Below are 57,671 nucleotides of genomic sequence, written 5' to 3'. Positions count from 1 at the left end.
CAATGGCCGCAAACGAAAAAGTTTGCGCAGCAATTTGAAACCGTGCCTTGTCGCGCAAACTGTGAGATTGACTCGGATGCTTTTCTTGCAAGAAATCCACAGATAGTTTTAGTGGATGACCTTGCACACTCCAATTCAGACAGTTCCCGTCACATGAAGCGATATCAGGATGTGGATGAACTGTTGAAGGCTGGACTAAATGTTTATGCAACACTCAATATTCAACATATTGAAAGCCTTCAGGATACGATGCGTTCCATACTGGGCGATAGCGCGGATGAGCGAATTCCGGATTACATTTTTGATGAAGCTTCCCAGGTGGAATTCATAGACATAGAGCCGGTAATGTTACAAAAGCGGTTACAGGAACAAAAGGACGAGGCTCTGCTAGAAAAATATCCGTTGTCACGATTAAATGCGCTTCGGGAGGTGGCCCTCCGGCGTTGTGCGGATCGTGCGGCATTGTATACGCAAGGAATGTCCAGCAGAGCGCCTTATCACACGCATGAGCATATTTTGGTATGCTTATCTACGGCTCCTTCCAATGAAAAAATCATTCGCACGGCTGCACGGATGGCAGCGGCATTTCGATGCGGATTGACGGCATTGTTTGTCGAAACCAGCGATTTTCAGAGAATAAAAGAAACAGATAGAGAGTCTCTGCGTTCCCATATTCATTTGGCGCAGCAGATGGGGGCTTCTGTCGAGACAGTTTATGGGGATGATGTCGCATATCAGATTGCGGAGTTTTCCCGTCTGTCGGGTGTTACCAAAATTGTTTTGGGCCGCAGTGAAATCCCTCTCCGCTTTGCTTTTCGAAAAGCCTCTTTGTCAGAACGTTTGATTGAACTGGCGCCGGAGCTTGACATTCATATCATACCGGATCGCGATACGGAAAAACAATTTGTGAACAAGCATCGTGAAATCATGCGTATGCCGTCTGTATCGATACTGGACCTGGTAAAAAGCGCAGGGTTCCTTATTTTAGCAACATTGATTGGGATTTTGTTTTACAATTTAGGTTTTACGGAAGCGAACATCATCACCCTGTATATTTTAGGGGTCATGCTGGTTTCCGTATCAACGAAAAGCTCGGTTTGCAGTTTTATCGCCTCGATTGTCAGTGTTCTGACCTTTAACTTTTTCTTTACTTATCCACGTTTTACATTTCACGCCTATGACAGCAGCTACCCAGTCACATTCTTGGTGATGTTTTTGGCATCGCTGATTACGGGATCGTTGGCAAGCAGACTGAAATCTCATGCAAAACGTTCCGCGCAAGTAGCATGGCGGACCAAACTTCTGTTCGAAACCAATCAAAAACTTCAAAAAGAACGGACACAAGCCGATATTTTCTGCGTAACAGCCGCTCAACTTCTGAAAATATTTCAAAGAGATATTATAACGTATCAAATTGAAGGTGAACGGTTGAAAGAACCGGCTGTTTTAAAGGCAGACAATAGCGCATTGACGGATCGATATATTTCACCGAAGGAACGGGAAGTCGCACAATGGGTCGCAACGAATAATAAGCGAGCAGGTGCAGGAACAGAAACCTTTTCGGATTCCTGCTGTACATATTTTTCAATTCGCACTGGTGAGCATGTATACGGAGTTGTAGGAATTGCAGCAGCGGATAAACCGTTGGACTCCTTTGAAAGCGGAATTTTGCTTTCTGTTTTGGGAGAGTGCGCGCTGGCACTGGAAAATCAAAAAAATTTGGAAGAAAAAGAAGCCGCCGCGGTTTTAGCCAAAAATGAACAGCTTCGCGCAAACCTGCTTCGTTCCATTTCTCATGATCTGCGCACGCCGCTTACGTCTATTTCAGGAAATGCCAGTAATCTCTTGTCCAATGGAGATCTGTTTGATGAAAATGCCAAAAGGCAGATGTATACGGATATTTATGACGATTCCATGTGGATGATCAATTTGGTGGAAAATTTGCTGTCGGTCAGCCGGTTGGAGCAAGGGCGTATGAATCTACATGTATCCACTGAACTGATCGACGAAGTAGTGGCGGAAGCTTTGCGTCATGTCAACCGAAAAAGTGCAGAGTATCACATAACGGTTCAAAATACTGAAGAGTATCTTTTGGCACAGATCGATGCGAAGCTAATCGTCCAGGTCCTTATCAATTTGATTGATAATGCGATCAAGTATACGCCTGTGGGCTCGCAAATCGACATTCGATGGGAAAAGCAGGGCTCTTTTGTTTTTGTCTCTGTGGCTGACAATGGTCCTGGCGTGTCTGATCAGGCAAAGCCCCGCATTTTCGATATGTTTTACAGCGCATCCAACGAAATCGTTGACAGTCGGCGCAGTATGGGTTTGGGCCTGGCATTGTGTAAATCCATTGTCAACGCCCACGGTGGAGAAATCACCGTGTCCGACTGTGTACCACATGGTGCAGTTTTCACATTTTCAGTGCCTTCCGGGGAGGTAGAACTACATGAATAAACCCTTGATTTTGGTGGTCGAAGACGATACACCGGTGCGCAATTTGATCACGACTACGTTAAGAGCCCACGATTATCGTTTTCTGAGTGCAGTGAATGGAGAAACGGCCGTTTTGGAAGCGTCTTCTCACAATCCGCAAATCGTTCTTTTGGATTTGGGTTTGCCGGATATGGATGGAGTGGAAGTGATTCACAAAATTCGCTCTTGGTCCAATATGCCCATCATCGTGATCAGTGCGCGCAGCGAAGACACAGATAAAATTGAGGCACTGGATGCTGGTGCGGATGATTATTTGACGAAGCCTTTTTCTGTGGAAGAACTGTTGGCACGTCTGCGTGTCACGCAGCGGCGGTTGGCTGCCGTACAGTTTGGCGAAATCAACACAGAGTCGGTTTTTACAAACGGAGCGTTGAAAGTCGACTATGCGGCAGGTTGCGCCTTTTTAAATGAGCAGGAGCTCCATTTGACGCCCAGTGAGTACAAGCTGTTGTGTCTGCTTTGCAAAAATGTGGGAAAGGTGCTTACTTACACATTTATTACCCAGCAGATTTGGGGAAGAAGCTGGGAAAATGACGTTGCATCGCTGCGTGTGTTTATGGCGACGCTCCGCAAGAAATTAGAGAAAGAGCCGGGGTCGCCTCAGTACATTCAAACACATATCGGCGTCGGATATCGCATGATGAAAGTTGAATAGTGATAAAAGCAATGCGACGGATGCAGACATTAAATATGAAAAGATTTTTCAAATGAAAAGGAGAGAAGTGTACTTTAAAGTACAAAAAAGAGGCAACGAATTCTGAAGATTCGTTGCCTCTTTTTTTGCGGTCAAAGTTAAGATGGTTGCTCCCAATGGGCAGTAGACGTCGAGAGCTGATTTTTAAAGACGATTTTAATCGAGTAAGATGTCTATTATTCAATATCCTGTGCCTTCATTTTTGCAAGTTCTTTTTTCTTGGACCATTCATACCCTTCGCCCCACATCAAAAAGACAAGCAGTGTAGGAAAGCAAACTATTTTCCAGTCCTCGGCCCAATTTATCATGCCATTGAAGAACAGCACGGTCAAAAGGATGAGCCACGCAAGAGGGATAATTCCACCCGTATACCAATATTTCGGAGGACGGCGGCAGGCCCAATAGTGGAATATGATTATAACGAGGGCAATCACAAGCAAAATGGCTATCTTCATCGAACGTTCCTCCTTACATATCCTTCGCTTTCATGCGTTCCATTTCTTTTTGCTGTAGCTTTTTGTATTTGTCCCGTCCGGTTCCCCAGTCCCCAAAAAATAAAGTATTCAGAATAATGAACGGAAAAACATACTGCATTTCCAGAGGAACCGTACCGCTGGAAAAAATCCAGATGGTCCCCACAAGGATCAGACATGGAATAATGCCGCCCCAAAGGGGATTTTTCATCTTTGTACACAAAAGATATTCGGTCACCATCAATGCCAGAGCAATGGCAAAACCGGTAACAAGCTCCAGAATCGTTACATTAGTCATTCTTATTTCTCCTTTCCGCTTGCTTGTACTTATCAATAATGAGCTTCGCTGTTTCCAAATCGATTTTAGAATCCACTGCCAGCCCTTTGATAAAGGTGGAAAAAGGTTCTTCCTCTTTTTGGTCGTTCAGCTCTATTTTTTGAATCAATTTATCCAGGCGAAGTCGGACGGTAGGATAAGATACCTCATACAGATGGGCAATTTCTTTGAGAGAACCAGATTTTAGAACAAAGTTTTTAAGAAAAGTAACATCCTCCGTCTCAAGTGCAAGAATCCACTGTGGAATCTTATCTATTTCCATTTTAACTCTCCTTTTGTTTTTATTTTAACTATATTAAATATAACATAAATAATATTTAAGTCAATAGTGATTTTAAATTTAATTTTAGTTGAATTTAGAAAAGAAATACTCAATGCGCATCGAAACAAGAAAAAAGCAAGATTTCAATGTACATGAACTGAGAGATTCTATGATATGATAAGAGCAGCCGCAGGGAGGCGAGATGAATGAAGCGTAATCACACCATTCACCAGCGTGTACTGGACTATGCATATCAAGATATAAATTCACTATATCGTGATTTTTTTGTTTCTGCACAGGGGTACGATGAGGCGGAGGCTGAGGAAAGCCGTGCCAAATACGGCGCCAACTTTTTGACAGGCAGGGCGTTGGACACGGTGTTTTATCGGCTGAGAAGGGCTTTTGTCAATCCGTTTACCGTAATTTTATTTGTACTGGCGATTCTTTCCTTTATGACGGATGTGGTTTTGGCGTCCAATTTTAGCCGCAACATTACAACGCCGGCCATCATTCTGGGCATGCTGCTGATCAGCGGTGTGCTTCGGTTTGTTCAGGAACTTCGGGCCAAACGTGTTGCGGACCGCCTTACAAAAATGGTTTCTGGCGCGGTGCTTGTACGCAGAAGTGGTGCGTGGGTGAGGCTTCCCGCGCAAGAAGTTGTGGTGGGGGACCGGTTGAGGCTGACGGCTGGAGACCGTGTTCCCGCAGATGTTCGATTGACGGACGCAAGGGATTTGTTTGTTTCGCAATCGATGCTCACAGGTGAGAGCGCCATCGTGGAAAAGTGTGCCGATGTGCTTTCTTCCGGCCAGGCGCGTTTTTATTCCGAATACAATAACCTTGTGTTTATGGGCTCGTCGGTCACCGGAGGTACAGGAGAAGGAATTGTACTGGCTGTGGGGGAAGATACCGTGTATGGTGGTTTTACCACAGCGGAATCGCACGACAAACATGGCTTTGATCAAGGGGCCAACTCCATTGCAAAAGTGCTCCTTCGCTTCATGGCGGTTTTGATTCCGGTCGTTTTCATTGCCTGTGGGATGACCAAAGGAGACTGGATTTCCGCATTTTTGTTCGCGCTTTCCGTGGCAGTTGGACTGACGCCCGAAATGCTTCCTATGGTGATGAACGCCTGTCTGGCCAAGGGGAGCGCGGCCATGGGGAAAAAGCAGACCATCGTCAAAAACATCAATGCCATGCAGGGATTTGGCAGTATGGATATCCTGTGTGTGGATAAAACGGGTACACTCACCGGAGACAAAATTTCTTTGGAATATTACATGGATCTTCTGGGCAACGAAAGTCGGCAGGTTCTGGACTTGGCCTATCTGAACAGTCTTTATCACACCAGTGTGCAGAATCATCTGGATGATGCCATTTTGAAATACCGGGAAATGTTGGGACGCGGTGCATATTGTCAGAATCTGGAGCAGCAGCACCCGAAGCTGGATGAACTTCCCTTTGATCATGAGAGAAGGCTGGCCAGCGTTTTGGTTCGGGACGGTGAGAGGAATCTGCTCATCAGCAAAGGCAGCATTGAGGAAGTGTATCGAAGATGCAGTCAAATCGAGTATAAGGGGGAGCGTCGGCTCATCGGTGCAGAGGACAGCACCAGCATCCATGCGGTGGTGGACGAAATGCTGGAAGATGGAATGAAAGTGCTGGCCGTTGCGTACAAACCAATGGAGCAGACCATGGTATCTCCGAGCGATGAGCATGGGCTGATTCTGCTGGGTTATCTGGCGTTCTTTGACGCACCCAAACAGAGTGCTGCCGCTGCCATTGAACAACTGCGGCAACTGCACGTAGGTGTGCGGGTCCTAACCGGCGATAATCGGGACGTGGCAGTTTCTGTCTGCAGGAGACTGGGGCTTGATACCGTTCGAACACTGACCGGTGCAGAACTGGAGGCCCTGACCGACGACGAACTTCCTTTAAGAGTCGAACAGACGACGCTGTTTGCGGAACTTTCGCCAAAGCAGAAAGTTCAAGTGGTGCAGACACTTCGGGAAAACGGGCACACTGTGGGCTTTTTGGGGGACGGCATGAACGATTTGCCTGCGATTATGGAGTCGGATGTGGGCATCTCCGTAGACACAGCCGTAGAAGCCGTCAAGGAAAGTGCAGATGTTGTGTTGCTGAAAAAAGATTTGAATGTGCTGGAAGAAGGAATCAAGGAAGGGCGGAAAGCCTTCGCCAACGTGTCAAAGTACATCAAAATCACAGCGTCCTCTAATTTTGGAAACATTTTCTCCATTGTGATTGCCAGTGTGTTTTTGCCGTTCTTCCCCATAACCTCCCTTCAGATTTTGCTGCTGAATTTGCTGTACGATATTTTGTGCCTTGTCCTTCCGTGGGATTCGGTGGATGCAGAAGTCTGTGCCAAACCTCTGGAGTGGTCCGGTAGAACGCTGGGACGTTTTATGCGCTTTTTTGGGCCGATTAGCTCGTTTTTTGATATTCTCACATTCGCTTACTTATTTTTGATTCTGTGTCCTTCGGTTTGCGGCGGCCCTTTTGCATCGCTGAGCGGCGCAGAGCAGGTTCGCTTTATTGCGTTGTTTCAAAGCGGATGGTTTTTGGAATCCATGTGGACCCAGGTCCTGATCCTCCATCTTCTGCGCACACAAAACGTACCGCTGCTGCAAAGCCGACCATCTCGGCCGGTCATGGTGGTCACGCTTTTGGGGACACTTCTTTTTACCGGCTTGACTTTTACACCGTTTGGTGGCCTGATCGGCTTGACCGTGCTGCCTTGGTTTTATTTTGTTTATCTGGCGGCGGTTGTCTGCCTGTATCTGTTGTGGGTCAGTCTGGCCAAGCATTGGTATGTGCGCCGATACCATGAACTGCTGTGAGAAAGGAGGAATCTGTGATGAAAAAACATGTGGCTTTTATCTCTCTGGATTCCTCCTTGGCCAAGTGGCTGCAAGAGCAGTTGCAGACCGCAGCGCCGCCCACTCCGGCGGCACAGGAATTGCGGGAAGGGTTGCGGGATCTGATGGATGACACGGTGGGGTCTCTGATGCTGGAGTTAAATGGGGAACATCCGCTGGCAGCTTCGGGTGATACCATTTGCTGTGGAGCACTTTCCATTGATCTGAGGCTGCGCAGAGTGAGCCGGGACGGCTCGGAAATTTCCTTGACGCCCAAGGAGTTTGATATTTTGTATTTTTTGGCACGCAACCGGGGAGAGGTGTTTACCAAAGAACAGATTTATCAGGCTGTGTGGGAGAACGACTATCTGCTGGACGACAGCAACATTATGGCGTTTATCCGAAAGCTGCGCAAAAAAATAGAACCCAACCCAGACGCGCCCGAATACATACTGACCATTTGGGGAATCGGATATAAGTTCAACGACAGACTGTAATTCTTACGAAATCGCAAGAAAATCGCAAGGTTTTGACCATGTGATCTTTCTTGCGATTTTTTTATACTGACAAAGGATTGTGGAAAACAAACAGGAGGTGAAGGACATGGACTCTGACGGCAGTCCACGAAGGCCGGTGCAGCATGCGGACAGTGAGAGAACCGTGTCCGCATGGCTTGTATCGCCTTGATTTTATGCAAGGAGGTAAACGTCATGAACAAGAAAGAATTCCGTATGTCAACCCGTCGGACTGCCAGCCGTGCAGCCGTACGGGATGAAGAGAATCGCCGCCTTGAATATGCGGCAACGGTTCCGGTCAAGGATGTGCTGAAAGGACTTGGCACCACGCTGTGTGGCCTTGACGAGGAATCAGTATCCGCCAGTCGGGCCCAATATGGCAGTAATCGGGTAACACATGAGAAGAAAAAATCTCTGGCAAGAAGGCTGGTGGATGCATTTGTCAATCCATTTACAGCGATTTTGTTCCTTTTAGCACTGGTATCCACCATGACCGATATGGTTTTTCCATACTTTTCCCTGTTCGGAAGTCAGCCTGAGGATTTTGACTGCTTGACAGTTTTGATTATTTTGACGATGGTGATGATTTCTGGTACGCTTCGATTTGTTCAGGAATCCAGAAGCGGCAATGCCGCGGAGAAGTTGCTGTCTATGATTACAACCACCTGTTCAGTGATTCGGAAAAATAACGACCAGACGGAGATTCCCATGGACGAACTGGTGGTGGGGGATTTGGTGCATCTTTCGGCCGGGGATATGATTCCGGCGGATGTGCGCATCCTGGACGCAAAGGACTTTTTTGTCAGCCAGGCCAGCCTGACCGGAGAGAGTGAGCCAGTGGAGAAAACCGCGCGTATGAGTGAACCGAAAGACAGCGTGACTGAGTACGCAAATCTTGCCTTTATGGGCAGCAATGTGGTTTCTGGCAGCGCGACAGCCGCCACGGTGTGTGTGGGTGATCATACCCTCTTCGGTTCCATGGCCTGTGCTGTCGCGGGCGAAGCTGTGGAAACCAGCTTTACCAAAGGGGTGAACGCCATCTCATGGGTCTTGATTCGCTTTATGCTGGTGATGGTTCCACTTGTATTTTTCATCAATGGGATCACCAAAGGAGACTGGCTGAATGCATTTTTATTCGGCATCTCCATCGCAGTGGGCCTGACACCAGAAATGCTTCCCATGATTGTGACCACCTGCTTGGCCAAAGGTGCGGTATCCATGAGCAAAAAACAAACCATCGTTAAAAATCTAAACTCAATTCAGAATTTTGGAGCCATTGACATCCTGTGCACGGACAAAACCGGAACCCTGACGCAGGATCAGGTGGTTCTGGAATATCACTTGAATGTCAATGGGGAAGACGATACCCGAGTCCTGCGGCATGCCTATCTCAATAGCTATTTTCAGACCGGGTACAAGAACCTGATGGACTTGGCCATCATCCGCAAAACCGAGGAGGCAGAGGCGGAGGATCCGCGGCTGGTGGATTTATCGGAGCATTACATTAAGGTGGATGAAATTCCCTTTGACTTTACCCGCCGGAGACTGACCACCGTTGTACAGGATCAAAAGGGCAAGACGCAAATGGTGACCAAGGGAGCTGTGGAGGAAATGCTTTCTATTTGCGCGTTTGCAGAGCGGGATGGCAGCGTTCAGCCTCTGACGGATGAAGTGCGCCAAAACATTCTGCAAACGGTGGATGCACTCAATGACAAAGGATTCCGGGTACTTGCCATTGCACAAAAAAGCAATCCCTCTCCGGTGGGCGCCTTCGGCACACAGGATGAACGGGATATGGTGCTCATCGGATACCTGGCCTTTTTGGACCCTCCCAAAGAATCCACCGCTGACGCGCTCAAAGCGCTGAAGGATCATGGAGTGACCACAAAAATTCTGACCGGTGACAATGACAAGGTGACCCGCACCATCTGCAAGCAGGTAGGACTAAAGGTCCGGAATATGTTGCTGGGCTCTGACATTGAATGCATGAACGACAGCGAATTGGCCAAAGCCGCAAAGTCCACAGATGTTTTCGCCAAGCTGACCCCGGACCAGAAGGCACGCGTAGTTTCCATTCTTCGGGAAAATGGCCATACAGTCGGATTCCTGGGGGACGGCATCAACGATGCCGCCGCCATGAAAGCAGCAGACATTGGTATTTCCGTGGACACGGCAGTGGATGTTGCCAAGGAATCCGCGGACATTATCCTGCTGGAAAAAGATTTGATGGTTTTGGAACAGGGCATCATCGAAGGCCGCAAGACGTATGCCAATATGATCAAATACATCAAAATGACCGCTTCTTCAAATTTTGGAAATATGTTTTCGGTGCTGGCTGCAGCGGCGTTGCTGCCGTTTTTGCCCATGATGAGTGTGCAACTAATTTTCCTCAATCTGATTTACGATCTCTCTTGCACTGCGATTCCCTGGGATAACGTAGATGAGGAGTTTATCGCAAAGCCTCGTAAATGGGACGCCTCCAGTGTGGGGAATTTCATGATTTGGCTCGGCCCCACCAGTTCGATTTTTGATTTTACTACCTATTTGTTTATGTATTTTGTTTTTTGCCCCTTGGTGGTGTCCAACGGAGTGCTGTTTAATGATCTGCCCGCCCATTTTCATGGGGCAGAATTGGCAATCATACAGGCAAAGTACATCGGCTTGTTTCAGGCGGGCTGGTTTGTAGAGTCCATGTGGAGTCAGACTCTGGTAATCCATATGATCCGCACGCCCAAGCTGCCCTTTATTCAAAGCCGTGCGTCAGCGCCTCTCACACTGCTTACCCTGACCGGTATTGTTGTGCTGACGACCATTCCATTTACACCTCTGGGTGCGGCTCTGGGTTTTGTTTCGTTGCCAGTCACTTACTTTGCTTATCTGGTCCCCTGCATCTTGCTTTATATGGCATTGGCAACCAGTTTGAAAAAGGCCTATGTACGGCATTATGGGGAACTGCTTTAAAATGGGAGGTGTTTTTAATGAATTGGAACGCGCTTTGGCTCAAATTATTTGGAACAAATTCTTTTCTGGGAATTAATATGGGCTTTTGGGTGGCAATGGCTGTGGTTTGCTTGATTGTGATTCTAATGAATGCGATATTCTGGGGGATGAAGCCCCAAAAACAGACACAGTGCCCATCAATGAAATCATAGTGTTCTTGTTTTTTAGGGAGAAATGCTTGAACAAAAAATATCCGTCACTAAAAAGGGACAATTGCTACTTTGTATCCTTGCTTTACAGGCGAAAAATGGGAGACTTCTAATGGTATTTCTCTGGGAAAACGAAAAGAATATGCCGCATCAGACCGTTTTAATCATTGAAGGAGTTTCGGAAAATTCTGAGCGAAGAAAAAGTGATCCGCATGAAAGGGTGTACGGTTTGTCCCTTGCAGACGCCGTGTTTGATATAACGTCCCGTGACGAAGGTTTCACAAGGCACTGTGCCATAAATGAAAAGATGTTTTCAACAAAAAACAGCGATAAATCCTTTGATTCATCGCTGTTTTTGGCTTTTTAGCCTGAAAATGAAGAAGATGTAGAGGCCTTCTGTGCAGAGCTGTTTTTATATAAAGATTATGGTGGTTAGAAAGAATTCTTGTCTCTTAAACAATTTCATACGTTCGACGAGCGATTCCAAGTTCCTCGTTTGTGGGTATGACACGCACGCACACGGCGGAATCAGATGCAGAAACAATCCCCTCACCACGGCAGGTTTCATTCTTGTGCTCGTCCAGTTTTACTCCGAGCGGTGTGAGCTTTTCGCAGACCATCCTTCGGATCTGTGCGGAGTGTTCGCCGATTCCGGCTGTGAACACAAGATCATCCAGACGGCCGAGATCGAGATAAAACGCGCCAATGTAATGGACAATACCGGTGACGAACACATCGATGGCAAGCTTTGCACGCGCGTTGCCCGCATCGGCTGCTTCGAGTATGTAACGCAGATCGTTGCTGACGCCTGAAATACCCAGAAGGCCACCTTTTTTCTGAAATCCCTCAAGAATTTCCTCTTCGCTGAGTCCCTGCCCACGCAGGAAGGTCAGCATGCCGCAGTCAATGTCGCCTGTGCGGTTTGCATGAATCAGACCGGATTCAAGAGACATTCCAAAACTAGTGTCCACACTTTTTCCGTTTTCGATGGCACACACGGAGCAGCTGCCGCCTAGATGACATGAGATAGCAGCATATTGCTGCTTTTCAGCGTTGAGAACATCCGCAATGTATCCATGCGAGGCGCTGTGGTATCCAAGCCGTTGCACGCCGTACTTTTCATACCATTCATATGGTACACCGAAAATTTTTCGCTCAAGAGGAATGTCCCGGTGGAAGGCTGTTTCAAATGCGCCTACAAAGCGCGCTTGTGGCAGTACACTACGCATTACCTCAATGGCCTTTAGATATGCAGCATTGTGCAGCGGTGCCATTGCAATCCAGTCGCGCATACCATCCAACACGGCGTCGTCCAGTTCGTGAACACCGAAATGCCCTTTTGAAAGTGTTGCTTTGAAACCTACACGCTCAATATCCTCTACGCGTGTAAGCACGGCATTTTGACCCTGTGTCAGTTCGTACAGAAATCGTTCGATACCGGTCTGGTAGTCTGGAATGCTTTGTTTTTCAAGGACTTCGCCCTTCCCGGTGCGCATATTGCGATAGGAAAAGATTGCGTCGCTTTTGGAACCGACACGCTCCACCGCGCCCTGTGCCATCACTTCGCAGGCCGGCATTTCATACAGCTTGAATTTCAGCGAAGTACTGCCTACATTGCACACAAGTACATTCATATCAGTCCAGTCCTCCCAGTAAATCCAGAATTTCGCGCATCTCGCGGTCGCCGTTCGCAATGGGCTTCCAGTCCACCTGTACAGTGCGGAATCCCTGAGCTTCCAAAGCGTCTGCAAAAAGTTTCGGCCCTACGTTGACGGTTACAAGTTCCGAGCGAAACAGATTTAAAATCTTTTCACACCCCATATTCGTCTCTCTCCTTTTTCTGGCGGATGATTTCGGCGGCCAGTGCAGCCGCGCGCTCATTGGTTTTGCAAACAATTACGCCTGCGTCCCGCAGCTTTTGGCACTGCTCGGCCTTGTTCTGCAGGTCTGCGTCCGTACCCAGTACTGCCGCGATGAATATCAGATGTCCGCCGCGTGCCGTGGCCATCTGCTGTGCTGCGCGAATGTCTGCAAGCGAGTATCCCACGGGATCCATGTGTCCCGGAGGAGTGAGAATATAATCCAAAAGGATGACGGCTGTCTTGGGATCGGCAGCTTCGCGCGGGATAGCAGGTTCGCGTACGCCAGGGTCGATAGCCGGGTGAGGACGGCCTAAGGTGAATTCTTCTTCGCCATAGTCGATGCAGGTGTTTTGCACACTCGTACCCGAGTCCGCCAGACGCCACTCTTCCCGCAGCGGACAATTGGAATGAACAGGGCCAATTTTGGCGCGCAACGTTTGCATAGCTTCATCCATATAGGTTCCGCCGCTGAAGGCACCGCGCACATATTTTTGTTCTTTCGCAAGCAGCTTTACCTGTTGTGCGGCGAGGTCGGCAAGCACTTCATCGCTTTCCGTTTCATATGTTTTTCCAATCAGTGCAAGGCATTGTCGTGCACAATCGTCAAGATTGGCTGCGTAAATGCCGCCTGCACGTTCGATTTCCGTACGCCTGCATCCCATAAAAAACACAACAACAGGCTTTTGGCAGCGCGAGATACGTTCGAGAACCTTAGGAAGGACTTCGTCTCCGGGGCGGCGGGAAATAAGCGCAATGTATTTCGTTTCCGGATCAGCTTCAAGCGCGTCGATGCCCATAAGCATCATGATGCCGCCGACGGCGTTTTTTAAATCGTTGCCGCCGGTGCCGATGGTCTGGCTCACGCCTGTGCCTGCTTCATGCAGGATGGCGGCCACATGTTGAATGCCTGTGCCTGATGCACCGCAGATGCCGAATGGCCCGCGAGCGTTGATACTTGCTAAAACGAGCGCTGCGCCGTCGATATTGGCGACGCCGCAATCTGGCCCCATGCACAGAAGCCCTTTTTCTCTTGCCAGTTCCTTCATTTCGCGTTCGTCGGAAAGCGGCACATTGTTGGAAAATACAACGCAGTGCAGCCCCGCGTTCAGGGCCTTTTTGACCTCGGACAATGCGTATTCGCCCGGCACTGCGATGGAACACAAATTTGCCTCCGGATGAGCTTTCGCGGCCGCGCGCACAGAGGTAAAACTTTCCCGCACGGCTGCGCCCGTACTTTGTTCCGGCGCCATGGATTGGTCCACTGCCTGGACGCCGCGCAAAAAATTTGCCTCACTGTCGGCGCTGGCCGCCACAATGTAGTCGCCGTCGCCGCACGCGCGGATCTCATCCGTCAAAAGCCCAATCTCTGCAAGAATCTCTTTGAACGACAGCGTCGCCATACCGACGTATCCCACTTGGATGCCGGGCTGTTCATTTAGAATGGATGAACCAAGCAGTGTCTGCAAAGAGTCGATGTATCTGTTTTTTTCAATTTTTACATAGGTCTGCATCTGCGTCATTCCTCCTCTTTCTGTGCGAGCAGTGCTTCGTCGCGGATGGCGCGGAGTGCTTTCTGAAAGCATTCCAGCGGGAGTTCCGCCGCGCCTGCGCCGCCCTGACCACCGGTTTTTAATGCCGAACCACCGTGGCTGACAGGCAGAATGTTGTATCCCACCACTTTGCGTGCGTCAATGCCCACAGGGAATCCGCGAAAATCGTCCCATGGAATGGGCGCGAACATATGTTCGCCAAGGGAGACAGCTCGCGCTTTTTCCGTACGGTCCTTTGCTTCGGAGAAAGTTACGCCTGTAAAGCGCGCATATGCCGGGCCGGCGATGGACGACATACCCCCAAGGCCGTAGACCTCGGTAACGCAACTGTCGCCGAGATAGCCGAGCAAATCATTTTCCGTGTAAGACGGCTTGAGAAGCATGCCGCGGATGACAGGGGCAGGCGCAGTGAACCAGCGGTTACCAGTGCCTGCAAGCTGAATGCCGAATGTGACACCGTTGCCGCCCATGCCTGCCATTACGGTGGATAGAGGAACTTCTTTTGCTTTGACCGCTAGCGCTTCTACACCCGCCATCATAACGTGCAGGAAGAAGCGGTCATTTTCCGCCAAAAAGCGGATCATATTGTTTTTTTGAGGATGCTGCACGGCCAGGAAATGAGGAATGACCTGCAGCGCCAGATACATGGACGCTGCAGGCTGGCGGTTGTGGTTTTCGTCTCCCATGCCCGCGGTTTTAGCCAGAACCGTCACAAGGTCAATTCCACCGGACCGCCGTACCGCCTGCCCGAGTGCAGGTCCAAAATCGTCGCGCATCCATTGCAGGTCCCGTTCCACTTCTTCGTCGTACAGTCCCCAGCGCAATACTTTGGGATTGGAGCCGGGGTGGATCGGAGCATACCCCTTCCCACCGAAAATAGGATCCTGTACTACAAGCACCGGCATAGAGGCAGACACCACCATGCAGGCCGCACAGCCGCACGCGTGGTTTTGTGCGGGTTCGATGCGGATGTCTCCTTGCAACACCATGTTCCATGCCTCGTCCACATTGGACGCAAGTCCCTCATGGATTGCCGCGCCGCAAATGGAAGTTCGGATGGGAGGCGTGATCTTATCTGCGGGCAGCGGTGGTCCTGCAACAAGAATTGTCTCTTTGGTCATACCGGGAATGACATCCAGTGCTGTACACACATCCGTCCACACGGGGCGCCCGTTCAGAAGAATGTCCAGCACACGGCGGTTTGCTTCATTCACCTGTTGTTCGATTGTCATCATTTAACTCTCCTTCATTTCGTTGTGTCTTCCAGCATGGACTTCATTGCTGCGACGCGCTGTGCAAGCACACTGCGTACAAATGGATTGTCCGTGTCGGCATCAAAACTATGATAGCTGCCAGAAATTTCATTGCACTGTACCGGAACTCCTGCGCGCCGCAGGTTTTCCGCGAAGACGATGGCTTCGTCACGTAGAATATCCAGCTCTTGCGGCTCGATGTACGCGGGCGGCAGATTTGAAAATACCTTTGCGCGCAGCGGAACAAGATAGGGGGTCGGTTCGCTTATGTGCAGATATTTTCGCCACATTGCGGCATTGGAGGATGTGTTCCATGCAGCATCCGCAATGCCGCCTCGGGAAGGATACGGCTGCGCACGGTCATCAAGAGCAGGATAAATTAGCACTTGTCCCGCTGCTTGAGGCAAACCATAGTTGCGTGCATACAAGGCGAGCCCAGCGGCAAGTGCTCCGCCTGCGCTCTCACCATACAAAAGCATACGGCCATCGAGATGCCGAAGAGCGGCGTCTTCACTCATAGAGCGCCACACGGCCAGACAGTCCTGGAAGGCTGCCGGTGCCAGATGTTCCGGCAAAAGACGATAATCGGGCAGGAATATACGTGCGGGGAGTGCTTTAGCCAGAGCAGACGCAATGCGCAGCGAAGTACACTGAAGCGGCAGAAAAAAACCACCGCCGTGACAGTACAACACACCGGGAAGAAGTGCATCTGGATCTGGAGCGAGCACAAAACATTCCGTTTCACCGATGCGTTCGTGCGTCAGCCACAGACCGACAGGCGGGGACCACGCAGACGTTTCGCGCCGAAGGTTGATGGAAAGCATCCGTACGACGGGAACGAGCGAAGGGTTGCCGAAATCAACGCGCCCCGATAGGCCGGGTCCTTTCAGTTCGGGTCGGTACATCAATGCATCTCCTTACTTGTATTATTTTTCAGCATCCGGTACTGGCGAAGTGCCAGAAAAGCAGCGACAGATGCCGCAAGAAGATCCGCAGCGATGTGCGCGGCAATGTTTCCGTACATTCCGAACAGCGCATTCATGCCGTATAAAAGAGGAATCAGAAATATGCCCTGGCGGAGCAGTGAAACAAAGGTCGCTGTTTTGGCGTTGCCCGACGCCTGCAAAAAACTGGATGCAAGATAGTACAGGCCCAGAAAGGGCCCCGTCAGTACCAGAAGACGCACAAACTGTTGACCCAGCACCAGCGCATCCGGTTCTTTCAAAAATAAGGCAACAATCTGTTTTCCTTCCATAAAACAAATGCCTGTTAGAAACAGTCCCACACCCAGCGTCAATAAAGAGAGCTTACTCACTGCTTCGCGGATTCGTAAAATATTTTTTGCTCCGTAGTTGTATGCGAGAAGTGGCTGCACACCGACGGTAATACCCATTTGCGTCATGGAAATAAGCATAGTTGTTTTGCTGGCTGATGCCATGCCTGCGACGGCGAGGGTGCCGTATTGAATGAGGAGTTGGTTGGCCAACGCATGTGCAAATCCCACCAATGTACTGTTGATGAAATTGGGAAGTCCGATGGCAAGTAGTGATCCCAGTGCGGCGGGATTTCGGATAGATGGAAATGGAGATAATGTAAAATTAGCGCTGCGTCGAAGGATATAAAAAACAAGATAGACACATCCGACTACATTGCCCAATACCGTTGCAATGGCCGCACCACCCACACCCATGCGAAAAGTGAGAATGAATACAGGGTCCAGAGTCATGTTAGTCACTGTAGAAAGCAGATGTGCCAGAAAGCCTTCCTTGACGGCTCCTTCCGCACGGACAATGCTTCCGAAAGCGGTGGAAAAAATCATGACGGGAGCCCCAAAGGCCAGAACGCTGAGATAGGTTGCCGCATACGGCTCAATTTCGTTGTTCACGCCGAGAAATTGTAGGAGAGGATGTCGGGCGACGATCATGACAGTGCCAAACAGAATTCCAAATACCACACTGCCCCATGCGGCGAGACTGGAGTAAAGCTTGGCGGATTCAGCACGGTTTTCTCCAAGGGTTTTAGCCAGTAGAGCACATCCGCCTCCGCCCAGCATGCTACCCACTGCCATCAATAGTGTAAATACCGGTCCGACCAATGATACAGCAGCAACTTGCGCAGCATCTCCCAACTGGCCCACAAAAAACATATCGGCCATGTTGTATAAAATCATGACGAGCATAGAAAAGACAGAGGGTACGGCAAGAGCTGCAATTGCTTTCCAAACTGATATGTCCTGAAAAAGCGCCTGTTGCTTTGCGGCGCGTGAAATATTGCTCTGCTTCATGTCGCCCCTCCTTATGAGCGCAAAATAAAACCCCTCGTACAATGCCGGACGTTTCTGTCTGGTATTGTACAAGGGGAGTTGGGGTTCAGAATAGTTCTGAATTCATTATAATGTATTCATTTTCAACTTATTCAAAAAACGACATAAAAATAGTGTTATAATCACGAATTTGAAAATATCTCTCATCGCAAAAATGTGATACCTTTTTCATGGGGAACGGCGGAAAGAAAATTAAACGTTGAGCGTCTCCCTGCGGTATTCCGCCGGCGTTTTCCCCACGCAGCGCTTGAAAGTTGCGGCAAAAAAGTTGCGGGAACTAAAGCCCGTCTGTTCAGCGATTTTATCAATGGATGTATTCGTTGTGGACAAAAGGATCTTTGCCCGTTCCACACGGGCAAATTTGATATAGTCATTGACAGAACAGCCCGTCTCTTTCTTAAAACAGGTCGAAAGATAATACTTGGCATATCCCAATCGGGAAGCCAACGTCTCAATGTTCAGCGGCTCTGCCAGATGAAGCTCAATGTAATCGCAACTGCCCTGTACCATTTTGGAATACTTCGGATTGGTGCGACAGGTATGGACGCGATGAATGAAGTCAAGGAACATCTTGTCTTTGATGTCAACAACTTCCGAAAGTGATTTGGCCAAGAAAAAGCTTTTGATGTATGCGTCGCCAATCGAGTAACTGAGCGTTGTGGACAGTCCGCCTTCAATGGCCGCGCGTGTACAGATGGCGGCAAATGTTGTACAGGCGATTTGAGCATTGCGCAGAGGGCTGTCGGTATACTGCCGCACACGGGCAATTCCAGAAGCCTGCAACATCGCGGTTGCGCCATCGAGATCGCCTTCCCGTACAGCATTCAGCAGTGCACGTTCAGCGCGGTATGTCTCCAATCTGTCCTTGGGTGGCGTTTGCACTTTTAGATTGGAAAAATTGCTCGCCGCATCCTGCTCTTCTGGCAGATACCGAATCGCGCTGCAAGAAACTTTTTCTCCTGTTACCAGATAGTGTAGCATCACTGCATACTGCGAGTAAAACGGAAGCGACAATACTGGCAGTTCTTTCAGTACGGCGCTAAGAGTGCTTCGCCATTCTTCTGATGTTCCGGGAGCGCGAGCACGTAGTAATTCGGCCATATCGTCCGCGCAAGTCTCACTGACGAAAAAAGGGCCAAGTACATAATACCGAACCGGCAACTTTTCGTTGTATTCGCAGGCCGCGATCCACATCAGTCGTGCACCGCCTGCCAAAAGTATCGGCGCAGATTCCTGTGTGTCCATTAGAAATTCGTGGCAACCTGTGTGCCGAAAAATCGTATCCAGCATTTTTTCGGCGGGACAGGTGCTGCGCAAAAGACTTCCGTCAGAGTCATATTCCCAAAAATACAGAGGTTGCGTGCAGGATAACAAGTCTAAAAACACTTCTATGCGCTCCCGCCGTTCCATCGTGTGTACCTCCCAAAAGTTAATTTTACGCAACGATTATAGCACGCTTTTTTGTTTTTTCAAACGGGGACGGAACGGAGCAGAATATTCAAAAACACATTTAAAGGAGGAGTTCCTTATGCCTCATTGGTGGGAAACAACGCCGTGGCGTATGATACAGACAAATCTGCCCGAGCACGAAATGGCAGGACTGGATGCGGAGACCTATGCGAAAAGCCTGAAAGATTTTGGCGCGACGGTGGTGAATGTAAACGCTGCCGGTATCGCTGCGAGTTACGATACGAGCTTTGAGTTCCATCCCCGCAGCGAAGGGGTGAAAAACGACCTTCTGCGCCATATTGTGGACGCATGCCATGCCGAGGGTATCCGTGTTATCGCACGCACCGATTTTTCTCGCATTCGACGCGACGTATTTGAGCGCCATCCAGACTGGGCTGCCCGTCTTGCGGACGGTAACATGCTAGACTATAACGGTTATGTGAGTGTGTGTCCGAATAGTGAATATCGTCAAAAACAAGTTTTTGAAATTCTGAAAGAATTGCTTGAAACTCATCCATTCGATGGATTGTTTTGCAATATGAGCGGGGCATTTTTAACGGATTACAACGGACGGTTTTACGGAGTGTGCCAATGCCAAACATGCCGTGCAAGATACAAAGCGGAAACCGGAAAGGATGTACCAAACACTGCGGATCCGCGCGATCCGTCATTGCGGGAATATACAACTTTCCAGATGAGATGGAATGCACAGTATAAAGAAAAATTGACCGCCTTTGTAAAGCAGATAAATCCAGAACTTGCTGTAAATGGTGTGGACTTTTTGCGCAGCGAGGCCGCGGCAGAATACAATGTTCCAAACTGGGTGTATAAAGCGTCTTCTAATTCCCGCAGTGCGGCCGGCCCGTTCCGCGATAGACCGAGCGACAACGCAAGTGTCGACTATATTGGGTTCAGACATCGATTTCTCTCGGTGTCGCCTGCGCTGATGGCGCTGAGGCAGTGGCAGAATCTTGCAAATTCTGGCTGCCTGAGTATGTATATTGTGGGACGTCTGGATAGCCACCGAGATACATCGGGTTTTGAGCCAACGCGCCGCGTATTTCAGTTTCACAAGCAGCACGAGAATCTTTTCAGTGGCCTAACGAGTGCGGCGCAAACGGTGCTCGTTCAGACCGGTGACTGGCAGCGTATGGATGACGAGGCCAAAGGATGGGTGCGTATCCTGACAGAAAGCCATATTCCTTTTGACGAAATCCCTTTAACGTCGTTGAAGGACTTGACGCTTCTGGCAGGAAAAAAGCTTGTAATTTTGCCAGATGCGAAAAGGCTCACCGAGATACAGGCAAAAATATTCGACACCTTTGCCGAAAGCGGTGGTACAGTATTGGCAACGGGTAATACAGCGCTCGGAAAAGGCAGTGCACAGCTCGCATGTCTCGGTGTTCGGCACGTGAAGGAGACCCGAAAAGGACTGAAATCATCGATGCTGGAAATTCGTCCGGAAGACAGCTCTCAGTTCCGTCAGTGCGCTGAAACTCCGTACATCGACTTTGGAGATGAGATTGTGTGCGTTGAGCCGGTGTTGGGCGCTTCGACTTACCTGCAACTAATTCCAGAACATCCGTTCGGCCCGCCAGAGTGCTGTCGAGTCGCTCCTGTCGAGGATATTCCAGGTTTGATTGTGTCTTCGTTTGGAAAAGGGCATGGCGTATACTTGCCATGGCGCGGCGGCGCGCTGTACCAGCGGGAAGGTTATGCCAATCCTCTGCGCTTTTTGCAAGACGTATTGTTCCGTGTGTGTGGGATGCCAGAACTGGCGCCGGATCTCACGCCAATGGCAGAACTCACACTCAGTAAGAAAGACGGTGTGTTGGTGGTGCAGTTTGTCAACACGACAGGGTGCTTTGCCAATAGCTTTTTCGAGCCTGTCCCTCTGCGAGATGTGTGCATCATGCTACCGGGGATACGCGGAAATGCATCGACGCTGTGCGGCGGCACAGTTCGGACCGAAGAATGCGGCGATGCTTTGAAACTGACATTGGACGTACTAAATGAGTACGAGGCCATTGTAATCAATTTATCAAATGGGAAAGGAATTTGAACGTATGAAAATCGGATTGATTGGACTTGGAATCATGGGGAAACCCATGGCAAAGAATCTTCTGAAAGCAGGCTATGAGCTGATGGTAAACGACCGCAATCAGGCGAACGTGGATGAAGTGGTGGCTGCAGGAGCGAAAGCGGCGACGCAGGCAGAAATCGGTGAGACGTGCGATGTAGTACTGACTATGCTTCCAAATTCACCCCAGGTGAAAGAGGTTATGCTGACAGAAGGCGGCGTGGCCGATCACATGAAACCAGGCAGTTTGTTCATCGATATGTCCTCTATTAATCCAGTGGCATCTAAAGAAATTGCACAGGTGCTGGAGAAAAAAGGCGTGGAGATGCTGGATGCGCCGGTGTCGGGTGGCGAACCCAAGGCCATTGATGGCACGTTGAGCTTTATGGTCGGCGGCAAACAGGAAGTATTTGACAAGTGCAAAGATTTGTTGAGTGCGATGGGCGCGTCGGTAGTGCGCTGCGGCGATGTGGGCGCAGGCAATACAACAAAGTTGGCCAATCAGATTATTGTAGCGTGCAACATTCAGGCGCTGGCCGAAGCACTGACTCTGGCTCAGAAAGCCGGTGTGGACCCGCAACTGGTATTTGAGGCGATCAAAGGCGGCCTTGCCGGTTCAACGGTAATGAATGCAAAGGCGCCGATGATGATTGAAGGAAACGACAAGCCGGGCTTCAAAATCGATTTGCACATTAAGGATTTGAATAACGCACTGGATTGCGCGCATACGGTAGGCGCTTTGTTGCCGATGACCGCAGAGGTGCAGGAAGTGCTGCAGTGGCTGCACAACAACGGTTGCGGGCAGTGCGATCACAGTGCGATTGCAAAATATTATGAGAAGATGACTGGAATCGAAATTGGCCGCTGAGCGGAAGACGGAAAGGAAGAGATGTCATGAATAGTACCTTGCGCCGCCATGCGGATGCAATCGTGAAGGAAGCTGTGGCGGCGGTGTTGCCTGATGAGGCAGTGCGCCGTGCTTTGGCACAGCATCCGCTGACGGGGAATGTGTACCTTGTAGCGGCGGGCAAGGCAGCGTGGCAGATGGCTCAGACAGCGTCAGATTGTCTGGGAACACTTTCAGGCGGTGTAGTTGTGACAAAGTACGGTCACGTGATGGGAGATATTCCGGGGTGTGTATGTTACGAAGCGGGGCATCCCGTTCCGGATGAACATTCGTTTTTAGCGACACGAGCGGCATTGGACTTAGTGCAAAGTGCGAAAGAGGGCGACACAGTGCTGTTCCTTCTATCAGGCGGTGGAAGTGCGCTGTTTGAACAGCCGCTCGTGCCGGGAAAAGAACTTGCAGATATTACACAGCAATTGCTGGCCTGCGGAGCAGATATTGTGGAGATGAATACGGTGCGCAAACGGCTTTCGGCGGTGAAAGGTGGTCGGTTTGCTCAGGCGTGTGCCCCGGCCAAGGTGTTCTCGGTGGTTCTGTCAGACATTTTAGGAGACCCATTGGATATGATTGCGTCAGGTCCCGCATGCCCGGATACGACCACTTGCGAGCAGGCATTGGAAGTTGTCAAAAAATACGGGTTGCAGCTCAGTGAAAGAGCGATGGAATGTCTACGTACCGAGACGCCGAAACAACTTGACAATGTGGAAACACAGATTACAGGAAGTGTAAGTGAACTGTGTGCAGCAGCCGCTGCTTCTTGCAGACGCCTAGGATACAAATCTGTAGTACTTACCGATCGCCTTTGTTGTGAGGCACGAGAAGCGGGAAGCTTTCTTGCCTCCGTCGCAAAAAGCCACGCGGATACAACCGAACCATTGGCATTTTTGGCAGGCGGTGAGACAGTAGTGCATCTGACAGGAAAGGGAAAAGGTGGACGAAATCAGGAACTGGCGCTTGCGGCGGCTCCCGGACTTGCGGGAATGAAAAACGCGGCAGTGTTCAGTGTGGGATCGGACGGAACAGACGGTCCCACGGACGCGGCAGGAGGATACGCAGACGGCGACACCTGTGCGGTGCTCACACGATGCGGTCTGACGGTACACCAAGTGCTAAGCGCAAACAACGCATACCCAACACTTAAGGCGGCTGGTGGTTTAATCGTCACTGGACCGACGGGTACAAATGTCAATGATATTGCCGTTGCACTGATTACTCCAAATAAAACATAAGACGAAGAGGGATTTTTATGCCAAAACTAAAAAAGGTCGTCACAACGCTTTGGTACAACAAAGACGATATGCATACGCTGCGCCAAGTGTTTCCCGATGCAGATTTTCGATATGTTGATTTTTATGATACGCAAAAACTGGAACAGGAAGTCAAGGATGCTGATGCAGCATTGATTTTGGGAGATGTTCCCACCTGTTTATTGGGTGAAAATACCTTGAAATGGATTCATTGTGACCATGCGGGGCTCAATGGTTCTGCGCGGCCCGAGGTGTTTGCTCGAGGTATTCCCGTGACGGGAGCGGCCGGGCGCAGTGCACCTGTTTTGGCAGAACACTGCATTTATTTTATGCTGCAACACTGCTATCACACCAAAGAGTTGCTGGCGGCACAGGAAACCGGACATTGGGGCGTTGATGGTTCAAACCAGTGGCGCGGGTTGTATAGCCGTACGGCGGGCATCATTGGAATGGGTAATAATGGCCGTATGACGGCGGCGCGATTGAAGGCGTTCGGTATGAAAGTAATCGGATACGACCGATATCCCATTTCCGACAAAAGTCTTGTAGACGTTGCACTGTCTGAGGCGAACGGCGATACAATCCGTCCTTTGCTGGAGCAGTCGGATTTCGTAATTCTGACGTTGGCTCTCACGAATGAGACATATCATATGATTAATTATGACACCATGAAAGCAATGAAGCCGGGAGCATTCCTTGTAAACATGGCACGCGGTGGCATTGTGTGTACCGAGGACCTAATGCGTGCTCTGGACGAGGGACACTTGGGGGGCGCGGGACTCGATGTTTTAGAGGAAGAACCGTTGCCGTCTAATCACCCTTTGTGGCATTATCCAACCGTGTACATCACGCCTCATTGCACTCCGCAGGTTCCACACCGAGCAGGACGAAGCATTGAAATCATTCGGGAAAACGCCCGACGTTTAGAAGCAGGTGAACCGCTGCTCAATCTGTTGCGTCCCACGGACGCGGTTACTGCTCCGGAGGGAGCTGGTGGCTGGGCCAAACTTCTAAATGCTTGCCTGACCAAAGAACAGGCTTCCAAGATTGATTTGGAAAAATATCTGGGCAAACGAGGCTGGAGTGATCCGTCCGAATGGATGTGAGACCGCACAATATGCAAAAAGACCCGACAGATACTCTGTCGGGCCTTTTTGCGTTTTGTGTAAAGAGCAGATCAGGTGACGGTAAACGGAAGAGAGATTTCGAACGAACTTCCATTGCCAGGGCGACTGTACACCGTGACCGTTCCCTGATGCAGATCGATGATTTTTTTCACCATGGCAAGGCCTAGTCCATTGCCCTCAGTCCGATGACTTGTGTCGCCTTGGTAAAAACAATCAAATATTCTTGCTTGTGTTGCCTCGTCCATACCGGGGCCCTGATCTGTCACAGTCACGGTTACGGCGGTTTCGTTTTGGCACAGCACCAGTACCACGGTGCCTTTATTGGGGGAAAATTTGAAGGCGTTGTCAAGCACATTTAGCCATACTTCTTTCAAAAGCGCAGCATTGCCTGTATAAACGCATTCGGTTTCGAAAATTTGAACCTCGAGGAGAATCTCCTTTTTGAGAGTCCACTTCTGTTGAACCAGCATGGCGCTCTGCCGGAGCTGTTCCGATAACGAGAAGGGGGCGGTGTCCCTTAGAATTGTCTGTGCTTCCACGCGTGAGAGCGCGAGCACATGGTCAGCCAGTTCTGCAAGCCGGTGACTTTCCGCGCTGATAATACCAAGGTATTCGCGTCGTTCTTCATTGGACATGTCTGCATCGGTCAAAAGGAGGTCGGCAAATCCGCCCAGCGATGTGATGGGAGTTTTGAACTCATGGGAAAAGTTGTTGATAAAATCTCGACGCAACATTTCTGTGTTTCCTAGTTCTTCAGCCGCCGTGTTGAATGACCGAACAAATTCGCGCAGTTCAAGTGGGCGCATCCAGCCTTTGCACGTCATACGCACCGTGAAGTCCCCAGTTTCCAGTCGTTGCATGGCAGTGACCATTTGACGTACCGGTGTCAAAATTACTTTCTGAATCATCACTACCATACTGATAGCAATCAGAATGGACGCAGTATACACTACAATCATTACGGCTTCCGGGCGTAGCATCGTCGTCAGGTCAATCCACCCGAACTGAGAGGCAAGCCATCCCATCAGCGCTGTCACAACCAGCACCGCAAGGAGAATAAAAAACAGGTTGAACACCAAAAGAACCGTGAGATTAAAGGTGAATAGACTCTGTCTGAGTTTATTTCGCATCGCAGATATCCTTTCTCACTGCGCGGTAACCAAGTCCGCGTACCGTCTGAATTTCAAACTCCGGCCAGTCGAAAAACCGACTTCGAAGTCGGTTGATGTGTACGTTGACGGTATGACCATCGCTGTCGGAATCCATTCCCCAAAGTTCGTCAAGGAGCTGTGCACGCGTGAAGGTGCGCTCTGGATACGCAAGCAGTTTATAAAGCAATAAAAATTCCTTCGGCGGAAGCGTCTGCACTTCATATCCCCGTCGCACAGTATATGTATCGTAGTCGAGCGTTACATCCCCAAGCGTAATTTTGTGTTCGTATGCAATGCGGGCACGCCGCAAAAGGGCTTTGATACGCAAAAGCATTTCTTCCCGGTCTACAGGCTTTGTAATGTAATCGTCGGTGCCTACAAGAAAACCTTGGTACTTATCCTCTGGAAGAGATTTTGCCGTTACCATCAAAATAGGCAACATACTGCCACTGTCGCGAATTACCTTTGTCAATGCAAAACCGTCCATGTGTGGCATCATCACGTCGCAAATGAGCAGATCAATCTGTAAGTGGTCCAGCTTTTCCAGAGCATCCGCTCCGTCTGCCGCACACACAGGGTCATACCCGGCGCGGCGCAGAATGGCGCAGAACAGACGGCTCGTTGCGGCATCATCTTCGGCAACCAGAATCCGGAACATCCAATTCCCTCCTTTTATATTTGGGTACCATATCACAGAAAAATCAACAGAAAATCAACGGGTTTGTTGACTTCTCCTTGACGTTCCTCGCGTAAAATGGCAGTCGTTGGATGAGAAAACATTCTCATAAATTACGAAAATCTTTTGGGAGGAACACCATGAACAAAAATACATATGCTTTACTGAGACAGCAGGGGTATGAAACAGTGTTGAAAGAAATCAGAGAAAATCCCGCCGCACATAGCAACTTTGAAAACATCATTAAAGAACGGGTATACCGCTGGTGGGCTGGCTGGAAGCCTGACTATGAGGGATGGCTCGCTTGTGCTGACAGCCTGTATGCAGAATCGTGTGTCATCGACGCAATTGGCGCTGAACCGCAAGTTTATCGAGACTATCGTGCCGCAATGAAGCAGCAGCGAGATGCCTTTGAAATGGATATGGGGCCCATTCAAACGTGTGTTGTTGACGGCGATACCATTGCATTCAATTATAAGATGTATATGATTGCCAAAGCTGATATGGGAAGGTTGAAAAAGGGCGATCATGTTACATTGAAGGTTTCGGAATTCAATACATTCGCACAACCGAAACATGGCGAAGAACCGATGGTGGTTCATCTTCAGTTAATTGCAAGCGGTCTCAATCTTTAAGAAAAATCGCTCTGTGTGGTAAGCAAAAAGGAGAATTTATCTATGATTACTGATACAATAAAAGCCCGACAAACGATTTATCTCATAACCGGTGCAGCCGGTTTTTTGGGCGGTACCGTCTGCCGCCAGCTCGTCGCGCGCGGCGAACGTGTACGAGCCTTTGTTCTACCCGGAGACCAGGCGGAAAAATACGTTCCGGGCGAGGCGGAAATCTGTGAGGGTGATCTGACTGATCAAGCGTCTCTACGCCGCTTTTTTGACGTTAAACCGGGAGTGCGCATCCGTGTCATCCACTGTGCGTCCGTCGTCACCGTCAACCCCGATTACAATCAGAAGGTTATGGATGTGAACGTCGGTGGCACTGAAAACATAATCGACTGCTGCCTTGCTTCGCCCGGCTTTGAAAAACTCGTCTACGTCAGTTCCACAGGCGCAATTCCCGAACTGCCAAAAGGCCGAAAGATTACAGAGATAAGCCACTTTACACCGGAGAAAACACCAGACCTTGTGCGCGGTTGTTACAGCCAGAGCAAGGCGCTGGCAACACAGGCTGTGTTGGACGCAGTGGAACGACGGCGTCTGAATGCCTGCGTGGTTCATCCCTCAGGCATCATGGGACCAGAGGATTATGCTGTCGGCGAGACCACTGGTACGATGATTAAAATCATCAATGGTGAGATGCCAGTGGGCATTGACGGTACGTTTAATCTGTGTGATGTACGCGATCTTGCCGCAGGCTGTATTGCGGCGATGGACAAAGGCCGGGTGGGTGAGTGCTATATTTTGGGCAATAAAGAAGTACGATTTAAGGATTTCGCAAAACTGGTCGCAGAGGAAGCCGGGTGCAAGGCGCCCAGTCTGTTTCTTCCGTGCAGCATCGCGGGGGCGATGGCTGGTCTTGTGGAAAAACGCGCAAAAAGGAATGGAAAAAAACCACTGCTCACCACGTTTTCTATCTACAATCTTGCACGAAACAACGACTTTGATTCGTCCAAAGCCCAACGGGAGCTGGGGTACCATACACGCAGTTATCGCGAGACAATGCACGACGAAATCGCGTGGTTGAAGGCCACTGGAAAGATTGGAGCAGTGCGTGTATGAACAAAAAAAATGTTTGTGTGATTACTGGCGGCAGCAGCGGAATAGGATTGGCGACAGCCAAACAGATGGGACAAAAGGGGTATTCGCTAGTTTTAGCAGCACGCACGCCTGCAAAGTTGAATTCCGCAATTGCGCAGTTACGCGCAGAAGGAATTAGCGCGCAAGCATGTCGCTGTGATGTAGGTGATTGGGAAAGCGTAAAAAATTTAGCGGCATTGGCACAAAGCAATGGTACGGTTACAGCAGTGCTGCACATCGCTGGAATGAGCCCACACATGGGAGATGAAGAGGCGATTTTGCGTGGAAATGCATTGGGGACAATTCATATGCATGATGCGTTTTATCCCGTGTTAGACAAGGGAGGTTGCATAGTGGATACCTCTTCTATGTCTGCTTATCTAGCGCCAAAGTTTATCATGCCACAAAAAGCCTTCGCACTGGCAAAGACGGACCGAAGCGCCTTTCTGGACAAGCTGCTGAGCCGTATCAGAATGCTTCCAAAGAAGAGTCGGCCAGGAGCTGCATACGCTATCAGCAAATATTTTGTGATTTGGTATGTTCGCTGTGAGGCTGCACGCTTTGGCACACATGGCGTGCGTGTGCTGTCGATTACACCCGGAAATTTTGATACTCCCATGGGGGCACTGGAACAAAAGCAAGCACAGAGCTACCTGCGCTTCAATGCCCTGAAACGCTCGGGAAAACCGGAGGAAATTGCGACACTTTTCGCCGCTGTGAGTGATCCCGAGATGGGATATCTGACTGGGTGTGATATTCTGTGTGACGGCGGATGCGTAGCAGGAAAACTTTGCTGCAAACTATGAAACACATCCGTTTAGTGGGAGACCAGACAAACAGCCGAAGCACCTTGCTTGAAGATGCTTCGGCTGTTTGGGTTCAGTTGCGAGGAATTTGGTTAAGTGCAGCGTTTAACTGCTTGACCATCGCAGGTTTGACAGCTTTGCCCGCCTGTTTCAGAAGTTTTTCCAGTGGCATTTTATCCATCTGGCGCTGCACGGACTCGGGTAGTGTGACACTCTTGGCTACATCACCATAGCTGGCCGATACCTGTGCCATCATTCGCTGAAGCATCGCAGCGCCCGCCGGGCTCTTTTTGATATCCTCCATTGTGTCGAGAATGGAGTAATACCCTTCACGAATGATTTCATCCGCTCGGTCAAACCAGTTGACGACCTCGCCGCCATCCGCACGGTAGGCCGGGTTCGGTTGTGCAGCTTTTCGTACGGTGATAGAATCGCTCAGACCGGTTGTGCCGCAGTGCGCTTCGATTTTATGCTCCCCGATGATGGGCACTTCGAATCGGAAAATGCGGTACCCTTCCATGGTAGAAAACACGTGACCATCTATCATAAGTGTCACACGCGGTTGGTTTGAGTAGACCTTGATTTCCGTCACATCTTCTGTGCGGTCCACATATCGCCGTCCACAGAGGTGCACAAACGGCTCGTCCGACAAATATGCCTTATAGAGGTAGAAAGCGTCTTTTTTAGTTTGGCGGTCAAAAGTCACAAGTCCTTTCTGATTCTGACCGGGCTTTCCACCCTCATCCCGTCCGTCGGCGGCAAAATCGAACATGTTCCAACAGTGCATGGCCCAGATGTACGGGCGTTCTTCCCACATTTTCAAAAGATGTTCGTGGTACACGCACTGATATGGTTCTGACCAGTCTCCTTTTTCCGGCGTGCCGTTCTGGTAGGCAGGATTGGCATCCGCACCGTATTCCGACAGACCAATCACTGTATCCGGATGTTTCGCGTGGAATTCATCGAACCACTCGTCATTCTGGGTGAGTTCGCCCAGGTACCAGCCGTAGTACAAGTTGTAGCTTCGGATGTCGGTCGCTGTGACAAAGGAATCGTCCATGTCCAGCATAAATGCGTGTGCCATGGTCGTTGGGCGTGTTGCATCCAGCTTGTGGCACAGCTCGTTCAGTTCACGATGGTTGTCGACCATGTCTTGGGTTACACCGCCTGAGGCGGTAATTTCGTTTGATAGGCCCCAACACACGATGGACGGATGGTTGTAGTTTTGCACCACAAGTTCCGTCATTTGGCTAAGTGTATTGGTGCGGCCACGATCCATGTGTTGGGTGATATAGGGGATTTCGGCCCAGACAATAAGACCGTTTTCATCGCACAAATCGTAAAAATGCTGTGCGTGCTGATAATGTGCCAGCCGCACAGTATTGGCGCCCATCTCAAGTAGCATCGCCATGTCTTCGTCATGTTCTTTATTGGTGAGAGCGCTGCCTAGTCCCTGTCGGTCCTGATGGCGCGCCGCACCACACAGACGCAAAGGTTTGCCGTTCAAAAGGAACCCGCATTGGGCGTCAAAGTCGATGGTGCGGCAACCAAAGCGTGCACAAACTTCATCGCCACTGTTCAAACGCGCTATCACTGTGTAAAGATAGGGATCTGCCTTTCCGTTCCATAAATGTACCGGATCAAGGAAAAATGCGGTTTCTGCCTTTCCATCTTTAACGGGAACCTCAGTTGTTTGCCCCGCAAGGTCAAAGCACACTGTTGAGGCATCACCTGTTATCCATGCTTCCACTGTAATCTGGGCGGAGGTTCGCGCTTGATTCAATATGGGCGTTACCTTGAGACCATTTCCACCAAAATAATCAAGTGCAAAATGCGTTTGAGGTACTGACACAAGCCGCACCGGGCGATAGATTCCGCCGTAAAAGGTGAAATCTGCCTTCTGAGGATAAACTCTATCATTCGCAGAATTGTCCACGCGCACATAAAGAACATTTTCTCCGGCTGTCAGACCATCAAGCCGAGCGCGGAATGTGGAGTATCCGCCGTCGTGTGCAGCAATCTGCCGCCCGTTCAAAAACACCTGGGCGCTCATGGCCACACCTTCAAACTCCAGCCACAGTTCTTCGCCGTCTTCAAGGGGCGGTGGAGTGAAGCTTTTTGCATATCCGCAGACTCCGCGGTAATAATCGTTCCCACCATCCGTACCGTCTTGTGCATTCCATGTGTGTGGTAGAGTGATAGATTCGCCATGTGCGAGTACCTGCGCTGCATCGCAATCCTGTTTTAGAAAATACCAATTATCATTCAACGGTGTTGTCTTTCTCATTCCGGTTCCTCCTCAGTTGTTGACAACATTTTGCGGGTGTCCCTGTACAAATGCGCGGATGTTTTCTACCGTGCACTCCAAAATGCGCCGGCGGCATTCTACTGGCGCCCAAGAAATGTGTGGCGTGATGATGCAGTTTCTGGCGGACAACAAGGGATTGTTCGCAGCAATAGGTTCTTCATCGACCACATCAAGCCCCGCCGCATATACTTTTCCGCTGTTGAGAGCATCGGCCAGATCCTGCTCTACAATAAGTGGACCCCGCGAGTTGTTCAAGATGATCACACCCGTTTTCATTTTGGCAATGCTCTGACGGTTGATGATTCCCTTGGTCTGAGGAAAGAGCGGACAGTGCAATGCAATGACATCCGAACGCGAAAACAATTCATCGAGAGAAACAAATTCCGGACCGTTGCCGGGTTGAGAATCGTACGCGATTACATCCATGCCGAGCGCCGCAGCAATGCGCCCCGTCTGTCGGCCGATGCGGCCGTATCCGATGATTCCCATGGTTTTGCCAGTCAGTTCAATTAACGGCATATCCCAGTAACACCAGTCTGGACTTTTGCTCCAGCGACCAGCGTGAACGGTGTCGCTGTGGTAGCCGATGTGTCCGCAAATTTCCAAAAGTAGTCCGATGGCGAATTGTGCTACGGCATTTGTGCCGTAGCTTGGAACATTTGAAACAGAAATACCATGGCGGCGTGCCTCGGCACAATCCACAATGTTGTATCCCGTTGCCAGAACCGCAATGAATTTCAGATTTCGGCACGCGTCGATGACTGCTTTTGAAATGGGGACCTTGTTGGTAACGGCCACGTCTGCATCTCCGATGCGCGCTGCAATGCAGGCTTCGTTCAGAACGTCTGTGCGGTCATACACCATCAGCTCACCCAGCGCCTCTAGAGGCGCCCAGGAGAGGTCGCCCGGATTTTCTGTATAACCGTCCAGCACTACAATTTTCATATTTTTATACCTCCAGGATTACATTTTGCGCAAGCTGCGGTAACACCTGCGGCCTGTCCCATTACCATACAACCGACGGTGTTTCGTGTGGACATGTGTGCGGTGATGTCCTCAGTGACACAGCGTCCGGCCATGTACAGGTTGGAACATCCTTTTGGCAGAAGCATTCGGTACGGAAATCCATAGTATCCCGGCTCACGCACAAAAAGCTCTGGGTGTTTGGGTGCAAGGTCATGAAAGCCGTACAGACCAATCTCATCATCAAACCGTGCGGCGTTTGAAATTTCATTCTGGGTAACTGTTTTATCGCACACGGTGATGCGGCTGGCACGCACGCCGAGTTGTGTTGCTGCCCATGATAAATACGACTGCTCAAAACCAGGTACACAGGCCTTGAATGCCTGTGCCATGCGCAAGGCTTTGACACGAGACTCGAGTTCGGCGCGGCTGTATGATGCGGCGTCCGTTGCGTCAATCTTTGCACCTTTTGAGTTATTAATATACGTGGCATCTCCTTCATGAAGGGACTGGATGCTGGTAAAAAAGCGAATATCCATATCGCTTAGCGCTCTGTACTTGTCAGGGTGGCGCTGATGCGTGAAGGAAATGCGCCGTGTCTTGCGCCCGTCAGCAGTCGGTTCTGTGGGCATGGAAAATGCTGAGTCGGCGTTTTCGGCCAGAAAACGGTCAAAGTCGATGCCGGCCATACCGAATACCAGGCCGGTGGGAGCGCCACTGACTTTGTCGTAATCTTGCCACGTCTCAATTTGTTCCAACCCGGCAAAGCGTGCGATGTCGCCGTCGCCTGAGGCGTCGATGTATTGCTTTGCGACCACCGCGCTGCGACCGTCTTTGTTTTCGATGAATGCCGCCGTGATGAAATCGCCATCAATAGAAACACCACAGAACATCGTTTGAAGAAGTACTGTTACGCCTGCCTCCAGCAACAATTCACTGATAACGCCCTTATATGCCTCGTGGTCGGCAACAAAGCGGTACCCGCTGCGGTAGTGATCTTCCGGTGAAAGCATGAATCCTGTGGCGCCATTTTCTTTTGTTATACGTTCGGCAAGTTCATAGGGGATTCCGCCCACAATCCGTTTCGATTTTGAAGAATTCTCATTGCAGGAGAAAAAACTATATGTTCCAATTCCACCATTTGTATATGTGCCGCCTGGCACGGGTGTTTTTTCAACAAGAATCACTTTGGCTCCCATACGAGCGGCGGCAATGGCGGCGATGCATCCGGCGGTGCCCGCTCCAGCGACAAATACATCCGCATCAATTATCGGTGTACGGCGCTCAGGTTCCATTAGAAATCGCAAATTCGACATAAGCACAACCTCCTGTGTAAAATCTGATGCAAAGATGAGGAGTAACTTTTGTCGTTATTGTACAGAAGGCATTTTTAAAGCGATATGCTTGATTTCGTGTTTATGTTTATATTTTCGTGTATAAATTATATTTGAGTAAATTTATGTTTAAAAAAACTAAAATGTGCGTATTCATTTTTCTCAATCCATGATACATTTTCCATAGACCTTACGGACAATTTGATTCTGATTCTGTTGAAATTGCAGAATCTGCGAGCGCGTTTTTGTGGCGTAGACCCGGGTGCACCACAAAGCGAATCGCTTTCCGAAACCGTTTTGCAGCGAGCAAATCCCATTTGACCTGCAAGGCAAAGTCAACTATCATAATCAGGAGGAGTCAAGAGTAATGAGCGAAAACACAAAATTACAGGCGCAAGCGGCGTGGGACCCTGCAGACGTCCACGCCACCAAACTGCCCCCGCTGTTCACGCTGCGATGGATGACCCGAAGCCTATCTATGGCGATGGTCAACATCGTGTTGATGCAAATCACATTCTATACTACGGACACATTGGGGCTTAACCCCGTGATTATCGGTATGCTAATGTTGGGCGCGAAGGTGTTCGACGCTTTTACCGATTTGATTGCAAGTTACATTATTGACCATACGCACACGCGTTGGGGCAAGGCCCGTCCATTTGAGTTATGCATCGTACCAATCTGGGTGCTGGTAGTGGCACTTTTTTCCGCACCGGATATGTCCGACACCGCAAAGTATGTTTACATTTTCGTAGTGTATGTTCTGTTGTCGTGTGTGTTCATGACTTTCCTAAATACGCAGGACTCTACATATCTACGCCGATCCCTGCGTGGTGGCCAACGCATCAGTAAGGTGCTCAGCCGCAAAGGGGTATTGCAAATGCTTTTGAGTGGTCTCGGCCATGCAGCGTTGCCTCAACTCATTGTGATGTGGGGCGATCAGCCCGGCGGTTGGACGAAAATCACACTGGTTTATGCTGTCCCCATGATGATCCTTGGCCTTGTCCGTATGCTGACAATCAAAGAGCTTCCAGAGAACGTGCTGAACGGAAACAAACCGGTGGAGAAAAAATCTGAAGAGCCGAAGCTCGATTTTAAAACCAGCGTGAGCGCTTTGTTCCGCAACCGTTATATGTGGATGGTTGCTGGCATGGTTCTGGTTTGCCACTTCGGCCAGAACATCGTTTCGGCTGTCAACACCCACTTCTTCAAATATGTGGTTGGCGACGTAGGCTTCATGTCCTATATCTCTCTCATTGGTGTTTTGCCCACTTTCCTTGTTCTTTTTATGCCTGCTGCGATTAAGCGCATTGGCGCAATCGGGTTTATTCGTATTGGCTTGTTCTGTTCTTTGACAGGTTTTGCACTGGTGGGAGTGTTCTCTCGCGTATTGCCGGTCGTCATTGTCGGTCAGGTGCTTGGAACCGCCGGTCTTGGTCTGTTTACCACATTCAGCAGTTTCTTTGTTATTCAGTGTATGGCTTATGGTGAATGGAAAACCGGTTATAAGTTGGAGTCTATGATGGACGCTATGCCCAGTTTCGCCACCAAAATTGGTCAGGGCGTGGCAGCCAGCCTCGCTGGTTTCGGACTGACGCTTATCGGATTCAATTCTGAACTTGAGGTTCAGTCCACGTTTACACAGGGCGGCCTTACTGCTATGGTTTCCATTGTTCCGCTCCTGTTTGTCGTACTAGCTTTGGTACTTACTCAAATGTACCGCCGTCTCGATAAGAATATCATGAAGGTGGACGAGGATCTGGCAAACGGTATCCACGCCGATACTTCTACATTGAAACTGTAAAGGTCAAATACATTTAAAAGGAGCATCATTAATATGAGTAAAGTCGTCCTTTTGGAATCTCTTGGAATTTCTGAGGAAGAACTTTCTGCACGTAAGGCCCCTTTCGAGGCACAAGGGCATACGTTTGTCAGCTATCCCCGGACGACGGACATCCCGACATTGATTAAAGAATCCAAGGATGCAGACGCGTTAATCCTCGCCAATATGCCGCTTCCCGGTGAGGTGATTGAGGCGTGTGAGAAGCTTAAATTTATCGATATTGCTTTTACAGGCGTTGATCACGTTGGCTTAGATGCAGCACGTGCCAAAGGCGTGACAGTCAGCAATGCTTCTGGTTATTCCAACCAGGCCGTGGCGGAACTGGTGCTTGGTATGACGCTGTCCTTAGCACGTCGTCTGGGTGCGGTGGAGATGCGCTGTCGGACAGGAGGTACAAAGGACGGACTTGTGGGCTGGGAACTGAAGAATAAAACGATTGGTATCATCGGTTTGGGCAACATTGGCAGGCGTACAGCAGAGTTGTTCCGTGCGTTTGGTTGTACGGTGCTTGCGCAGAGCCGCACGCACCATGCTGATGCGCCAGAATTTGTTCATCAGGTCAGTCAGGAAGAGTTGCTCAAAAAATCGGATGTTGTTGTTTTGCACTGCCCATTGAATGATTCTACACGCGGAATGATTAATGCGGAAAAACTGGCTATGATGAAGCCGACAGCGCTGCTGATCAATGTGGCACGCGGACCGGTGGTTGTAAGCGCCGATCTTGCCGATGCACTGAATCGCGGCATCATTGCGGGTGCGGGAATCGATGTCTTTGACAAAGAGCCGCCTCTGGATGAATCTGAGCCGCTTCTGCATGCCCAAAATTGTCTTGTTACGCCGCACGTCGCGTTTGCGACAAACGAATCTATGAGCCTGCGTGCTGAAATTGTATTTGACAATTTGGATGCATGGCTTGGTGGAACTCCGAAGAACTTAGTGAAATAATGGCCTATCCGCGTAAAAGCAGCCGCTATACCAACGTATGGCGGCTGTTTTTTGTTAATCAAAACCTTTTGAAGATGAAAAGAGAGAAGTTTGCCGTTGAACGGATGCAAACGCTTTGCTCTTGTGCAGCACACGGAGGAAGGCAAAAGGATTTTGTATCACTGTCGTTTTTGAATGTTTTAAACGGTATCTGATTCGAAAGGAAATGAAGATTGTCCATCTGAAGATGGGAACATTATTCGTTCAAAAGGGGCCAAACTTCAAAAATAACTCTTGATATGATACAATTAAAAAACATATTATCGGTTATGCTTGCAGTGTCTGTGAGAGAAGCCGATTTGTACTGTGTAAACGGTGAAATGTCCAGTAAAGACTGGTAGCCTTCGCGAAAGCTGCTAGGCATTTTATATTCAGGAGGGAAACCAATGCTTTTCAATTCTTGGCAATACATGGTGTTTTTGCCGCTTGTAGTATTGCTGTATTACTGCTTGCCCCACAAATGGCGTTGGGGACTTTTACTTTTGGCGAGCTACTATTTCTATATGAGCTGGAACGCCAAATTGGTTGTCCTGATTGCCGCTTCCACGCTTTCTTCCTGGGTGTTTGCGCTTTTGATTGAGCGGTCATCCCAAAAATCTCGACGGCGCATTTTCCTTGTTCTGGGAGTTGGCGTCAGCCTAGCTCTTTTGCTTTTCTTCAAATACTTTAATTTCCTTAGTAATAGCCTCACCGCACTTTTGCGGGCGTTTTCCTTGCCTGTGGATGATTTCACCATACAGGTGATGCTGCCGGTAGGAATAAGCTTTTACACTTTCCAAACTCTTTCGTATGTGATTGATGTATACCGCGGCCACCTCGCCGCGGAAAAGCATCTTGGTATTTACGCACTATATGTCAGCTTTTTCCCTCAGTTGGTCGCTGGACCGATTGAACGCGCTTCCAGCCTTCTGCCGCAGTTTCACGAGCAACACAGACCCAATGCCGATAACATGAGCTGGGGACTGCGGATGATTGTTTGGGGATTGTTTAAAAAAATTGTGGTGGCGGATTTCTGTGCACAGTATGTAAATCTGGTCTATAACGACCTTGCTACCTTTGGACCTGCCGCCTATGTGATTGCAACCGTTCTGTTTGCTTTCCAGATTTACGGAGATTTTTCCGGATATTCGGATATTGCGCTGGGAAGCGCCCGAATCCTTGGTTTTCACCTTATGGAAAATTTTCGAAGTCCGTATTTTGCACGCAGTGTGCGGGAATTCTGGCGTCGTTGGCATATTTCTCTGTCCTCTTGGTTTATGGACTACATCTATATTCCGTTGGGCGGAAGCCGCGTAAGTACCGGTCGACATTTGGCCAATTTATTTATAACATTTCTGGTCAGTGGGCTTTGGCATGGTTCCAAATGGACCTTTGTGTTATGGGGAGCCGCTCACGGGCTTCTGGTAATATTTGATGTGTGGTTTCTTCCCATTCGAAACCGCTGGGAAAAGCGTCTTCGCAAGCCGGCTGCCATTGGCACATTCCATTTTGTGCAGACAGTTGTGTGCTTTGCTGTGGTGTGTTTTACTTGGTCTCTTTTCCGTGCCAACAATATGGCAGATGCCATCACCGTTATCACGCATCTTCCTTTGGCAATCTTTTCGCCTGTGCAGGGATTTCGGGATGCGCTTGTCTCCATGGGGCTGCAGCCGCTGGTCCTTGTGCGTTTGGGTATCAGCTTGGGGGCTGTGCTTTTATTTGATTGGGTTTACTATAAAAAGGGAGATCCTTTGCTGCTGTTGGCGCGTGCACGTGCACCCTGGCGTTTCGCACTGGGTTATGCGGCGGCACTGGCCGTGCTTGTATGCATGCTCACAGTACCGGAAGGCACTGCTGTCGAATTTATTTATTTCCAATTTTAAAGGGAGGAGAAGACATGAAAAAGTTTTTGGTAAAGCTTTTTGCTTTTGCGCTCTGTCTTCTGCTTCCGTTTGTGGGATATTTTTCGTGGATACAGTCAAAACCGGCCGCTTATACCGGAAGCCTGATGGGTTCCGTACACGTCAAATCTCGGCTTTTAGAATCTACTCCCGGAGCGAGAATCATTGTTGTAGGTGGGTCGAGTGTACCTTATAGCATCTGCTGCGAAACAGTGAGCGAAGCGGCCAACATGCCTTGTATCAACCTCGGCGCAACAGCGTATCTGGGACTGGAGTATTATACGGCTTTGCTTGAGCCCCTTGTGCACGAGGGAGATATCATTGTGTTCGCCCCAGAATTTTCTATGTTTGAAAATGTGGTCAGTTATACAACCGCCTGGATGGCGGTAGAAAACGATCTTTCGCTAATAAAGGCGCTTCCACTGTCCTATTATCCGGATATGATTCAGAGTTTTTATTCCTATTCTCGTCAGAAGTTGGCGATGCTGGCACAAGGGGAGATGCAGTCTTATAAAGAAGAATATGAAAGTTTTGGATTTGGACCGTGGGGAGACCTCACCTTTGAGAGAGAAAACATTTTGGAAGATAAGTACAATACACAAGACTGTCGCGCAGTTGACGCCGATACACTTTCGCCGCGGGTAATCAACGCTTTGAATCATTTTGCAAAAAAGGCGCAGGAAAAAGGTGCGCGTGTGTGTATTACCTTTGCCCCGTTCAACCAACTGGCGTTTACCGGTACACAGGAAGGGCTTTTGGCGTTTGAAAACAAGCTTACCGAAAGTTGTGGCACAATCCCGGTCATTAGCAGCGTACAGGACAGCTTGATGGACGAAAATCTTTTTTTCAACAGCAACAATCACCTTAATAGTGAGGGAATGACGATTCGAACAGAAAAATTGATCGATGATCTTCGAAACGCGGGATTCATACAGTGAAAACCACTGAGGATGACGTTTCCCTTGCATTGCATGTGAATCAGGCGTAAGCGCATGGACATTTAATTGTCCATGCGCTTATTTTTTGCAAAAGAAGTTTTTAATTTTTGCTTTATTACTGTGGGGGTTATACCGGTGATTAGACAATCAGCGATATTGGTACACTTGCATAAAACAATTCCTTTGATGACGTATAAAACATAGAAAGTTGTACGCAGGAATTGACACAGGCTTAAAAGACGGTACAATTAAAGAAAAGCGTGTACGTTAACGCAAAGTAAAATAAAGGATTTATTGCATAAATGCGTTATCGTAAGTCAGGAGGGTAAAATGAGAACTGTGCAGTTAGAACATATGCGTCCGGAAGAGATTGTTGAACAACAGAAGAAAAAATCAATTGCCTATCTACCGTTAGGTCCTCTGGAATGGCATACGTTAGCACTTCCCTATGGAACCGACCCGATGATAGGGCACTTCCTGGCATGCAGAGTAGCCGAAAAAATTGGCGGTGTAGTATTGCCACCACTGTTTTTAGGCAGTGATTGCCCGCGTCCGAAAGAGCAACTTGAGAGACTAGGCTTTCACGATACAAATCAGTATATTGTCGGAATGGATTTTCCTAAAAATACAACAAAAAGTTTTTATCTTCCTCCGGAGATTGTTTCGCTTGTTTTAAGAGAATACGTTCGAATTCTGGTGGATATGAATTTTCGGATGATTATTCTTGTGAATTGTCACGGCGCGGCGACACAGGCAAAGCTGGTACAGGAATTGTGTGCGGAATTTACCAATAAGTCAAAGACGCTTGTAATCGATGGAATGCAGGAAATTTTTACGGCACAGGCCGATCCGAACACTTCCATTATGGGGCATGCCAATATCAGTGAAGCATCTCTGATGCAATATATTTCACATGAAGATGTAGATTATTCTACCTTTCCCTCTCAGGGGAAAATTCGATATGAAGATTATGCGATTGTTGATCGTTGTGTTCTGTTTGGAAATGTTCAGTCCGACGGATATGTGGTAAATGATCCCAGAAACTCGAGCCGGGAGTTGGGACAAAAATTGATGGAAGGGTGGGTGGAAAAGCTTTCCGAAAAAATCAATACACTTTATTCTAATGTGATGTAAGGAGGAAATTATGAAAGAAGTTAGTGCAGTCAAGGCCAGCGCCAAAAATATCATTGGGTTTGGTATTGGAAATATTGGATCCACCCTTTGGTTTCAATTTGTAAGTATGTATTTGCTTTTCTTCTATACAAACATTATGGGTGTTTCGGTTGTAGTGGCAGGTACCGTGTTCATGGTTACACGTATAGTAGATGCCGTGTCCGATCCGATCGCCGGCGTTATGGCCGACAAAACAAACAGTAAAATTGGTAAGTTTCGCCCATTTTTGTTAGTGGGTGCCCCTCTGACAGGTATTGTATTGGTGCTTATGTTCTGGGCTCCGGAACTCACACCATTTGGTGCTGCAGTTTATTGCTATACCACTTATATTTTGGGAAGTCTTTCCCGCACGGTTGTGGATACACCTTATCACTCCATCGTTTCGATCCTTTCTACGGACCCGGATGAACGTGGCCGGATTGTTGGAATCAAAAACTTGTTTGCGGTGGCTACGACACTTCTGTTAGGTCCTGTGATGAACTTTGTAAACGCTCTTGGAAATGGCGTGTTTGCCTGGAGAACAATGGCGTGTATCTACGCGGTGATCGTGACGGTTACTTATTGGATTTGCGCATGGCTGATCAAAGACAAAGATGTTCATGTAGAAACGGTAAAGGTCGAAAAGGTCAGCATTAAAAAGCAGTTAACAGCCATTGTAAAAAATCCAGCTATTCTTCTAGTGATTGTTTCCTTTGCAACGGACTCCTTCGCTTATCAAATTGTCAATGCAGTTAATGCGTACTTCTTCCTTTACAATATGGACAACAAAACGGATTTGATCGCCTTGACGCAATATCCGACAATCATTGCAATGATTTTATCAGCGGCCTTTTTAAAGTTCGTTTTCCAGCACTTTGGAAAAAAGGTGTCCTTTATTGCCATTGAGGCACTGCTCTGCATTCCGTGTGTAGGTTTGTTGCTTACAAATCGAGCTAACACAGTTACCATCATGATCTGGATTATTGCCTTTGCAATTATGCAAGTCTTTGCGCAAAATATCGTTTGGAGCGTACTTCCCGATTGCGCTGACTATGCAGAACTGAAGTTGGGAATTAAGTCGGCGGCAACGATTACGTCTACTTTTACATTCATGAATAAAATGTCTCAGGCGTTGGGAGCCTTTGTTTCCAGTTTGATTCTTGCTAATTTGGGATTTGTAGAAGGTGCTGCTACTCAAAATGAAGCGGTCATGAGCGGTATTCTTTATATGAGAACCCTAATTCCGATTGCGGCATATTTGATTTCTGTGGTGGCGTTGATCTTTTATCCAATCCGTCGGAAAGATGAAGTGGAAATGGCACAGAAAATTACTGCCATTCGACTTGCAGAGAGAAAGGAGGAGGTCAAATGAAATTAAAACCTAGGTTTATGGAAAATTGCGAACCTTTCTTGAAGATTGGAAACAATGGAATAGGCCTAATTTTTCAGCATGGTTCCACAGGTACTCCCGCTGCAATGAGATATGCCAGTGATTATTTTTTTGCAAAAGGATATACAGTTCTAGCTCCGGCTCTTGCAGGACATGCTACAGACGTAGAGGATATTTCGCGTTGTACGATCGACGATTATCGTACGGAGCTGGAAAAGGCGATTTTTCTTTTGAGAAGTTGTTGCAATAGAGTCATTTTATGTGGTTTGTCAATGGGAGGAATTTTGTCGGCAATCGTCGGATCGTATATGAATCTTGACGGTTTAGTAATCATGGCTGCCCCCTCTTGGAATTTTCAAATGTCGGATGCAAAGACGGATTGCGCAAGCAGAAATCCGGAAGACAACGGGTGGTACAAACCTGAATTAATGGGAGAGTGGAAAACTTATTCGATGGAGGAAATGATAAAGCGTATGCCAAGTGGAAATGGTATGCAAGAGCTTTTGAAATTGGAGAAAGAAACTGTCGATGAAATTCAGGTACCAACATTATTGATTTATTCAAAAGGGGATAAAGTGTGTGATTGGCACCAAGGCGAGGTGATTTTCGATTGCATACAAGCACCGAAAAAGGAATTTTGCGTTTTAGAACACAGCGGACATGTGCTCACCGCAGATGGAGAGCGCGATTTGGTATTCCAAAGAATTGAAACTTTTATAGAAAAACATTGTAACGTGTAATTAAGAAAATCCCGCTTCCTGGAATAGGAAGCGGGACTTCATTTGAATGATTCAGCGATTGATTCTCGGATGATAATGCGACTTTCAATGTAGCAATGCTTATTCGTGGGCAGTTCCTGCTTGAGAAGGTAATTGGACAAAATCTGAATGGCCAACTCGCCTTGCAGACGAGGATTTTGGCTGATAACGGCCTGAATCATTCCGCTTTTTAGATTTTCCAGAACCGGATTAGGCGTATCGAAGAAAACAGTCCGAAATTTCTTGTGTGAACTGGCTTCCTGTATGGCCTTAATTCCACCGGTAACGGCCGCACCCATGTAAAGAATTGCGTCGGCATTTGGGTAGAGATCCAAGGTTTGTTGGGTTAGTTTGTAGGAATCGATATCGGTATTGGAAAGTTCTTGTATACAGCATACAGAGAGCTCCGGAAAAAGCTGCAGATGATTTTCGAATGCGGAAAGACGTTGGCGATGCCCTAACATATCCAAGGAGGGAGTAAATACCGCCAAATTAGCTCGTCCACCTGTGATGAGATTAATCAGTCCCGCAGCAATTCGGCCGCTCTGAGCATAATTGTTTCCTACATAGGCCAGATAAGGGCACTCTGGAAGAGTGGCATTTAATAAAACAACAGGAATTCCCAATTCGTCCAGTTCAGTGAGCTTGCTGCGAATATCTGGATGGTTAATTGGAACAAGTGCTATGGCGGAAGTTTTTTCTTCAACGGCCTGGTCAATCAGGTGAAGCTGTTTGTGATAATCAAAATCAGGGCAATGTTTGATCTCTACCGAGATTCCAAAGGCAGAAATACTTTCTGCCTCATGTTCAATTCCGTGGATAACTTCATCATAGTAATCATTTTTTTGAATATGGAGGATGATGGTAATTTTAAGATTACGGTTCCGGATTGCAAGCGATTTTGCCGCTGAATTAGGTTTGTAGTTCAACTCTTCCGCAATTTTTAAAATACGTGCCTTCACATTGGGCGCAATGCGACCACGATTGTTCAAAGCACGGTCTACTGTGCCAATCGAAACACCTGCCAGTTCGGCGATATATTTCATTGTTACGGCCATATGCAGTCCTCCCCCCAATGTGATCTGTAAAAAGTATAATCAATTGGGCAGGAAAGTTCAACCAATCCCGCTCAGAAAAGAGGAAAGCAAATGAAAGCAGTCATGTTAATGTTTGATTCGTTAAATCGGAAAATGCTTCAACCATATGGATGCAATTGGACACAAACACCGAATTTTCAGCGTTTAAGCGAAAAGGCTGTGCAGTTCAACAACTGCTATGCGGGAAGTCTTCCTTGCATGCCAGCCCGGCGCGAGTTGCACACTGGAAGATACAACTTCCTTCATCGAAGCTGGGGACCGGTCGAACCATTTGACGATTCAATGCCCCAAATTTTGAAAGAACATGGAATTTATACACATTTGATTTCGGATCACATTCATTATTGGGAGGACGGAGGTGCGACATATCATTATCGATACAACTCTTGGGAAATTATACGCGGGCAAGAGGGTGATAAATGGAAGTGTCTGCCAGAATTATTGGAGCCAACGACCTCAAGTAATGTTCAGAATCGGGATGGGATTTATTTTTATTCTACTGGTGATCTTCAAAAACATGACAATGTAAACCGTCAATTCCAACGAAAAGAAGAAAATACATCGCTGGCGCAGACGGTTCGAGCAGGATTGGATTTCCTGGATACAAATCATTTGTGTGACCATTGGTTCTTGCAAATCGAGTGTTTCGATCCTCATGAACCTTTCTTTTCTCCGCAAGAATGCGAACGAAGTTATCCGGATACTTACCGTGGCCCGACTGCGGATTGGCCACCCTATCATCATGTGACAGAAACGGAAACGCTAAAAAATCATTACCGTGCAGAATATGCCACATTGCTGTCACGCTGTGACCAATATTTAGGGAAGGTTTTAGATAAATTTGATCAGTATGATCTTTGGAAGGATACGTTGTTGATTGTCAATACAGACCACGGATATCTCTTGGGAGAGCATGGCTGGTGGAGTAAGGTTGTGATGCCCTGTTATGATGAAATTGTGCATCTCCCGCTGTTTATATACGATCCTCGATTTGGGCATGGAGGAGAAACAAGAGATCAAATTGTTCAAACCATTGACATTCCAGCCACACTTTTAGAATTTTTTGGCGTTGATTTACCCAATGATATGCAGGGAAAACCTGTGCGAAATGTCATTTGTGAGAACGCCGCAATTCGTGAATATGCATTGTTTGGTATACACGGGGCACATGTGAATCTGTTTGATGGACGGTATGTGTACATGAAAGCACCTGCAACGGCGCAGAATGCTCCTTTATATGAATATACGGTCATGCCAATGCATATGCGTTCGCTTTTTTCTGTAGAAGAGATGAAAAATGCACAAGCTGTTCCTGGTAATCAGTTTTCCTTTACAAAGGGAACGCCTGTTTGGAAAATTCCAAAAGGCAATGGGAATGGTGCGCGTGATTTTAGCGACCTTTTAATCAATGGAAAAGATAGTGAAGAAGCCAAACACATTGATAACAATAGTTTTGTAAATGCGGCAAATTTTGGAGATAAGTTGTTTGATCTCAATACCGACCCACAGCAAAAAAACGAATTGACGGATATTGAACAGGAAACTCGTCTCGCCAATTTGTTGCAGCGGGCCATGCAGGAAAATGAAAGTCCAAAAGAGCAGTTTGCAAGGCTCGGGATTCCGAATGATCGCGAAATTACAGAAAAGGATGTTCTCGAATGGCATCGAAGAAAAGAACAGGAAAAGCAAAATTTACCTCTGGCGCAATGGACATGGACACAAGAAGCAATCAATGCATTTCACATGTTTATGAAATTTTTGCCGCCGATGCAACAGGAGCAGGCGATTGAAAAACTCAAAGATCGTATTCATTTGCAAGAAAGTCGACAAGTTTCACAAACAAGTATTATGCAACTTATTCCTTGTTTCTTTTCTGGAGATTCTGCAGAGATGATTGCATATTTTGTCGACATGGCTAGCCGCAGCCAATAAAATTTTCTGTTGGATTTTTGCCAAAGGTTGAATCCAAAGAGATTTATGAAAATCGCGAAAAATGTAATGTATAGCATAAAACAAAGAAATAACGGCTGGTGGTGTTTCCATCAGCCGTTATTGTATGGCTGCAAATAAATAGGATGATTTTCCAACCCTTTTTGGACGACGATGATTTTGAATTTGGAAACAATTTTGGAGAATCTTTGTGTAGAATGGCGAAAATTAAATAGACACCATTTTTATATGCCTGGAACATGTATAATTGATTCAAGAGAATGCCGTAAGACTGGATAAGTAAATGATTCCAAGAAAAGATAGAAACATACAACAAGGAGAACAAACGATGGATTACACAATTCGGTTTGCAAGGATTGATGACCGAGATTGGATATTTGCGCTTAAGTCAGAGTCAATTCGTCCCTATGTAGAAAAAATTTGGGGCTGGGATGAAAACTATCAGAAAAGTGACTTTGCTAGAGACTTTTCCGAAATCGAGCAGTTCCGTATAATCGAGATGAATGGGAATTGTGCTGGCTTTATTCAGTGCAGCTTTGACGATCCATATTATGAAGTGGTAGAAATTCATTTATTTGAAGAATATCGGGGCAAAGGCATCGGTTCAGATCTTTTAAAGAATCTTCAGAAATTTTGTGTTGCACAAGGGAAAAAAGTTCGAATTGGTTGTTTCAAAGAAAACCGTGGAGCCAAAAGACTCTATGAAAAACTGGGCTTTATCCAGACAAAAGAAACAGACACGCACTATATCATGGAGTACAAAAAATAATCTACCCACGGAACGATTGTATGGTAAAAAATTTCGATATGATTTTATGAAGATAAAAAAGATTGTACTTTTTACGGGATGATTTTTGATGGAGCCAATTTTGTGAAAGAAGCCGTCACTTTGCGAAGAATCACCGGTAGAAATTCGTCGAACCGACGAATTCCATCGCTCTTCTCGTGAGGCTTTCGAAATTTACTTGACAAGTGAAACCGAACAGCGTATATTGGTCTTCGTCGATACAAATATATGACGCATAAAAGAAAGGAGGCGGGCAGAATGATCAAAAAACGGTTCAACAATTACACAATTTGTTTAAGCCGATGGAAAGAGCTGTCCGCGCCTTATTCTGCCCGATACAACGGGTAACTTTGCGCGTTTTATTCAACGTCCCCGGCTTTGTTCCGGGGACGTTTTTTTGTTTGTAAAAAAGGGAGGGAATTGTTTGAGACAATCGAAACGAGCGTTGATCTGGAGGTTTTTGCGGCCATACCTTTGGATTTTTGCGCTCACGCTTGGATTTTCCATGGGAAACACGGTGCTTGGTTCGCTCACGCCGCAAGTGGTGCGCGTGGCGGTCGACTCCATTCTTGGGGGAGAAGATTTCCCCAATATCGTGAAGAAATTCGCACCAGATGCGCTCCTTACTGCGGCTCCGATGACACAGCTTTTTGCGGCGGCAGGTTTTTTGCTCTTGGTGGCAGTGCTCTCGGGACTGTGTACTTATGGAAGCCGTATGGGTACATCAAAGGGATCCGAGAACTTTGTCAAGTCACTGCGTGACGCGCTGTATCGCCATATCCAACGGCTTCCGTACGCGTGGCATGTTCGACACAGCACAGGTGAAATCATTCAGCGCTGCACGTCGGATGTCGAAGTTGTGCGCAATTTTGTCACAAATCAGCTACTCGAGGTGTTCCGCATTATCTTCCTCGTGGCTTTTTCACTTGTAGTAATGTTCTCGATGAACTGGAAGATGACGCTGATTGCCGTCGGTTTCCTTCCGGTCATCCTTCTTTATTCCGGATTTTTTTATTCGAAGATTGCCAAGCGCTTTTTGACAGCGGACGAAGCTGAAGGAGAACTCTCTGCAACAGTGCAGGAGAATCTCACCGGCGTACGTGTTGTGCGTGCGTTTGGCCGTGAAAAGTTTGAGGTGGAGCGTTTCGACAAGAAAAACGAACGATTCGCATCTTTGTGGATTCGTCTCGGACGGTTGTTAAGTGCATACTGGGGGATTGGGGATTTTATCACTGGTATGCAGATTCTCACCGTCATTTCTGTAGGTGTCCTTCAGGCGGTCAACGGGGAAATTACGCTTGGCGAATTCCTTGCATTTGTATCGTACAACCAGTCGCTTGTTTGGCCGGTGCGGGGACTCGGAAGAATCCTTTCCGAGATGAGTAAGGCAGGCGTTTCCATAGAGCGCCTTGCTTACATTCTCGATTCTGAACCAGAGCAGGAGCCTGAAAACGCGCAGACACCCCCGATGGACAAGGATATCGTCTTTGATCATGTGTCGTTCGCTTATGGGGAACAAGCGGTTCTTCGCGACGTGAGTTTTACCATTCCCGCGGGCAAGACGTTTGCTATTCTCGGTGCGACAGGCAGTGGCAAATCTACTATGGTGCACCTGCTCGACCGTCTCTATGATCTTTCACCGAATGGCGGGAGGATTACAGTTGGTGGCGTAGATATTTCTAAAATCAGCCGTCCGTATCTGCGGCGGAACATTGGCATTGTACTGCAGGAGCCGTTCCTGTTTTCACGCACTATCCGTGAGAATATTGCTGCTGTGCGTCCTGGAGCTTCGATAGAGGAAGTCCGCCGTCAGGCGGGAACGGCGCACGTGGACGATGCCATTCTTGAGTTTGCCGATGGATACGAAACCATTGTCGGCGAGCGCGGTGTGACGCTTTCAGGCGGTCAGAAACAACGTGTTGCCATCGCACGTACACTGATGCTGGATGCACCGATCCTTATTTTTGATGACTCACTTTCTGCTGTTGATGCGGAGACGGACGCTGAAATTCGGGCTTCGCTCCATCAAGCAAAGGGTTCGGCAACGGTCATCCTCATTTCTCACCGCATTACAACCCTTATGCAGGCCGATCTCATTCTTGTTCTCCAGGACGGTCGCGTCGCGGAGTTAGGGAGCCATGATGAGCTGATGAAGCAGAACGGTCTGTACCGCGAAATCTATGATTTACAGATGACGGGAGAGGATAGAGATCTCCTGTTTGCCGAGAAAGGAGGCGAAAGTCATGGGATATGATGAGCAGGAATATACAAAATCGTTTGATATACGCTCTTGGAAAAAGTTGCTTCCATTTTTACGGCCGTATCGAAGTTTGATTATTGTGGTGCTTGTGCTCAACATTGTGTGTGCTGTCATCGACATTGCGCTGCCTTTATTTCAGCGGTATGCCATTGATGAATTCATCGAAACGGGTGACGTGTCCGGTCTGCCGGGTTTCGTCCTATTTTATGGATGTATTATAGGTTTACAGGCGTTGGCGGTTATCATGTTCACGCGACGTTCGATGCGTATCGAGATGCAGATTGGCCGCGACATGAAACGGGCGTGCTTTGTACATCTGCAGACGCTTTCGCTTTCATATTACAACGTCACTCCTGTCGGTTATCTTCTGTCGCGTATCATGAGTGACACAAACCGCATCGCCGGTATGATTGCTTGGAATTCAGTCGATATCTTGTGGGCGGTGTTCTATGTTCTCGGCGTGTTCGTGATGATGTTCCTTCTCAATCCTGGACTTGCAGCAGCGGTAATTCTTATTGTGCCAGCGATTTCATTTTTAACTGTGTGGTTCCAAGACAAGATTTTGCGCTGGAATCGACGTGTTCGGAAGATGAATTCACGTATCACAAGTGCTTACAACGAAGGTATCATGGGAGCACGTACGTCGAAGACACTCGTTATTGAAGAGCAGAACAGCCGCGAGTTTGAAGAGGTCACGCAGGATATGCGTGTCTCATCGGTGCGTGCGGCACGGCTTTCTGCCGTCTATATTCCGCTGGTGATGTTTTTTAGTTCTCTGACCACGGCAATCGTCCTCGCGAGAGGTGGTGCATTGGCGCTTGAGAATTTGATTTTGATTGGCACGCTGTCGGCATTCACATCGTACGCAGTCGGCATTTTCGAACCGATTCAGCAGATTGCCCGCAACATTGCGGACATTCTTTCTCTGCAGGCAAACATTGAGCGTGTAATGGGCTTGCTCGAGCAAGAGCCACTCATTACCGATACACCTGAGGTGATTGAGAAGTACGGGACAGTTTTTGAGGCTAAACGTGAGAACTGGGAACCGATTCGCGGCGATATTGAGTTCCGTGATGTCTCTTTCCGTTATCCAGACGGCAACGAAGACGTTCTTACGCATTTTAATCTGAAGATTCCCGCAGGGTCCACAATTGCCATCGTGGGCGAGACAGGAGCAGGAAAGAGCACACTGGTCAATCTCGCATGCCGCTTTTTTGAGCCGACGTCCGGCCAAGTGCTCATTGATGGTAAGGATTATCGTGAGCGCAGCCAGCTCTGGCTGCATAGCAGCATTGGATACGTACTTCAGAGTCCACATCTGTTTTCTGGTACAGTAATGGAGAACATCCGATACGGGCGTCTTGACGCAACGGACGATGAGGTCATTGCGGCGGCGAAGGCCGTCTCGGCCGATCAGATTGCCATGAAGCTTGAAAAGGGATACGAAAGCAATGTCGGAGAGGGCGGTGACCGCCTTTCCACAGGTGAAAAGCAATTGATTTCGTTTGCACGTGCGGTGCTGGCGGATCCGCGCATCTTCGTTCTTGACGAGGCAACAAGCTCCATCGATACAAAGACAGAACGTCTTATTCAGGACGCAACGGAACTTCTGCTCAAAGGGCGCACGTCGTTTTTAATTGCGCATCGTCTTTCGACCATTCGGCATGCGGATTTAATCCTGGTCGTCCGTGACGGCGCAATCGTTGAACAAGGAACGCATGATGAGTTGATTCGTAAAAAAGGTTATTATCGAGATTTGTACCGCAGGCAGTTTGAACAGGAGAGGGTACAGCGAATGTAAGGTACAAATGAGATGGATACTTGTTGGTACACGCTCCAAAACAAGAAATGCGTAATTGCAGCAGGATAAGGGAATTGCAATGTATGCCTATGGGTGCAGGCTGTTGAAAAAATGCACTCCATTTGACGTTCGTTAAAAGTTAAAAAAGAAAAGCGGTCGTATATTTTGTACGGCCGCTTTTTTGTTGTTTACGCTACCGCGTCATTGGACGGGAACTTCAGGGGAAACAAGTTATCTCGCACGATACCACCGCACTAAAGTTTCCCCCAAGGAAATCCGATGTTCGGGTGAGTTTATCGGATTCTTTTTCATAAAAACCGAAACAGAGCCTGCTCGTATTTTTTAGACAGATGGTATGAAGTTCGTTTGGGAGTGGTCAAAACGAGAGCGATTTCAATTAGTGGACTGGTAGAAGTGGAAGAAAGAGCAGTAAGCAAGTTAAGTGTATAGACAAGCAACGTTTTGGCGATGAATGAATTTAAAAGTGAGATTGATGAAAAGTCACGGTGCAAAGTTTGGGCTTTGCACCGTGACTTTTTTATTCTTACAAAAGAATCAGCTCTCTTTTTAGAGAGTGGTTGAAAGAAGAATAAAATACCTTTTCGAAGTGAAAGCTAAAACCCGATGATTAAGATGATTTTTTAATGAATTTAAAGAAAAATTACTGTGTTTTTTGTTTTTTTCTTGATAAAAAACCGCTGATTCTCTGTGCCATTTGCTTGTGTGTTTTCTCTTTAAAAGTGCGGTTTAACGTTATTTTTTTAAAATGTAGAATTTTGTATACTCCACTAACATTTCCAAATAAACTTTAGAAAATTTTCACAACACATGGAAAATATTTACAGTAAAAATTTTCAAAGTATGGTTCATTTTGTTTAAAAGCTTTACTGTGTGAAATGGTTAAATTTTTTCCATATTGACCATTTGCGTTTAATTTTCAATAAAAATTTTTACTTAAGGGGGAGGGCAAAATGGGATTTTCAAAGAAAAAACTAGCTGTAAAAAACTGGAAATTGTTGGTATTGTACAATAAAATCTAGTTTTACAAAATAAATTTTGTTTGCTACGATACAGAAAACGTTTACTGAACCGAAAGGGACAGAGCTCATGAGTGAAAATAAGAAATCTACGATTGTGGATGTGGCCCGGGCTGCAGGCACGTCCACTGCCACCGTATCTCGAGTGCTTAGCGGTATTGATTATCCAATTAGCAGGCAATTACGTCAAAGAGTAATGCAGGTTGCTCGCGAATTGAACTATAAACCTAATTTGATTGGCAAAATGCTGCAAGCGGGATCAAGCGAAAAGGAAATAGGTGTTATTCTTCCATCGATTGTAAATCCTTTTTATGCCAGTTTGATGTCAGCCGTGGAAGAGGAATGTGTACAGCGCTCTTATGTTCCATTGCTGTGTTTATCCCAAAACAGCAGCCGATTGGAGACCCAGCATATTGAAATGCTGGAACAAAAACAGGTTTCTGGTATTTTGCTGTCCTGCATTCACATGGATGAAGTTTTTATGGAAAGACTGCGTCGATTGGAGATTCCTTGTGTGTTGTTTGACCAGACCTATGAGGAATATCCTGGCAGAAATGTAGGATTTGATTTCTACAAAGGCGGTATGATGGCTACACGGTATTTGATTGAATGTGGCCATCGGGATATTGCTTTTGCCAGTGGTCCTCTGGATCGGCGAAGCCGAAAACAGCGATTGGATGGTTATAAAGCGGCACTGAGGGAAAGTGGTATTCGTTTTAACTCACGGCGGTTGCTCGTGTGTAATGTTTCCGGAGATGCAGATGGTGAAAATGCAGAATTTTGTAATGGATATGCACTTGGGGAACAGCTTCTTGCCAGCGAATGCTTACCGGATGCAGTCGTGGCCATCAACGACATGACCGCAATCGGCATGATTCAGTGCCTGAAAGCACATAACGTGTATGTTCCTGCGGATGTCTCGATAATCGGGTTCGATAATATTTATCTCAGCGATTTTGTTGAACCGGCGCTGACGACCATTCATCAACCTTCGAATGAAATGGGACGCCGGGCAGCACGTATGCTGTTGGATGCAATCGAATATCCGGACAGCGCACAGGAAAATGTTGTAATGCAACCAAAACTAGTGGAACGAAAATCGGTGAGAAAGGTGTACAGAAGGGTAAGGAGGTTATTGCCTTGATAAAAAAACAGTACGGCAAGGTGGATTTAAAAATTTATGATAGCCGTGCCGAAATGGGTCGCGCAGCGGCCGAAGAGGCGGCTGCCTGTATGCGTAAGTTGCTGGAAAAAGAGCCGGAAATCAACTGCATTTTTGCAGCAGCACCCTCTCAGACAGAATTTCTGCAGGAACTGTGCAAACAGCCTGGCATCGATTGGAGTCGTGTGAATGGTTACCACATGGACGAATATGTGGGCTTACCGCTTGGCCACAAGAAATCTTTCAATCATTTTTTGTGCCAATCCATTTTTGACAAAGTTCCGTTCAAAAGTGTGAACTTGATGAATGGCTCTCGTCCTGTAGAAGAGGAGATCGCGCGTTATGATCAACTGCTAAAGGATGCGCCCACACATATCACTTTTATGGGGATTGGAGAGAATGGCCATGTGGCTTTTAACGATCCTCCCGTAGCAGATTTTGAAGATAAGGCACGAATCAAAAAAGTGAAGTTGGATCCTGTTTGCAGAGAACAACAGGTACACGACCGCTGCTTTGCCACGCTGGAAGAAGTGCCCGAGTACGCACTAACGGTTACGGTCCCCAGACTGATGAATAGTCAATACATCTTTTGTATTGTTCCTTCGCACACAAAGCATGATGCGGTTGTAGCCGCTTTGACTGGACCTGTGAGTACCGCCTGCCCCGCCAGCATTTTGCGCCAAACCGAGAATGTACGTATGTACATTGACAAGGAGTGTGCCGGAGAACTGGCGCAGTGATGGTTTACGAAGAAGTTGATTATTTGCTGAAAGTTTTGGAAAGGAGGATGTAGTATATTTCGATCTGTTTTGATAACAGAGTTTCAGACCGACTCAATACGAAAAAATTGAAAAGGATACAGAAAAGGAGGCTTACCCGATGAAAAAGAAATCTTTGTTGGCGTTGATTATGTGTGTAGCACTTGCAATTACATCTTGTGGAAGCGATACGCAAACTTCTTCTACACCGTCCGATTCGTCTACAGCAAGCACGGCCGGTACCGAGAAGATGATGGTCACCTATATGCAATCCGGCATCAACGATGAAGCTGCCAAAGCACTTGCAACCGAGTTCGCGGAGGAAACCGGTGTGGAAGTAGAAGTCGTGGCATTCCCTTGGGATGTTTTGAGGCAGAACAATACGACGGATATTCTCTCAGGAAATCATCAATATTCGGTGATGTCCGGTGGCGCCTATCTGGTAGATATTTTTTCTCATATGACACCGCTTACAGAGTACATTGAGAGAGATGGATTCGGAGAAGGCCTGATTCCCGGTCTGATGGACAAGACAAATTATTATGAGGGAGAGGTCATTGGCATCCCTTATAATTTGGATGCATATGGCATTGTGTATCGAAAGGATTTGTTCGAAGAATATGGAATTGAGTTGCCTAAAACTTGGGATGAATTCTATGCGTGCCTTGACCAGCTAAAAGAAAAATTACCTTCTGACATTGCTCCTTATGTGTTTGCAGGCGGTGCGCCGGAACAGGTCGGCAACCTATTCCTGGCCAGATATGGTGGCTACTATATCAACAGTGAAGGCAATTACGAAATTGAGCTGGATAAAGCAGCAGCGGCAATCGATGATATCATTGCGACCTATGGATATGGCCCCAATAACATTTCTTCTTTGAGCATTGATCAGGCAAACGCAATGTTCTTGCAAGGAAAAGCGGCTGTGACAGAATGCTGGCCCTCTTTCCTGTATGGCTCTGCTGCGGATCCTTCGCAATCTGAGATCGTAGGAAAATGGGGAATTGCTCCTTATCCCACCGATGGCGGCGTGCCTTTCCTGAGCTGCTGGAATATGTTTATTCCCAAAGAAATCGAAGATACAGAGCTCGCTTGGAAGTGGGTGGACGAGTTTGCAAGTGAGGAAAATTCTCTGGATTTCTTCTTGAACTATAATATGGGCCCCATTTATTCCAGTACTTATCAGGATCCTCAGGTCATCGAAAAATTTGGTGAGAATGCCTTTGACGGACATTTGGAAAATGTAGCAAATGCTTACGATTTCCCCATGAGCGGTGAAGGACAGGATATTATTTGCCGAATTGTAGGAGATGCACTGGTTGGTAAAATTACATCGCAAGAGGCTGCGGAACAAATCAATCAAAACCTAGGTTCTTTGGAAGTGACGCCGCAGGTGATGGAGCTGGCCGAACGGAATGACCAGTTTATACAAGGATAAGAATTTGACTTGATAGTCACTCCCGTACCTGGCGATACCGCCAGGTACGGGAGTGCGAATTTGATGAAAAGGAGGTTGCATTCACGATGCTTGTAACCAAACGAGATCAGAAATATTTATGGTTGCTGGTAGCACCTGCGCTTATTGTTATTCTTTTGGCACAGGCATATCCCTTGATTTATTCGTTGGTTATCAGCTTCCGGGAATGGACTCTGGCGACGTCGGATACTCCACAAGGATTTACGCTGGATAACTACATAAAGGCTTTTACAAATCCCAATTTCCTGTACTCGTGTAAAATCAGTCTGCAATTTATGGTTCAAACCATTGTGGTTGAATTAATTGTAGGTTTTTTGTTGGCATACCTTTTTATCGGATCGTCCAAAATCATCAAGATTTGCCGTACGATTTTGTTGATTCCTATGTCGATCGCCGCAGTAGTTTGCGGCAATATGTGGCGCATTTTTTTCGACACCAATACCGGAATGATCAATCTGCTTTTAGCAAAAATCGGAATCAGCGGCCCCAATTGGTTGGGAGACCCCGATTGGGCAATGACGGCCGCTGTCATTGTTTCCATTTGGCAGTATGTCTCATTTTCTTTTCTGATTTATACTGCTTCCATGACTTCTATTCCTGATACGCTGATTGAAGCAGCTACCATTGACGGGGCCAGCAGATGGGCGATTATTCGGAAAATTTTTGTTCCGCTGACTTTGCCTGCAACACTGTTGATTTTGATTTTCCGTATTATTGATGCGTTTTTTGTTTTTGATCAGATTTATACTTTGACTTTTGGTGGACCAGGAACCAGTACCCAAGTTGTATCCATGTACATTTACAATCAGGGGTTAAAATATTACAACATCAGTTATGCTTCTGCGGCTGCATGGGTTGTTATGCTTTTGGCGTTTTTGATTTGCGGTCTGCTTCTGAAGTTCAAAAACAACGTAGAGAATCGTTTTTGAATGGGGGTTGATTATGAAAAAGAAAAAGGTCACGGCCTATCCAATCATCCGATGTGCGGTGATTACTGCTTCTGTGGCGGCAGTTGTTCTGCCAATCATATTTTTGTTTTTTACAAGTGTAAAACCCGAAAGCGAACTGTATAATAACCCTCGAATTTTTCCCACGCAATTTATATGGGATAATTATAAATCAATTTTCAATTTGCAAAGTATCAACGACGGAATTCTTTTTTATTTGAAAAACACGATTATTGTGGCGGTGGTATCCACTGTGGTAACGGTGTTTTTGGGTTCGATGTGCGCTTACGGACTGACACGGCTGACAAAAAGCCGTTTGATTGTCATCATCACAGCCGTCATTGTTTTGGTTCGATTTTACCCGAAAATCACCGTGATTCTTCCCTATTTTCTCTTGATGAAAAATTTGCATCTTTTGGATACACTTGCCGCAATCATCATCTCTCATATTTCGATTGGCATTCCTTTGACCGTGATGATGATGACGACTTTTTACAAAGAAGTTCCCCGTGAGATCGAGGAGGCCAGCCGTGTTGATGGGGCCAGTGTGCTTACCACTTATTTTCGCGTGATTGTGCCGACCACTTTGAGCGGTATGGCTGCCACGGCCATTTTAATGGTAATGACATCCTGGAACGAGTTTTTGATGGCGTCGGCACTGGCATCCAACCGCGCAAAAACATTTCCCATAGTCATTGCGGGTTTTGTTACGGATAAGGGGACTGACTGGGGAGGCATGGCCGCATTGAGTATTGTGGCAATGGTGCCTATGGTGATCATTGTTCTGTTCACGCAAAAGTATTTGATTCGAGGATTGACTGCGGGGGCGGTAAAAGGATGAAGAAAGTACAGGATGAGCACAGTCGGAAGTATTCGGTAGGAGTTCCAGGCGGTGAAATCCATCTTCCATCCTTAGTAACACAAGATACTTGTCTTGAAAAATGGGAGATAGACCGGGATGCAATTCGTCATCGTCTCCTTTGTGTGCTAGGACAGGCTCCACAGCCGACGGCTCTCTCTTGGCATGTTTTATATGAGAAGAAAGAAGAAAATTTCTCTTTGCAAAAAATTGCTTACAGCAGTTGTGATGGAGAAACAGCCACTGGTTATTTATTGATTCCCAATAAGGTTTCTGTGCAAATGCCTGCTGTGTTGGCGCTGCATCCCACAGATATAGCATGTGCAGAATCGGTACTGATACAAAGAGAGGACTGCGAGGAGAATTATCCGTACGGGTACGAACTTGTGCAACGGGGATTTGTTGTATTTGCACCGGATCTTTTTGTTCGTTGGCATTGTCCGGATGCGGTCTCGTTAGACCAGAGATACAATACGAATTTTCTGGAGCAAAAGCATCCGCAATGGTCTGCCATGGGGCGTGCTGTATACGATCACCGCCAAGCGCTCAATTTGTTGTGCTCACTTCCTTATGTGGATTCAAAACGGATAGGAGTGATTGGGCACTCACTGGGCGGAACGAATGCCTTGCTCCTTGCCGCTTTGGACGAGCGCGTCCAAGCGACTGCTGTCAGTTGTTGTCTGTGCAGTTTTTGCTGTCATCCCAATGTTCAAGTTTGGTGCAGAGAAAGTGGATTTTGTTATTTCCCGGCTTTTCGTCAGACAATTTCAGAGGGATTTGTTCCCTTTGAATGGATGGAAGTACTTGCCTGCACAGCACCCCGGCCCATGTATATTTTTCAAGCTAAAAGGGATATGTGGTTTCCTCGGTGGGACGGAGCAGGTGAAAGTGTAAAGCGAGCACAAGATATCTACCGTTTGTATCATCGGCCGGAATATTTAAAATGGGTGTGCGACTTGTTCGCTGCTAAAAAACTCCGGAAACGGAAACAAGGTAGCG

Annotated in this window: 46 protein-coding genes (1 of these 46 running past the window's edge); 30 read left to right on the top strand and 16 right to left on the bottom strand. The window is 47.7% G+C overall.

Features of this window, described 5'->3' with window-relative positions:
* Window positions 1-2,457, top strand: partial view of a DUF4118 domain-containing protein gene (locus tag AB5H98_RS00230; RefSeq protein ID WP_367923897.1) — the 3' portion only. 147 nt of this gene lie to the left of the window's left edge; the window shows 2,457 of its 2,604 coding nt (coding positions 148-2,604); its start codon lies off the left edge, out of view; it ends in the stop codon at window positions 2,455-2,457.
* Window positions 2,450-3,151 carry a response regulator gene (locus AB5H98_RS00225; RefSeq protein WP_367923896.1) on the top strand — a complete coding sequence of 234 codons (702 nt, stop codon included), beginning with the start codon at window positions 2,450-2,452 and terminating at the stop codon, window positions 3,149-3,151. Before AB5H98_RS00230 ends, AB5H98_RS00225 begins: the two co-directional genes overlap by 8 nt.
* A gap of 215 nt (window positions 3,152-3,366) precedes the next feature.
* Here AB5H98_RS00225 and AB5H98_RS00220 read toward each other — a convergent pair whose 3' ends face one another.
* Genes AB5H98_RS00220 through AB5H98_RS00210 form a run of 3 tightly spaced genes read right to left on the bottom strand, consistent with a single transcriptional unit; the run spans window position 3,367 to window position 4,262 of the window.
* The gene (locus tag AB5H98_RS00220) at window positions 3,367-3,645 is read right to left on the bottom strand and encodes a hypothetical protein (RefSeq protein ID WP_367923895.1); all 279 of its coding nucleotides are present in this window, start codon (window positions 3,643-3,645) and stop codon (window positions 3,367-3,369) included.
* Window positions 3,646-3,658: 13 nt separating this feature from the next.
* Window positions 3,659-3,961, bottom strand: coding sequence for a hypothetical protein (locus tag AB5H98_RS00215; RefSeq protein WP_367923894.1), 303 nt, complete (start codon window positions 3,959-3,961; stop codon window positions 3,659-3,661).
* On the bottom strand, window positions 3,954-4,262 hold the full coding sequence (locus AB5H98_RS00210; RefSeq protein ID WP_367923893.1) for a DUF2089 family protein: 309 nt from the start codon (window positions 4,260-4,262) through the stop codon (window positions 3,954-3,956). The genes AB5H98_RS00215 and AB5H98_RS00210 overlap by 8 nt, the downstream gene beginning before the upstream one ends.
* Before the next feature lie 206 nt (window positions 4,263-4,468).
* Between AB5H98_RS00210 and mgtA (AB5H98_RS00205) the strand changes: the two genes are divergently transcribed.
* From mgtA (AB5H98_RS00205) to AB5H98_RS00190, 4 genes are all read left to right on the top strand, one after another.
* Window positions 4,469-7,120, top strand: a complete 2,652-nt coding sequence (gene mgtA / locus AB5H98_RS00205) for a magnesium-translocating P-type ATPase (RefSeq protein WP_367923892.1) — start codon at window positions 4,469-4,471, stop codon at window positions 7,118-7,120.
* 17 nt (window positions 7,121-7,137) lie between these two features.
* Window positions 7,138-7,635, top strand: a complete 498-nt coding sequence (locus AB5H98_RS00200) for a winged helix-turn-helix domain-containing protein (protein ID WP_367923891.1) — start codon at window positions 7,138-7,140, stop codon at window positions 7,633-7,635.
* Between the two features lie 213 nt (window positions 7,636-7,848).
* Window positions 7,849-10,614, top strand: a complete 2,766-nt coding sequence (gene mgtA, locus AB5H98_RS00195) for a magnesium-translocating P-type ATPase (protein ID WP_367923890.1) — start codon at window positions 7,849-7,851, stop codon at window positions 10,612-10,614.
* A 213-nt stretch (window positions 10,615-10,827) separates the two neighbouring features.
* Window positions 10,828-11,169 (top strand): hypothetical protein, encoded by a 342-nt coding sequence (locus AB5H98_RS00190; protein WP_367923889.1) that lies wholly within the window; start codon window positions 10,828-10,830, stop codon window positions 11,167-11,169.
* Window positions 11,170-11,254: 85 nt separating this feature from the next.
* On the opposite strand, the gene AB5H98_RS00185 is transcribed toward AB5H98_RS00190, so the two are convergent.
* The 7 genes from AB5H98_RS00185 to AB5H98_RS00155 form a co-directional block, all read right to left on the bottom strand.
* Window positions 11,255-12,436: an acetate/propionate family kinase gene (locus tag AB5H98_RS00185; protein ID WP_367923888.1), complete on the bottom strand. Its 1,182-nt coding sequence runs from the start codon at window positions 12,434-12,436 to the stop codon at window positions 11,255-11,257.
* 1 nt (window position 12,437) lies between these two features.
* On the bottom strand, window positions 12,438-12,623 hold the full coding sequence (locus tag AB5H98_RS00180) for a hypothetical protein (protein WP_367923887.1): 186 nt from the start codon (window positions 12,621-12,623) through the stop codon (window positions 12,438-12,440).
* On the bottom strand, window positions 12,613-14,175 hold the full coding sequence (locus AB5H98_RS00175) for a succinyl-CoA synthetase subunit alpha (protein ID WP_367923886.1): 1,563 nt from the start codon (window positions 14,173-14,175) through the stop codon (window positions 12,613-12,615). The genes AB5H98_RS00180 and AB5H98_RS00175 overlap by 11 nt, the downstream gene beginning before the upstream one ends.
* A 5-nt stretch (window positions 14,176-14,180) precedes the next feature.
* Complete coding sequence (locus AB5H98_RS00170) at window positions 14,181-15,449, bottom strand: DUF1116 domain-containing protein (RefSeq protein WP_367923885.1); 1,269 nt, start codon at window positions 15,447-15,449, stop codon at window positions 14,181-14,183.
* A gap of 11 nt (window positions 15,450-15,460) precedes the next feature.
* Window positions 15,461-16,372 carry an alpha/beta hydrolase fold domain-containing protein gene (locus AB5H98_RS00165; protein WP_367923884.1) on the bottom strand — a complete coding sequence of 304 codons (912 nt, stop codon included), beginning with the start codon at window positions 16,370-16,372 and terminating at the stop codon, window positions 15,461-15,463.
* Window positions 16,372-17,751 carry an MATE family efflux transporter gene (locus tag AB5H98_RS00160; protein WP_367923883.1) on the bottom strand — a complete coding sequence of 460 codons (1,380 nt, stop codon included), beginning with the start codon at window positions 17,749-17,751 and terminating at the stop codon, window positions 16,372-16,374. Before AB5H98_RS00160 ends, AB5H98_RS00165 begins: the two co-directional genes overlap by 1 nt.
* 231 nt (window positions 17,752-17,982) lie before the next feature.
* Window positions 17,983-19,200, bottom strand: a complete 1,218-nt coding sequence (locus tag AB5H98_RS00155; protein WP_367923882.1) for a helix-turn-helix domain-containing protein — start codon at window positions 19,198-19,200, stop codon at window positions 17,983-17,985.
* Window positions 19,201-19,318: 118 nt separating this feature from the next.
* Between AB5H98_RS00155 and AB5H98_RS00150 the strand changes: the two genes are divergently transcribed.
* From AB5H98_RS00150 to AB5H98_RS00135, 4 genes are read left to right on the top strand one after another with little or no spacing between them, the layout of a single operon-like run.
* On the top strand, window positions 19,319-21,301 hold the full coding sequence (locus tag AB5H98_RS00150; protein ID WP_367923881.1) for an alpha-amylase family protein: 1,983 nt from the start codon (window positions 19,319-19,321) through the stop codon (window positions 21,299-21,301).
* A gap of 4 nt (window positions 21,302-21,305) precedes the next feature.
* Window positions 21,306-22,187, top strand: coding sequence for a 2-hydroxy-3-oxopropionate reductase (gene garR / locus AB5H98_RS00145; protein ID WP_367923880.1), 882 nt, complete (start codon window positions 21,306-21,308; stop codon window positions 22,185-22,187).
* 26 nt (window positions 22,188-22,213) lie between these two features.
* Entirely contained in the window at window positions 22,214-23,455 is a 1,242-nt protein-coding gene (locus AB5H98_RS00140) for a glycerate kinase (protein ID WP_367923879.1), read from the top strand.
* 17 nt (window positions 23,456-23,472) lie between these two features.
* Window positions 23,473-24,579, top strand: a complete 1,107-nt coding sequence (locus tag AB5H98_RS00135; protein ID WP_367923878.1) for a D-2-hydroxyacid dehydrogenase — start codon at window positions 23,473-23,475, stop codon at window positions 24,577-24,579.
* A gap of 71 nt (window positions 24,580-24,650) precedes the next feature.
* Here AB5H98_RS00135 and AB5H98_RS00130 read toward each other — a convergent pair whose 3' ends face one another.
* Together AB5H98_RS00130 and AB5H98_RS00125 are read right to left on the bottom strand one after the other, a co-directional pair.
* The gene (locus tag AB5H98_RS00130; RefSeq protein WP_367923877.1) at window positions 24,651-25,730 is read right to left on the bottom strand and encodes an ATP-binding protein; all 1,080 of its coding nucleotides are present in this window, start codon (window positions 25,728-25,730) and stop codon (window positions 24,651-24,653) included.
* The gene (locus AB5H98_RS00125; RefSeq protein ID WP_367923876.1) at window positions 25,720-26,409 is read right to left on the bottom strand and encodes a response regulator transcription factor; all 690 of its coding nucleotides are present in this window, start codon (window positions 26,407-26,409) and stop codon (window positions 25,720-25,722) included. The genes AB5H98_RS00130 and AB5H98_RS00125 overlap by 11 nt, the downstream gene beginning before the upstream one ends.
* A gap of 158 nt (window positions 26,410-26,567) precedes the next feature.
* On the opposite strand from AB5H98_RS00125, the gene AB5H98_RS00120 reads away from it, so the two are divergent.
* From AB5H98_RS00120 to AB5H98_RS00110, 3 genes are read left to right on the top strand one after another with little or no spacing between them, the layout of a single operon-like run.
* Entirely contained in the window at window positions 26,568-27,062 is a 495-nt protein-coding gene (locus AB5H98_RS00120) for a hypothetical protein (RefSeq protein ID WP_367923875.1), read from the top strand.
* Between the two features lie 42 nt (window positions 27,063-27,104).
* On the top strand, window positions 27,105-28,163 hold the full coding sequence (locus AB5H98_RS00115) for an NAD-dependent epimerase/dehydratase family protein (protein WP_367923874.1): 1,059 nt from the start codon (window positions 27,105-27,107) through the stop codon (window positions 28,161-28,163).
* Complete coding sequence (locus AB5H98_RS00110; RefSeq protein ID WP_367923873.1) at window positions 28,160-28,987, top strand: SDR family NAD(P)-dependent oxidoreductase; 828 nt, start codon at window positions 28,160-28,162, stop codon at window positions 28,985-28,987. The genes AB5H98_RS00115 and AB5H98_RS00110 overlap by 4 nt, the downstream gene beginning before the upstream one ends.
* Window positions 28,988-29,060: 73 nt before the next feature.
* Here the strand turns inward: AB5H98_RS00110 and AB5H98_RS00105 are convergent, their stop codons facing one another.
* Genes AB5H98_RS00105 through AB5H98_RS00095 form a run of 3 tightly spaced genes read right to left on the bottom strand, consistent with a single transcriptional unit; the run spans window position 29,061 to window position 33,574 of the window.
* On the bottom strand, window positions 29,061-31,274 hold the full coding sequence (locus AB5H98_RS00105; RefSeq protein WP_367923872.1) for a glycoside hydrolase family 2 protein: 2,214 nt from the start codon (window positions 31,272-31,274) through the stop codon (window positions 29,061-29,063).
* Between the two features lie 12 nt (window positions 31,275-31,286).
* The gene (locus AB5H98_RS00100; protein ID WP_367923871.1) at window positions 31,287-32,240 is read right to left on the bottom strand and encodes a D-2-hydroxyacid dehydrogenase; all 954 of its coding nucleotides are present in this window, start codon (window positions 32,238-32,240) and stop codon (window positions 31,287-31,289) included.
* Window positions 32,237-33,574, bottom strand: coding sequence for an FAD-dependent oxidoreductase (locus AB5H98_RS00095; RefSeq protein ID WP_367923870.1), 1,338 nt, complete (start codon window positions 33,572-33,574; stop codon window positions 32,237-32,239). The genes AB5H98_RS00100 and AB5H98_RS00095 overlap by 4 nt, the downstream gene beginning before the upstream one ends.
* Before the next feature lie 385 nt (window positions 33,575-33,959).
* Here AB5H98_RS00095 and AB5H98_RS00090 point away from each other — a divergent pair, with 385 nt between their 5' ends.
* From AB5H98_RS00090 to AB5H98_RS00060, 7 genes are all read left to right on the top strand, one after another.
* On the top strand, window positions 33,960-35,396 hold the full coding sequence (locus tag AB5H98_RS00090) for an MFS transporter (protein ID WP_367923869.1): 1,437 nt from the start codon (window positions 33,960-33,962) through the stop codon (window positions 35,394-35,396).
* Window positions 35,397-35,429: 33 nt separating this feature from the next.
* Window positions 35,430-36,380 carry an NAD(P)-dependent oxidoreductase gene (locus tag AB5H98_RS00085; protein WP_367923868.1) on the top strand — a complete coding sequence of 317 codons (951 nt, stop codon included), beginning with the start codon at window positions 35,430-35,432 and terminating at the stop codon, window positions 36,378-36,380.
* 425 nt (window positions 36,381-36,805) lie between these two features.
* Complete coding sequence (locus AB5H98_RS00080; protein WP_367923867.1) at window positions 36,806-38,281, top strand: MBOAT family protein; 1,476 nt, start codon at window positions 36,806-36,808, stop codon at window positions 38,279-38,281.
* 14 nt (window positions 38,282-38,295) lie between these two features.
* A complete protein-coding gene (locus tag AB5H98_RS00075) occupies window positions 38,296-39,237 on the top strand; it encodes a hypothetical protein (RefSeq protein WP_367923866.1) in 942 nt (313 codons plus the stop codon).
* Between the two features lie 330 nt (window positions 39,238-39,567).
* Window positions 39,568-40,371 (top strand): creatininase family protein, encoded by an 804-nt coding sequence (locus tag AB5H98_RS00070; RefSeq protein ID WP_367923865.1) that lies wholly within the window; start codon window positions 39,568-39,570, stop codon window positions 40,369-40,371.
* 10 nt (window positions 40,372-40,381) lie between these two features.
* Window positions 40,382-41,761, top strand: coding sequence for an MFS transporter (locus AB5H98_RS00065; protein ID WP_367923864.1), 1,380 nt, complete (start codon window positions 40,382-40,384; stop codon window positions 41,759-41,761).
* Window positions 41,758-42,519: an alpha/beta hydrolase gene (locus AB5H98_RS00060; protein ID WP_367923863.1), complete on the top strand. Its 762-nt coding sequence runs from the start codon at window positions 41,758-41,760 to the stop codon at window positions 42,517-42,519. The genes AB5H98_RS00065 and AB5H98_RS00060 overlap by 4 nt, the downstream gene beginning before the upstream one ends.
* A 38-nt stretch (window positions 42,520-42,557) precedes the next feature.
* Here the strand turns inward: AB5H98_RS00060 and AB5H98_RS00055 are convergent, their stop codons facing one another.
* Entirely contained in the window at window positions 42,558-43,595 is a 1,038-nt protein-coding gene (locus tag AB5H98_RS00055; protein WP_367923862.1) for a LacI family DNA-binding transcriptional regulator, read from the bottom strand.
* A gap of 90 nt (window positions 43,596-43,685) precedes the next feature.
* Here AB5H98_RS00055 and AB5H98_RS00050 point away from each other — a divergent pair, with 90 nt between their 5' ends.
* The 10 genes from AB5H98_RS00050 to AB5H98_RS00005 all read left to right on the top strand — a co-directional run.
* A complete protein-coding gene (locus tag AB5H98_RS00050) occupies window positions 43,686-45,566 on the top strand; it encodes a sulfatase (RefSeq protein WP_367923861.1) in 1,881 nt (626 codons plus the stop codon).
* A gap of 346 nt (window positions 45,567-45,912) precedes the next feature.
* The gene (locus tag AB5H98_RS00045; RefSeq protein ID WP_367923860.1) at window positions 45,913-46,353 is read left to right on the top strand and encodes an N-acetyltransferase family protein; all 441 of its coding nucleotides are present in this window, start codon (window positions 45,913-45,915) and stop codon (window positions 46,351-46,353) included.
* Between the two features lie 442 nt (window positions 46,354-46,795).
* The gene (locus AB5H98_RS00040; RefSeq protein WP_367923859.1) at window positions 46,796-48,625 is read left to right on the top strand and encodes an ABC transporter ATP-binding protein; all 1,830 of its coding nucleotides are present in this window, start codon (window positions 46,796-46,798) and stop codon (window positions 48,623-48,625) included.
* Window positions 48,615-50,432 carry an ABC transporter ATP-binding protein gene (locus AB5H98_RS00035; RefSeq protein ID WP_367923858.1) on the top strand — a complete coding sequence of 606 codons (1,818 nt, stop codon included), beginning with the start codon at window positions 48,615-48,617 and terminating at the stop codon, window positions 50,430-50,432. The genes AB5H98_RS00040 and AB5H98_RS00035 overlap by 11 nt, the downstream gene beginning before the upstream one ends.
* Window positions 50,433-51,539: 1,107 nt before the next feature.
* Entirely contained in the window at window positions 51,540-52,613 is a 1,074-nt protein-coding gene (locus tag AB5H98_RS00030; protein ID WP_367923857.1) for a LacI family DNA-binding transcriptional regulator, read from the top strand.
* Window positions 52,610-53,371 carry a glucosamine-6-phosphate deaminase gene (locus tag AB5H98_RS00025; RefSeq protein WP_367923856.1) on the top strand — a complete coding sequence of 254 codons (762 nt, stop codon included), beginning with the start codon at window positions 52,610-52,612 and terminating at the stop codon, window positions 53,369-53,371. The genes AB5H98_RS00030 and AB5H98_RS00025 overlap by 4 nt, the downstream gene beginning before the upstream one ends.
* A 139-nt stretch (window positions 53,372-53,510) precedes the next feature.
* Entirely contained in the window at window positions 53,511-54,827 is a 1,317-nt protein-coding gene (locus AB5H98_RS00020) for an ABC transporter substrate-binding protein (protein ID WP_367923855.1), read from the top strand.
* A gap of 86 nt (window positions 54,828-54,913) precedes the next feature.
* A complete protein-coding gene (locus AB5H98_RS00015; protein ID WP_367923854.1) occupies window positions 54,914-55,795 on the top strand; it encodes a carbohydrate ABC transporter permease in 882 nt (293 codons plus the stop codon).
* A 13-nt stretch (window positions 55,796-55,808) separates the two neighbouring features.
* On the top strand, window positions 55,809-56,654 hold the full coding sequence (locus tag AB5H98_RS00010; RefSeq protein ID WP_367923853.1) for a carbohydrate ABC transporter permease: 846 nt from the start codon (window positions 55,809-55,811) through the stop codon (window positions 56,652-56,654).
* The coding region (locus AB5H98_RS00005) for an alpha/beta hydrolase (protein WP_367923852.1) at window positions 56,651-57,671 on the top strand (1,021 nt) is incomplete at its 3' end. The genes AB5H98_RS00010 and AB5H98_RS00005, both read left to right, overlap by 4 nt.

The sequence above is a fragment of the uncultured Ruthenibacterium sp. genome (assembly GCF_963558415.1).
Classification (GTDB): domain Bacteria; phylum Bacillota; class Clostridia; order Oscillospirales; family Ruminococcaceae; genus Ruthenibacterium.
The sequence above is the reverse complement of the archived record's forward strand: the minus strand, read 5'-3'. Positions and strand labels throughout refer to the sequence as shown.

Bases quoted from the DNA above. Each gene is read 5' to 3' on its own strand.
- AB5H98_RS00225 (WP_367923896.1), top strand. From the start codon at position 2,450: ATGAATAAACCCTTGATTTTGGTGGTCGAAGACGATACACCGGTGCGC.
- AB5H98_RS00220 (WP_367923895.1), bottom strand. From the start codon at position 3,645: ATGAAGATAGCCATTTTGCTTGTGATTGCCCTCGTTATAATCATATTC.
- AB5H98_RS00215 (WP_367923894.1), bottom strand. From the start codon at position 3,961: ATGACTAATGTAACGATTCTGGAGCTTGTTACCGGTTTTGCCATTGCT.
- AB5H98_RS00210 (WP_367923893.1), bottom strand. From the start codon at position 4,262: ATGGAAATAGATAAGATTCCACAGTGGATTCTTGCACTTGAGACGGAG.
- mgtA (WP_367923892.1), top strand. From the start codon at position 4,469: ATGAAGCGTAATCACACCATTCACCAGCGTGTACTGGACTATGCATAT.
- AB5H98_RS00200 (WP_367923891.1), top strand. From the start codon at position 7,138: ATGAAAAAACATGTGGCTTTTATCTCTCTGGATTCCTCCTTGGCCAAG.
- mgtA (WP_367923890.1), top strand. From the start codon at position 7,849: ATGAACAAGAAAGAATTCCGTATGTCAACCCGTCGGACTGCCAGCCGT.
- AB5H98_RS00190 (WP_367923889.1), top strand. From the start codon at position 10,828: ATGCTTGAACAAAAAATATCCGTCACTAAAAAGGGACAATTGCTACTT.
- AB5H98_RS00185 (WP_367923888.1), bottom strand. From the start codon at position 12,436: ATGAATGTACTTGTGTGCAATGTAGGCAGTACTTCGCTGAAATTCAAG.
- AB5H98_RS00180 (WP_367923887.1), bottom strand. From the start codon at position 12,623: ATGGGGTGTGAAAAGATTTTAAATCTGTTTCGCTCGGAACTTGTAACC.
- AB5H98_RS00175 (WP_367923886.1), bottom strand. From the start codon at position 14,175: ATGCAGACCTATGTAAAAATTGAAAAAAACAGATACATCGACTCTTTG.
- AB5H98_RS00170 (WP_367923885.1), bottom strand. From the start codon at position 15,449: ATGATGACAATCGAACAACAGGTGAATGAAGCAAACCGCCGTGTGCTG.
- AB5H98_RS00165 (WP_367923884.1), bottom strand. From the start codon at position 16,372: ATGTACCGACCCGAACTGAAAGGACCCGGCCTATCGGGGCGCGTTGAT.
- AB5H98_RS00160 (WP_367923883.1), bottom strand. From the start codon at position 17,751: ATGAAGCAGAGCAATATTTCACGCGCCGCAAAGCAACAGGCGCTTTTT.
- AB5H98_RS00155 (WP_367923882.1), bottom strand. From the start codon at position 19,200: ATGGAACGGCGGGAGCGCATAGAAGTGTTTTTAGACTTGTTATCCTGC.
- AB5H98_RS00150 (WP_367923881.1), top strand. From the start codon at position 19,319: ATGCCTCATTGGTGGGAAACAACGCCGTGGCGTATGATACAGACAAAT.
- garR (WP_367923880.1), top strand. From the start codon at position 21,306: ATGAAAATCGGATTGATTGGACTTGGAATCATGGGGAAACCCATGGCA.
- AB5H98_RS00140 (WP_367923879.1), top strand. From the start codon at position 22,214: ATGAATAGTACCTTGCGCCGCCATGCGGATGCAATCGTGAAGGAAGCT.
- AB5H98_RS00135 (WP_367923878.1), top strand. From the start codon at position 23,473: ATGCCAAAACTAAAAAAGGTCGTCACAACGCTTTGGTACAACAAAGAC.
- AB5H98_RS00130 (WP_367923877.1), bottom strand. From the start codon at position 25,730: ATGCGAAATAAACTCAGACAGAGTCTATTCACCTTTAATCTCACGGTT.
- AB5H98_RS00125 (WP_367923876.1), bottom strand. From the start codon at position 26,409: ATGTTCCGGATTCTGGTTGCCGAAGATGATGCCGCAACGAGCCGTCTG.
- AB5H98_RS00120 (WP_367923875.1), top strand. From the start codon at position 26,568: ATGAACAAAAATACATATGCTTTACTGAGACAGCAGGGGTATGAAACA.
- AB5H98_RS00115 (WP_367923874.1), top strand. From the start codon at position 27,105: ATGATTACTGATACAATAAAAGCCCGACAAACGATTTATCTCATAACC.
- AB5H98_RS00110 (WP_367923873.1), top strand. From the start codon at position 28,160: ATGAACAAAAAAAATGTTTGTGTGATTACTGGCGGCAGCAGCGGAATA.
- AB5H98_RS00105 (WP_367923872.1), bottom strand. From the start codon at position 31,274: ATGAGAAAGACAACACCGTTGAATGATAATTGGTATTTTCTAAAACAG.
- AB5H98_RS00100 (WP_367923871.1), bottom strand. From the start codon at position 32,240: ATGAAAATTGTAGTGCTGGACGGTTATACAGAAAATCCGGGCGACCTC.
- AB5H98_RS00095 (WP_367923870.1), bottom strand. From the start codon at position 33,574: ATGTCGAATTTGCGATTTCTAATGGAACCTGAGCGCCGTACACCGATA.
- AB5H98_RS00090 (WP_367923869.1), top strand. From the start codon at position 33,960: ATGAGCGAAAACACAAAATTACAGGCGCAAGCGGCGTGGGACCCTGCA.
- AB5H98_RS00085 (WP_367923868.1), top strand. From the start codon at position 35,430: ATGAGTAAAGTCGTCCTTTTGGAATCTCTTGGAATTTCTGAGGAAGAA.
- AB5H98_RS00080 (WP_367923867.1), top strand. From the start codon at position 36,806: ATGCTTTTCAATTCTTGGCAATACATGGTGTTTTTGCCGCTTGTAGTA.
- AB5H98_RS00075 (WP_367923866.1), top strand. From the start codon at position 38,296: ATGAAAAAGTTTTTGGTAAAGCTTTTTGCTTTTGCGCTCTGTCTTCTG.
- AB5H98_RS00070 (WP_367923865.1), top strand. From the start codon at position 39,568: ATGAGAACTGTGCAGTTAGAACATATGCGTCCGGAAGAGATTGTTGAA.
- AB5H98_RS00065 (WP_367923864.1), top strand. From the start codon at position 40,382: ATGAAAGAAGTTAGTGCAGTCAAGGCCAGCGCCAAAAATATCATTGGG.
- AB5H98_RS00060 (WP_367923863.1), top strand. From the start codon at position 41,758: ATGAAATTAAAACCTAGGTTTATGGAAAATTGCGAACCTTTCTTGAAG.
- AB5H98_RS00055 (WP_367923862.1), bottom strand. From the start codon at position 43,595: ATGGCCGTAACAATGAAATATATCGCCGAACTGGCAGGTGTTTCGATT.
- AB5H98_RS00050 (WP_367923861.1), top strand. From the start codon at position 43,686: ATGAAAGCAGTCATGTTAATGTTTGATTCGTTAAATCGGAAAATGCTT.
- AB5H98_RS00045 (WP_367923860.1), top strand. From the start codon at position 45,913: ATGGATTACACAATTCGGTTTGCAAGGATTGATGACCGAGATTGGATA.
- AB5H98_RS00035 (WP_367923858.1), top strand. From the start codon at position 48,615: ATGGGATATGATGAGCAGGAATATACAAAATCGTTTGATATACGCTCT.
- AB5H98_RS00030 (WP_367923857.1), top strand. From the start codon at position 51,540: ATGAGTGAAAATAAGAAATCTACGATTGTGGATGTGGCCCGGGCTGCA.
- AB5H98_RS00020 (WP_367923855.1), top strand. From the start codon at position 53,511: ATGAAAAAGAAATCTTTGTTGGCGTTGATTATGTGTGTAGCACTTGCA.
- AB5H98_RS00015 (WP_367923854.1), top strand. From the start codon at position 54,914: ATGCTTGTAACCAAACGAGATCAGAAATATTTATGGTTGCTGGTAGCA.
- AB5H98_RS00010 (WP_367923853.1), top strand. From the start codon at position 55,809: ATGAAAAAGAAAAAGGTCACGGCCTATCCAATCATCCGATGTGCGGTG.